50 protein-coding genes (2 of these 50 running past the window's edge) are annotated in these 57671 nt (G+C 60.5%); 25 read left to right on the plus strand and 25 right to left on the minus strand.

Annotated features, from left to right (window positions below; genetic code table 11):
• The 3 genes from HU743_RS08665 to HU743_RS08675 all read right to left on the minus strand — a co-directional run.
• Nucleotides 1–75, minus strand: the 5' portion of a protein-coding gene (locus tag HU743_RS08665) for a sigma-70 family RNA polymerase sigma factor (protein WP_186648129.1). It extends 453 nt beyond the left edge of the window; the window shows 75 of its 528 coding nt (coding positions 1–75); it begins with the start codon at nucleotides 73–75; its stop codon lies beyond the left edge, outside the window.
• Nucleotides 76–205: 130 nt separating this feature from the next.
• Nucleotides 206–997, minus strand: coding sequence for a PhnD/SsuA/transferrin family substrate-binding protein (locus HU743_RS08670; protein ID WP_186648130.1), 792 nt, complete (start codon nucleotides 995–997; stop codon nucleotides 206–208).
• Between the two features lie 139 nt (nucleotides 998–1136).
• Nucleotides 1137–2078, minus strand: a complete 942-nt coding sequence (locus HU743_RS08675) for a fatty acid desaturase (RefSeq protein ID WP_186648131.1) — start codon at nucleotides 2076–2078, stop codon at nucleotides 1137–1139.
• A 324-nt stretch (nucleotides 2079–2402) separates the two neighbouring features.
• Between HU743_RS08675 and HU743_RS08680 the strand changes: the two genes are divergently transcribed.
• Nucleotides 2403–2819 (plus strand): GNAT family N-acetyltransferase, encoded by a 417-nt coding sequence (locus HU743_RS08680; RefSeq protein WP_186648132.1) that lies wholly within the window; start codon nucleotides 2403–2405, stop codon nucleotides 2817–2819.
• A gap of 123 nt (nucleotides 2820–2942) precedes the next feature.
• On the opposite strand, the gene def is transcribed toward HU743_RS08680, so the two are convergent.
• From def to HU743_RS08695, 3 genes are all read right to left on the minus strand, one after another.
• Nucleotides 2943–3482, minus strand: a complete 540-nt coding sequence (gene def, locus HU743_RS08685) for a peptide deformylase (RefSeq protein ID WP_186550638.1) — start codon at nucleotides 3480–3482, stop codon at nucleotides 2943–2945.
• Nucleotides 3479–4426 (minus strand): YihY/virulence factor BrkB family protein, encoded by a 948-nt coding sequence (locus HU743_RS08690; protein WP_186550636.1) that lies wholly within the window; start codon nucleotides 4424–4426, stop codon nucleotides 3479–3481. Before HU743_RS08690 ends, def begins: the two co-directional genes overlap by 4 nt.
• Nucleotides 4427–4589: 163 nt before the next feature.
• Entirely contained in the window at nucleotides 4590–4781 is a 192-nt protein-coding gene (locus HU743_RS08695) for a CsbD family protein (RefSeq protein ID WP_186550634.1), read from the minus strand.
• A 194-nt stretch (nucleotides 4782–4975) separates the two neighbouring features.
• Between HU743_RS08695 and HU743_RS08700 the strand changes: the two genes are divergently transcribed.
• Nucleotides 4976–5353 (plus strand): hypothetical protein, encoded by a 378-nt coding sequence (locus HU743_RS08700; RefSeq protein ID WP_119427887.1) that lies wholly within the window; start codon nucleotides 4976–4978, stop codon nucleotides 5351–5353.
• Between the two features lie 159 nt (nucleotides 5354–5512).
• Here HU743_RS08700 and fadD1 read toward each other — a convergent pair whose 3' ends face one another.
• Complete coding sequence (gene fadD1, locus HU743_RS08705; RefSeq protein ID WP_186550632.1) at nucleotides 5513–7210, minus strand: long-chain-fatty-acid--CoA ligase FadD1; 1698 nt, start codon at nucleotides 7208–7210, stop codon at nucleotides 5513–5515.
• Between the two features lie 347 nt (nucleotides 7211–7557).
• A complete protein-coding gene (fadD2, locus tag HU743_RS08710; RefSeq protein ID WP_186648133.1) occupies nucleotides 7558–9246 on the minus strand; it encodes a long-chain-fatty-acid--CoA ligase FadD2 in 1689 nt (562 codons plus the stop codon).
• Between the two features lie 222 nt (nucleotides 9247–9468).
• Between fadD2 and HU743_RS08715 the strand changes: the two genes are divergently transcribed.
• Both HU743_RS08715 and HU743_RS08720 read left to right on the plus strand, forming a co-directional pair.
• Nucleotides 9469–10413 carry an alpha/beta hydrolase gene (locus tag HU743_RS08715; RefSeq protein WP_186648134.1) on the plus strand — a complete coding sequence of 315 codons (945 nt, stop codon included), beginning with the start codon at nucleotides 9469–9471 and terminating at the stop codon, nucleotides 10411–10413.
• 42 nt (nucleotides 10414–10455) lie between these two features.
• Complete coding sequence (locus HU743_RS08720; protein ID WP_003227420.1) at nucleotides 10456–10926, plus strand: MaoC family dehydratase; 471 nt, start codon at nucleotides 10456–10458, stop codon at nucleotides 10924–10926.
• A gap of 141 nt (nucleotides 10927–11067) precedes the next feature.
• Here HU743_RS08720 and HU743_RS08725 read toward each other — a convergent pair whose 3' ends face one another.
• Complete coding sequence (locus tag HU743_RS08725; protein WP_186550626.1) at nucleotides 11068–11535, minus strand: PA2169 family four-helix-bundle protein; 468 nt, start codon at nucleotides 11533–11535, stop codon at nucleotides 11068–11070.
• A 204-nt stretch (nucleotides 11536–11739) separates the two neighbouring features.
• Between HU743_RS08725 and HU743_RS08730 the strand changes: the two genes are divergently transcribed.
• Together HU743_RS08730 and HU743_RS08735 are read left to right on the plus strand one after the other, a co-directional pair.
• The gene (locus tag HU743_RS08730) at nucleotides 11740–11976 is read left to right on the plus strand and encodes a DUF3820 family protein (protein ID WP_003227425.1); all 237 of its coding nucleotides are present in this window, start codon (nucleotides 11740–11742) and stop codon (nucleotides 11974–11976) included.
• A 30-nt stretch (nucleotides 11977–12006) separates the two neighbouring features.
• The gene (locus HU743_RS08735; RefSeq protein WP_186648135.1) at nucleotides 12007–13188 is read left to right on the plus strand and encodes an aminotransferase class V-fold PLP-dependent enzyme; all 1182 of its coding nucleotides are present in this window, start codon (nucleotides 12007–12009) and stop codon (nucleotides 13186–13188) included.
• Here HU743_RS08735 and HU743_RS08740 read toward each other — a convergent pair.
• The 4 genes from HU743_RS08740 to zwf all read right to left on the minus strand — a co-directional run bounded on the left by HU743_RS08740 (nucleotide 13185) and on the right by zwf (nucleotide 16788).
• Nucleotides 13185–13766, minus strand: a complete 582-nt coding sequence (locus HU743_RS08740; protein ID WP_186648136.1) for a hypothetical protein — start codon at nucleotides 13764–13766, stop codon at nucleotides 13185–13187. The two genes, HU743_RS08735 and HU743_RS08740, sit on opposite strands and share 4 nt — an antisense overlap.
• A 172-nt stretch (nucleotides 13767–13938) precedes the next feature.
• The gene (locus tag HU743_RS08745; protein WP_186550621.1) at nucleotides 13939–14604 is read right to left on the minus strand and encodes a bifunctional 4-hydroxy-2-oxoglutarate aldolase/2-dehydro-3-deoxy-phosphogluconate aldolase; all 666 of its coding nucleotides are present in this window, start codon (nucleotides 14602–14604) and stop codon (nucleotides 13939–13941) included.
• Nucleotides 14605–14621: 17 nt separating this feature from the next.
• The gene (gene pgl, locus HU743_RS08750) at nucleotides 14622–15335 is read right to left on the minus strand and encodes a 6-phosphogluconolactonase (protein WP_186648137.1); all 714 of its coding nucleotides are present in this window, start codon (nucleotides 15333–15335) and stop codon (nucleotides 14622–14624) included.
• Entirely contained in the window at nucleotides 15322–16788 is a 1467-nt protein-coding gene (gene zwf, locus HU743_RS08755) for a glucose-6-phosphate dehydrogenase (protein WP_186550618.1), read from the minus strand. The genes pgl and zwf overlap by 14 nt, the downstream gene beginning before the upstream one ends.
• Before the next feature lie 226 nt (nucleotides 16789–17014).
• Here zwf and HU743_RS08760 point away from each other — a divergent pair, with 226 nt between their 5' ends.
• Entirely contained in the window at nucleotides 17015–17875 is an 861-nt protein-coding gene (locus tag HU743_RS08760) for a MurR/RpiR family transcriptional regulator (protein WP_169842436.1), read from the plus strand.
• Nucleotides 17876–17995: 120 nt separating this feature from the next.
• Here the strand turns inward: HU743_RS08760 and HU743_RS08765 are convergent, their stop codons facing one another.
• The 11 genes from HU743_RS08765 to edd form a co-directional block, all read right to left on the minus strand.
• Nucleotides 17996–18850, minus strand: coding sequence for a D-hexose-6-phosphate mutarotase (locus HU743_RS08765; RefSeq protein ID WP_186648139.1), 855 nt, complete (start codon nucleotides 18848–18850; stop codon nucleotides 17996–17998).
• Nucleotides 18851–19137: 287 nt separating this feature from the next.
• Nucleotides 19138–20487, minus strand: a complete 1350-nt coding sequence (locus HU743_RS08770; protein ID WP_186620657.1) for a carbohydrate porin — start codon at nucleotides 20485–20487, stop codon at nucleotides 19138–19140.
• Nucleotides 20488–20706: 219 nt separating this feature from the next.
• A complete protein-coding gene (gene ugpC, locus HU743_RS08775) occupies nucleotides 20707–21867 on the minus strand; it encodes a sn-glycerol-3-phosphate ABC transporter ATP-binding protein UgpC (RefSeq protein WP_186550612.1) in 1161 nt (386 codons plus the stop codon).
• Nucleotides 21868–21869: 2 nt separating this feature from the next.
• On the minus strand, nucleotides 21870–22715 hold the full coding sequence (locus tag HU743_RS08780) for a carbohydrate ABC transporter permease (RefSeq protein ID WP_126365763.1): 846 nt from the start codon (nucleotides 22713–22715) through the stop codon (nucleotides 21870–21872).
• Nucleotides 22708–23616, minus strand: coding sequence for a sugar ABC transporter permease (locus HU743_RS08785; RefSeq protein WP_186550610.1), 909 nt, complete (start codon nucleotides 23614–23616; stop codon nucleotides 22708–22710). The genes HU743_RS08780 and HU743_RS08785 overlap by 8 nt, the downstream gene beginning before the upstream one ends.
• A gap of 119 nt (nucleotides 23617–23735) precedes the next feature.
• On the minus strand, nucleotides 23736–25037 hold the full coding sequence (locus tag HU743_RS08790; protein ID WP_186648142.1) for an ABC transporter substrate-binding protein: 1302 nt from the start codon (nucleotides 25035–25037) through the stop codon (nucleotides 23736–23738).
• Nucleotides 25038–25156: 119 nt separating this feature from the next.
• Nucleotides 25157–26416, minus strand: coding sequence for an AGE family epimerase/isomerase (locus HU743_RS08795; RefSeq protein WP_186648144.1), 1260 nt, complete (start codon nucleotides 26414–26416; stop codon nucleotides 25157–25159).
• A 224-nt stretch (nucleotides 26417–26640) separates the two neighbouring features.
• A complete protein-coding gene (locus tag HU743_RS08800; protein WP_186550604.1) occupies nucleotides 26641–28110 on the minus strand; it encodes an ATP-binding protein in 1470 nt (489 codons plus the stop codon).
• Nucleotides 28100–28831: a response regulator transcription factor gene (locus HU743_RS08805; protein ID WP_186550602.1), complete on the minus strand. Its 732-nt coding sequence runs from the start codon at nucleotides 28829–28831 to the stop codon at nucleotides 28100–28102. The genes HU743_RS08800 and HU743_RS08805 overlap by 11 nt, the downstream gene beginning before the upstream one ends.
• A 203-nt stretch (nucleotides 28832–29034) precedes the next feature.
• On the minus strand, nucleotides 29035–29994 hold the full coding sequence (locus tag HU743_RS08810; RefSeq protein WP_186648146.1) for a glucokinase: 960 nt from the start codon (nucleotides 29992–29994) through the stop codon (nucleotides 29035–29037).
• Entirely contained in the window at nucleotides 29991–31817 is a 1827-nt protein-coding gene (gene edd / locus HU743_RS08815; protein ID WP_186648147.1) for a phosphogluconate dehydratase, read from the minus strand. Before edd ends, HU743_RS08810 begins: the two co-directional genes overlap by 4 nt.
• Before the next feature lie 220 nt (nucleotides 31818–32037).
• Here edd and gap point away from each other — a divergent pair, with 220 nt between their 5' ends.
• From gap to HU743_RS08855, 8 genes are all read left to right on the plus strand, one after another.
• Nucleotides 32038–33039 carry a type I glyceraldehyde-3-phosphate dehydrogenase gene (gap, locus tag HU743_RS08820; protein WP_186620648.1) on the plus strand — a complete coding sequence of 334 codons (1002 nt, stop codon included), beginning with the start codon at nucleotides 32038–32040 and terminating at the stop codon, nucleotides 33037–33039.
• A 196-nt stretch (nucleotides 33040–33235) separates the two neighbouring features.
• Complete coding sequence (locus HU743_RS08825; RefSeq protein WP_186648148.1) at nucleotides 33236–33763, plus strand: sigma-70 family RNA polymerase sigma factor; 528 nt, start codon at nucleotides 33236–33238, stop codon at nucleotides 33761–33763.
• Nucleotides 33764–33961: 198 nt separating this feature from the next.
• Complete coding sequence (locus HU743_RS08830; protein ID WP_186648149.1) at nucleotides 33962–34927, plus strand: FecR domain-containing protein; 966 nt, start codon at nucleotides 33962–33964, stop codon at nucleotides 34925–34927.
• Nucleotides 34928–35046: 119 nt separating this feature from the next.
• The gene (locus HU743_RS08835; protein WP_186648150.1) at nucleotides 35047–37632 is read left to right on the plus strand and encodes a TonB-dependent receptor; all 2586 of its coding nucleotides are present in this window, start codon (nucleotides 35047–35049) and stop codon (nucleotides 37630–37632) included.
• A gap of 110 nt (nucleotides 37633–37742) precedes the next feature.
• Nucleotides 37743–38339, plus strand: coding sequence for a biliverdin-producing heme oxygenase (locus tag HU743_RS08840; protein ID WP_186648151.1), 597 nt, complete (start codon nucleotides 37743–37745; stop codon nucleotides 38337–38339).
• 165 nt (nucleotides 38340–38504) lie between these two features.
• Nucleotides 38505–38894, plus strand: a complete 390-nt coding sequence (locus tag HU743_RS08845) for a YbaN family protein (protein ID WP_186648152.1) — start codon at nucleotides 38505–38507, stop codon at nucleotides 38892–38894.
• Between the two features lie 345 nt (nucleotides 38895–39239).
• Complete coding sequence (locus HU743_RS08850; protein ID WP_186648153.1) at nucleotides 39240–41378, plus strand: methyl-accepting chemotaxis protein; 2139 nt, start codon at nucleotides 39240–39242, stop codon at nucleotides 41376–41378.
• 199 nt (nucleotides 41379–41577) lie between these two features.
• Entirely contained in the window at nucleotides 41578–42924 is a 1347-nt protein-coding gene (locus tag HU743_RS08855) for a CoA transferase (RefSeq protein ID WP_186648154.1), read from the plus strand.
• Between the two features lie 108 nt (nucleotides 42925–43032).
• Here HU743_RS08855 and arcD (HU743_RS08860) read toward each other — a convergent pair whose 3' ends face one another.
• Complete coding sequence (gene arcD / locus HU743_RS08860; protein ID WP_186648155.1) at nucleotides 43033–44460, minus strand: arginine-ornithine antiporter; 1428 nt, start codon at nucleotides 44458–44460, stop codon at nucleotides 43033–43035.
• Nucleotides 44461–44897: 437 nt separating this feature from the next.
• Here arcD (HU743_RS08860) and arcD (HU743_RS08865) point away from each other — a divergent pair, with 437 nt between their 5' ends.
• The 10 genes from arcD (HU743_RS08865) to gcvT form a co-directional block, all read left to right on the plus strand.
• Complete coding sequence (gene arcD / locus HU743_RS08865; protein WP_186547187.1) at nucleotides 44898–46325, plus strand: arginine-ornithine antiporter; 1428 nt, start codon at nucleotides 44898–44900, stop codon at nucleotides 46323–46325.
• A gap of 35 nt (nucleotides 46326–46360) precedes the next feature.
• The gene (arcA, locus tag HU743_RS08870; protein ID WP_186547186.1) at nucleotides 46361–47617 is read left to right on the plus strand and encodes an arginine deiminase; all 1257 of its coding nucleotides are present in this window, start codon (nucleotides 46361–46363) and stop codon (nucleotides 47615–47617) included.
• A gap of 68 nt (nucleotides 47618–47685) precedes the next feature.
• Nucleotides 47686–48696, plus strand: coding sequence for an ornithine carbamoyltransferase (locus HU743_RS08875; protein ID WP_186648156.1), 1011 nt, complete (start codon nucleotides 47686–47688; stop codon nucleotides 48694–48696).
• A gap of 138 nt (nucleotides 48697–48834) precedes the next feature.
• On the plus strand, nucleotides 48835–49764 hold the full coding sequence (gene arcC / locus HU743_RS08880) for a carbamate kinase (protein ID WP_186547184.1): 930 nt from the start codon (nucleotides 48835–48837) through the stop codon (nucleotides 49762–49764).
• A gap of 62 nt (nucleotides 49765–49826) precedes the next feature.
• A complete protein-coding gene (locus HU743_RS08885) occupies nucleotides 49827–50189 on the plus strand; it encodes a DUF5064 family protein (RefSeq protein ID WP_186648157.1) in 363 nt (120 codons plus the stop codon).
• Between the two features lie 129 nt (nucleotides 50190–50318).
• The gene (locus HU743_RS08890; protein ID WP_186648158.1) at nucleotides 50319–51827 is read left to right on the plus strand and encodes a sigma-54-dependent transcriptional regulator; all 1509 of its coding nucleotides are present in this window, start codon (nucleotides 50319–50321) and stop codon (nucleotides 51825–51827) included.
• A 420-nt stretch (nucleotides 51828–52247) separates the two neighbouring features.
• Nucleotides 52248–52631, plus strand: coding sequence for a glycine cleavage system protein GcvH (gcvH, locus tag HU743_RS08895; RefSeq protein WP_186648159.1), 384 nt, complete (start codon nucleotides 52248–52250; stop codon nucleotides 52629–52631).
• A gap of 12 nt (nucleotides 52632–52643) precedes the next feature.
• A complete protein-coding gene (gene gcvP / locus HU743_RS08900; protein ID WP_186648161.1) occupies nucleotides 52644–55496 on the plus strand; it encodes an aminomethyl-transferring glycine dehydrogenase in 2853 nt (950 codons plus the stop codon).
• A gap of 193 nt (nucleotides 55497–55689) precedes the next feature.
• Nucleotides 55690–57066 (plus strand): L-serine ammonia-lyase, encoded by a 1377-nt coding sequence (locus tag HU743_RS08905; protein ID WP_186648163.1) that lies wholly within the window; start codon nucleotides 55690–55692, stop codon nucleotides 57064–57066.
• 41 nt (nucleotides 57067–57107) lie between these two features.
• Nucleotides 57108–57671, plus strand: partial view of a glycine cleavage system aminomethyltransferase GcvT gene (gene gcvT, locus HU743_RS08910; protein WP_186648165.1) — the 5' portion only. It continues 561 nt past the right edge of the window; the window shows 564 of its 1125 coding nt (coding positions 1–564); it begins with the start codon at nucleotides 57108–57110; its stop codon lies off the right edge, out of view.

Below are 57671 nucleotides of genomic sequence, written 5' to 3' on the forward strand. Positions count from 1 at the left end.
TGTGCAGAGCCAGCGATAGTGGGCGCGAAACAGGCCGTCCACAGTATGGCGATGGGAAAGGTCGGCGCCGGACATAGGGGCTCCTGGGTAAGGGGTCGCTGAATGTCCGGTCGTCCGGTGGCGCGATCGTAGCGTGGCGCCTTATTCTTTATAAATATTTATATTTCATTCTTATATTCCACAAAGAAATATAGCCCGCCGTGCTCTAGCGTAATCGCCCATAGCCCAGAACTTCAGCCTCCTGCTGATAGTCGAGCAAAACCTGATAGTCGCCCTCACTGGCCGCCATCACCTCGGCCAGCCCCAAGGTTTGCGCCACCTCAGGCAGTTCGCGCAAGGCCTGATTCATCACCTGCCGTAACACCTCGACTTGAGCGTCCGTCGCGCTGGCAACGGTGATAAACGGCAACGTCGGACTGACAGCGCTGCGCGCGACCACACTCAATCCGGCCACTTCATGCGCGGCGTGCCGGGCCAGAAAGGCGTAGGTGACGCTGTCGATGGCAGCCAGATCTGCGTGATTTTCGCGCAGCCAGCGCAAGCTTTCACGGTGACCGCCGCTGAGGCCGACCGACCCGAAGAACTGCCCGTGCCGATGCAACGGCGCCAGGCGCTGACGAAACAGATTCATCCCGCTGTTGGAGTCCTCGCTGTTGATCACGGCGCGACTGTTGCGAAAGTCCGCGAGCTGTTTTCGCGGATCGTCAGCGCGGCCAAGAATAAGGCTGCAATGGTCGCCGGCGCTGGCGTCGGGCAGTTCATAGCGTGGCCGGCCGATGACTCGGACCGTGCCGCGTAACGCCGTCATCAGCGGATACCCGCAGGTTTGCGTGAGCAGCAGGTGCGGTGATCGCCAGAGCTCGGGCAGCGATAGATGGGTCGCGTCGAGACGGCTGTGGCCCAGGTGTTCAAGGATGCGTTTAAGCCATAGTTCGTTGGCCAGGCGGATGGGCTCGGGGGCTGGGTACATCAGCAGTTCGGCGTGGTGTAGGGCCATCGAAGCGTTTCCATACAATGAAATTCCATGTGGGAGCGAGCCTGCTCGCGAAAGCGGTATATCAGCAAAAAATGTCCTGAATGGGACACAGCCTTCGCGAGCAGGCTCGCTCCCACAGGGTTTTGGGGAGAACTGTAAATCAGTGAAACGGATGCTCCGGGCTATCAATCGGCTTGAAGCCATGTTGACGCCAGAACTCGCCATATCCCCGCACGACAAACCCGCCACTGCGCGCCACCCACTGCTCGCGACGCATCCAGTACACCTTGGGCAAGTCGTACCAGGCCAGCCCCGGCAAATCATGATGGACCAGATGAAAGTTGAGGTTGAGAAACAGCCACCGCCATGGCCACCCGGCTTCGTTGAGCACCGTGCGTTGCTCGACTTGCGCACGTGGCCGATGCTCGTGAAACGAACGAATCATCGCGATCGACAGCGCCGGCACGCTGATCAACATCAGGTAATGCCACACCGGCAGGACGCTGTACCGGGCAATGAACCACAGCATCAGCAGGGTCGCGAAGCCGTGGGTCAGCCACATCAGCCATGCTTGGTGGTCAGCGTTTTTCAAGCGTTTTAGTTCCTCACGCGCCAACGCGGTCAACGCCAGCGGTGCGCCAATCACACACCGGCCGAGTACGGTTTTGTTCAGCCAATGCATACCGCGCTCGAACAAAGAACTGCCCTGCCAGTCGGCGGACTTCAAGTAACGGCTTTCCGGATCGACACCCGGCACGGTCAAATCCTCATCGCGGTGATGCAGCAAGTGGCTGTCGCGATAGAGCGTGTAGGGATACCACACGGCAAACGGTGGGTAGCCGAGGACTTTATTGACGATCGGCCAACGGGTCGGATGGCCGTGGAGCAGCTCATGCTGCAGTGACAACCACAGCACCAGCAACGGGATCAGCAGCAACGTACTCCAACCGCGACCCAGCCAAGCGCTGTTGAGGACAATGGCGAACCAGCCTGCATAAACAGCGATCAGCAACAGCCAGGTCGGCCATTCAGTACGGGCGGTAAAGCGTCGGCGCAGGGATTCGATTTGCTGGCGATGCTCGGCATCGAAATAAAAAGCCATGGCGTTGCTCGGAACGGGAGTAGTCCCCTTCTGTGCAACGACGCGGTTGAATCTTGCAGATTATTTTCCGGACGGTGTGAAAGCCCGTGAACCGGGCTTTCGGTAGCGGTGATCAGTGGCCGAAGATGTCGACTTTCTTGGCTTTCTTTTCCGCGCGTTTTTCAATGGCGGTCTTGGCCGGTTTCTTCTTCGCGGCTTTCTTTGAATCCATACCTTTGGACATGATGCGTGCTCCACTCACAGGGGATGTGAGGTCAGGTATACACCTATCCGCAGGCGCGCGTTCTTTTATAATCGGCACTTTTCGAACCGACAGCCGAACCCATGCCCGACATCCACTACAGCCAGCTCGACGAAACGTTGTGGCCGCTGATGAACAAGTTCTACCGCAGCCACCAGTCCTCGATGAAAGCCGTACGCGAGGCGCAGTTGTGGGTGGCGCGGCACGGGGACATTGTGGCGGCGCTGTGTTTGCGGCCGGTAGCGGGCGGGCATTGGCTGACGGGGTTGTTTGTCGATCCGGAATATCGGAAGCAAGGAATTGCCGCACAGTTGATTGGCGCCGCGATAAAAGACGTGAGCGAGCCGGTGTGGCTGTTTTGCCATCCGGTTCTACGCGGGTTTTATGAGCGGCGCGGGTTCACGTTCGACCCAGCCCTGCCCCAGGCGATGGCGGAGCGGTTGAGCCGGTACGCGCGGAGCAAGCCGATGATTGCGATGGGACTGCACCCTTCGATCTGACCCAATTCCCTCTGTAGGAGTGAGCCTGCTCGCGATAGCGGTGTATCAGTCACCGAATTTGTCACTGACAGACCGCTATCGCGAGCAGGCTCACTCCTACAGGGGAATTATGGTGGATTCGAGCTAGTCGTCAGCCGCAGGATCCAGGTCGGGAAACATCACTTCGGTAAAGCCGAACTTGCTGAAATCGGTAATCCGCGACGGATACAGCCGGCCAATCAGGTGATCGCATTCATGCTGCACCACCCGCGCATGAAAGCCTGCGGCCACGCGCACAATCGGCTCGCCTTTGGGATCGAAGCCTTCGTAGCGAATCTGCTGATAACGATCCACCGCGCCGCGCAGGCCCGGCACCGACAGGCATCCTTCAAAACCCTCTTCGGTGAACGGGCTCAGCGGCGTGATCAGCGGGTTGATCAGGATCGTCTGCGGCACCGCTTCGGCGTCCGGGTAACGTTCGCTGTGCTCGAAGCCGAAGATCACCAGTTGCAGGTCAACGCCGATCTGCGGCGCGGCCAGGCCAACGCCGCCGACGCTTTCCATGGTCTGGAACATGTCATCGATCAGTTGCCACAGCTCTGGGCTGTCAAACATTTCGGCCGGCACGGGTGGGGCGATGCGCAGCAGGCGCTCGTCGCCCATTTTAAGAATTTCACGGATCATGGTCGGGCTTCATCAGTGTCCGGCTTGAGCGAATGATCGCGGCCCAGGCCCGAGACGTGTTGTTTGGGCGTTTCATCGGGGGTTTTGTCGCCCTTGTCCTTGCCTTCGGCGGACATGTGTTCGATGACCGCATTCATTTCCGCGCCCAGCAGCAACACCGCCGCGGAAATGTAGAAATACAGCAAGAGCACGATAATCGCACCGATGCTGCCATACATCGCGTTGTAGTTGGCGAAGGTTTTTACGTAAAAGGCAAAGCCCAGCGAGGCGATGATCCACACCACCACGGCCAGCACCGAACCTGGCGTGATAAAACGGAATTCCTGTCTGACGTCGGGCATCACGTAGTAGATCAGCGCCACGGCCACCATCATCAGAATCACGATCACCGGCCAGCGCGCAATCGTCCAGATGGTAACAATGACTTCTTCCAGCCCGACCTGCGCCGCAATCCAGCCCATCACCTGCGGCCCGAGCACCATCAGCGCGGCGGCGATCAACAGCATGCCGGCAATGCCGACGGTGTAGACGATCGACAATGGGAAACGCTTCCACACCGGACGACCTTCGACCACGTCGTAGGCTGCGTTCATTGCGCTCATCATCAGGCGCACGCCGGCCGATGCGGTGTACAGAGCGATAACGATACCGATTGAAAGCAGGCCGCCCTTGGATTGCTGCAACTGGTCAATCACCGGGTTGACCTGCTCCAGCGCTTGCGGCGGCAGGACCAGCTCCGATTGCAGGCGCAACCAAGAGAAGAAGTCCGGCAGGTGCAGAAAACCGATCAGGGCGATCAGAAACAGAATGAACGGGAACAGCGAGAACAGCATCTGGTAGGCCAGTGCCGAGGCATAGGTCGACATCTCGTCGTCGATAAACTCGGTGACCGTGCGCACCATCACCCGGTGCAGGGGCAGACCTTTCATGTCCGGAAATATCATTCGCGTCTCCTTGCGCCGCAAAAGGTTGAAGTCGTGGCGACTCAGGGGCCGTTTTTTACCTCAAGGTAGCCTACTTGGCGATCCTTTGGCGGATGACCGCAGGGTTCTGATACAAAAACGGCCATCCTTGGATGGCCGCTCGGGTGATTCGTTCAAGGCTCGATTACGCCTTGTCGACGCCTTTCTTGACCGCGTCCTTGGCATTGCCAACGGCTTGCTGGGCTTCGCCTTTTTTCTCTTGGACTTTGCCTTCCGCGTGGAGCCGGTCGTTGTCAGTAGCTTTGCCGACGCCTTGTTTGATGTTGCCGACGGCTTCGTTGGCCATGCCTTTTACTTTATCGCCTGTGCTACTCATGGTGTTTCTCCGTGACGCATAAGGGAAGAAAAGTCAGTACGTAACGGTTGACCGGTACGCTTTGCGCCAAGTTTCAATTATTTTCCCGGGCATTTCGTCGTCGTGTGCAGGTTGCGCTTTATGTTTGCGTGCGTTGCCCCGAGAATGCGCTCCATAGGGGCGTTGCGCCCCAGGAACCGATCCGCAGGAATGTTATGAAACTCGATAAAAAGCAGGCCATCGCCCGTCGCAACCAGGAACTGGGCGGCGCCGTGCTCGGCAGCAACAACTGCCACTTCGCCGAACTGAACCGTAACCGCAATATCTGGTGGTTCGACCTGCCGGTGTCGCGCCTGGCCATCGGGCAGTACGAGTGGATCCACCTGCTGATGCACACGCCAGCCACCGACGAACTGCTGCACCTGAAAGTGCCGACGGTGTTCCTGCGCGAAAAGCTCGAAGGGCTGGTGATTCGCAATGAAGGCAAGCGCAAGGCCGCCTTGAGCCTGGAATTGAGTGCGGACAAGGATTCGTACTTGCAGGACATGCGCCCGGCGGGGACCAACGTGAACTTTGCGCCGTTTCGTCAGTAACAGCTTCGCGAGCAGGCTCGCTCCCACATGGGAATGCATCTCGGGACGCTCTGCGTCCCTGCAGTGCTGGACGCGGAGCGTCCGGGGCGGCATTCCCACGCGGAGCGTGGGAACGATCAACTCACCAACAAAAAGCCCCGCATCTGCGGGGCTTCGTGTTTAAGCGGCGCTCTTGGCCTTGAGTTTCTTCAGCTCTTCATCGCGCAGCTCACGACGCAGGATCTTGCCGACGTTGGTGGTCGGCAGCGCATCGCGAAACTCCACCGAACGCGGCACTTTGTAACCAGTGACGTTGGCGCGCATGTGGTCCATGACCTGCTCTTTGGTCAGGGTCACGCCCGGTTTGGCGACAATGAAAATCTTGATCGCTTCCCCTGATTTCTCGTCCGGCACGCCGATGGCCGCGCACTGCAACACGCCTGGCAGGGTCGCCAGCACGTCCTCCAGTTCATTCGGGTACACGTTGAAGCCGGAGACCAGAATCATGTCTTTCTTGCGATCGACGATGCGCATGTAGCCGTCCGGCTGGATCAGCGCGATGTCGCCGGTCTTCAACCAGCCCTCGCTGTCGAGCATCTCGTCGGTGGCTTCCTGACGCTGCCAGTAACCCTTCATCACTTGCGGGCCCTTGACGCACAGTTCGCCGATTTCGCCCAGTGGTTGCTCGACACCGGCGTCGTCGATGACTTTGCACAGGGTCGACGGCACCGGGATGCCGATGGTGCCGATCTGGATGTGCTGGATCGGGTTGACCGTGGCCACCGGGCTGGTTTCGGTCATGCCGTAGCCTTCACAGATGGCGCAGCCGGTCACGGTTTTCCAGCGCTCGGCTGCCGCCAGTTGCAGGGCCATGCCGCCGGACAGGGTGACTTTCAGCGCCGAGAAGTCCAGCTTGCGGAAGGCTTCGTTGTTGCACAGGGCCACAAACAAGGTGTTGAGGCCGACAAAACCGCTGAACTTCCACTTCGACAGTTCCTTGACCATCGCCGACAGGTCGCGCGGGTTGCTGATCAGGATGTTGTGGTTGCCGATCAGCATCATCGCCATGCAGTGAAAGGTGAACGCATAGATGTGGTACAGCGGCAGCGGCGTGATCAGGATCTCGCAGCCTTCGTTGAGGTTGGAGCCCATCAGCGCCTTGCACTGCAGCATGTTGGCGACGAGGTTGCGATGGGTCAGCATCGCGCCCTTGGCCACGCCTGTGGTGCCGCCGGTGTATTGCAGCACGGCGACATCGCCGCTGTCCGGGTTGGCTTCCGCTACTGGCTGGCCGTGCCCCTTGCTCAGCACATCGTTGAACTTGATGGCGTTGGGCAGGTGATAGGCCGGCACCATCTTCTTCACGTACTTGATGACGCTGTTGATCAGCAGGCGCTTGAGCGGTGGCAGCAGGTCGGCGACTTCAGTGACGATGACGTGCTTGACCCCGGTTTTCGGCACCACGGCTTGCGCCAGGTGCGCCATGTTGGCCAGGCAGACGAGCGCTTTGGCACCGGAATCGTTGAATTGGTGTTCCATCTCCCGCGCGGTGTACAGCGGGTTGGTGTTGACCACGATCAGCCCGGCGCGAATGGCACCGAAAACCGCGACCGGGTACTGCAGGACGTTGGGCAGTTGCACGGCGATTCGATCGCCGGGCTGCAAGTCGGTATGCTGTTGCAGATAGGCGGCAAACGCACCGGACAATTCGTACAGTTCACCGTAGGTGATTGTCTTGCCCAGGTTGCTGAAAGCCGGTTTGTCGGCGAAGCGTTGGCAGGATTGCTTCAACACTGCCTGAATGTTCGGATACTCGTCTGGATTGATGTCGGCAGCAATTCCAGCCGGGTATTTATCCTTCCAAAAGTCTTCGATCATGGAAGCCCACTCCTCAGCAACGCGAATTCTTCACCGCATTTGATGCGATTATTATTGGTGTGTGTTTTGTATTGGTGAATCTGGCTTTACAGAGGCCGAGAAGTCACAAAGCGCGCCGAGAGTAGCAGCTTTGCCAAGGGTCGACTAGAGCCAAACGTGGGCCCTACAGTCATATTGATGACTCAAGACTTGTCAGCAGTCATTTTAGAGCAAAAATCCTATAACAGCCCCAAAGCCCCGGATTTCGTGGGCATGAAAGATTCGCGAGCAGGCTCGCTCCCACAGAAATCACAGATCCCTGTGGGAGCGAGCCTGCTCGCGAATGCCAGAAGCGCTGCGGTTCAGGCCTAGGCGATATCCCGCAACTCACGCCGCAGAATTTTCCCTACAGGCGTCATCGGCAAAGACTCACGCAAGACGATGTGTTTGGGCACCTTGTAGGCGGTGAAATTCTCTTTGCAGTAGGCCTTCAGTTCTTCAAGGCTGACCCCGGACTCCCGCGCCACCACGAACAGCTTCACGGCCTCGCCCGAACGTTCGTCCGGCACGCCGATCACCGCACAGTTGGCGACTTTCGGGTGAGCCATGACCACGTCTTCGATTTCGTTGGGGTACACATTGAAGCCCGAGACAATGATCATGTCTTTCTTGCGGTCGACGATGCGCACGAAACCGTCCGGGTCGATCACGGCAATATCGCCGGACTTGAACCAGCCCTCGGCATCCAGCACTTCGGCAGTGGCTTCGGGTTTATTCCAGTAGCCCTTCATGATCTGCGGGCCTTTGATGCACAACTCGCCGCGCTCGCCCAGGGGCAGCTCGGCACCGTCATCACTGATGACTTTGAGCAAGGTGCCCGGCACCGGCAGGCCCACCGTGCCCAGGCGCGACTGGTCGCCGTACGGGTTGGTGCAGGCCACCGGCGAGGTTTCGGTCAGGCCGTAACCTTCGGTGATGCGACACCCGGTGATTTGCTCCCAACGCTCGGCGGTGGCCTTGACCAGCGCGGTGCCCCCGGAGTTGGTGAGTTTCAGGCTGGAGAAATCCAAAGTCTTGAAATCCGGATGGTCCATCAGCGCCACAAACAAGGTGTTCAAGCCGAGCAACGCCGAGAACCGCCAGTTTTTCAGTTCCTTGATGAAGCCGGCGATATCGCGCGGATTGGTGATCAATACGTTGTGATTGCCCGAGACCATCATGCACATGCAATTCGCGGTGAAGGCATAGATGTGGTACAGCGGCAGCGGCGCGACCATCACTTCCTGCCCTTCGCGCAGCAGCGGCTGACCATCCGGCCCGAGCTGTGCCAGGCAGGCGCGCACCTGCTGCATGTTCGCCACCAGATTGCCATGGGTGAGCATCGCGCCCTTGGCCAGGCCCGTGGTGCCGCCGGTGTATTGCAGCACGGCAATGTCGTCGAGGTCGACGCTCAACGGCTTGATACCCAGGCCCCGGCCCAGACGCAGCGCGCTCTTGAACGAGGTCGCCTGCGGCAGCGAATACGCCGGGACCATTTTTTTCACTTTGCTGACCACGGTGTTGACCAGCCAGCCCTTGGCAGTGGGCATCAGATCGCCCATCTTCGCTTCGATCAGGTACTGGATGTCCGTGTCGGGCAGCACTTCCTGGACTTTCTGCCCGAACACGTTCAGGTACACCAGCGCCCGCGCGCCGGAGTCCTTGAACTGGTGACGCATCTCCCGCGCGGTGTACAGCGGATTGGTATTGACCACGATCAGCCCGGCACGCAACGCGCCGAACACCGCAATCGGATAATGCAGGACGTTGGGCATCTGCACCGCAATGCGATCCCCCGGCACCAGATCGGTATGCGCTTGCAGATAGCCGGCGAACGCGGCGCTCTGACGTTCGAGCTCGGCGTAAGTCAGGGTGATACCCATGTTGCTGAACGCCGGACGATCGGCGAATTTTTTGCAGGAACGCTCGAACACCTCGATCACCGACTTGAACTCACCCATGTCGATGTCCAGCGGTACGCCGGCCGGGCGTTTGTCGTTCCAGAAATCAGGTTGCATTGTTCTTGTCCTCTTTACCTGAGCCGATCCGGGCCGCGTTTCTGTCATTTCTCGCTCATCCATTGAGCGGGAAAGCAAAAAGCGGAGCTTCACGGACACTAGCAGTTATGGCCAATCAGGCAAATATGGGTAAAGCCGTCATTGACCGTGTGAATCTTCCTGCCGTGGCGTGGGCTGATCAGACGCGCTATACATGTGCCGACTCTGAGCAAAGGAATCGCCATGATCCACGACACCCTATGGCTGGACGCGAGTGACCGCAGCCGCCTGTACGTCAATCGCTGGCTGCCGGGCGCGCCGTTGAAAGCGGTGATTCTGGTAGCCCATGGCATGGCCGAACACAGCGCTCGCTACGCCAGACTCGCCGACACGTTTTGCGACAAAGACTACGGTGTGTACGCCCCGGATCTGCGTGGACATGGCCGAACCGCCGACAACGGCACCCTCGGCCACTTCGCCGATGACGACGGCTGGCGCAAAGTGCTCGGCGACCTCGCCAGCCTCAACCAGCACATCGGCCAGCAACACCCCGGCGTGCCGATTATCCTGCTCGGCCACAGCATGGGCAGCTACCTCGCTCAAGGCTATTTGCTGCATCACAGCGCCAGCCTGCAGGGGGCGATACTCAGTGGTTCCAATTTCCAGCCGGTCGCCCTGTATCGCGCCGCCCGCCAGATCGCGCGTCTGGAAAAGCTGCGTCAGGGCGGCAAGGGCCGCAGTGCGCTGATCGAGTGGCTGTCGTTCGGCTCGTTCAACCATAAATTCAAACCGGTGCGTACCCGCTTCGACTGGCTCAGCCGCGATCCGCTGGAAGTCGACCGCTACGCCAGCGATCCTTTATGCGGCTTTCGCTGCACCAATCAGCTGTGGATCGACCTGCTCGGCGGGTTGCAGCAAATCAGCAAAGCGTCCAATCTCGCCCAGATCGATCCGGGCCTGCCGCTGATGGTGATTGGCGGCGAATGTGATCCGGTGAGCGAGGGCAAGCGTCTGACTGATCTGGCCAATGCCCTGCGCGCGGCGGGCAGCCAGCACCTGCACCTGAAGATCTACCCGCAGGCCCGGCACGAATTGTTCAACGAAACCAATCGCGATGAAGTCAGCGCCGATGTGCTGGCCTGGATCGACCAGGCCCTGAGCCATCCGCGCCGCCATCGCAGCGAATAATTTTTTATGGATTGATTCAATCCGTCACAGGAATCGAGACCGATGACCCAGGTTACCAACATCCCTTACGAAGCCCTCGAAGTCGGCCAGACCGCCAGCTACAGCAAGACCGTCGAGGAGCGCGACATTCAGCTGTTCGCGGCCATGTCGGGCGACCACAACCCGGTGCACCTGGACGCCGAGTTCGCCGCCGCCAGCATGTTCAAGGAGCGCATCGCCCACGGCATGTTCAGCGGTGCGCTGATCAGCGCCGCCGTTGCCTGCGAATTGCCTGGGCCGGGGACTATCTATATCGGTCAGCAGATGAGCTTTCAGAAGCCGGTGAAGATCGGCGACACGCTGACGGTGCGCCTGGAAATCCTCGAGAAACTGCCAAAGTTTCGCGTGCGCATTGCCACTCGCGTATTCAACCAGCGTGATGAATTGGTGGTGGATGGCGAAGCGGAGATTCTCGCGCCGCGCAAGCAGCAGACGGTGACGTTGCCTACTTTGCCGGCTATCAGTATCGGTTGATCGAAAAGATCGCAGCCTGCGGCAGCTCCTACTTTGGAATGCATTCCCCTGTAGGAGCTGCCGCAGGCTGCGATCTTTTGCTTTCCAGACGAGCATAAAAAAACGCCAGACAAGCTGGCGTTTTTATCAGCCGACTAACTCTTACGAGTTGGCGCGAGCCTGGTTACGCAGGGCTTTTACCTGATCGTGGTTGCGTTGTACGCCGTGGTACTGACGCTCAACCAGATCCTTGATACCCACCAGGTTGTGCTTGTTGATTTTCTCGATGGCTTCGCGATAAGCCTTCAGCGCATGGTCTTCACCGCGCTCGGCTTCGTTCAGAACGGCCTCTTCGTCCTTGCCGGTGAACATCGCTTTGACGTCGACCCAGCGACGGTGCAGGTCACCGCTGACACTGGTCGAAGTTTCCGGATCGCCACCCAGCGAGCGCACCTGAGCCTGCAGTTCTGCAGCAGCGGTAGCGCAGTCGGCGGAGCGTTGCACAAACAGGGTTTTCAGTTCAGGGTGCTTGATGTCTTCGGCGCAAGTCTTGAACCCTTCCTGGCCGTCCTTGCAGGTTTCGATCAGGTCATTGAGTACCGAGATGGATTCTTTGTTTACGTCAGTCATTTTCCAATTCCTTGCGGTTGGTTGAAGATGCAAGGGATATTGCAGTGTGCGTGCCAGCTTCGCTTATCAAACTAAACCCTTTAACTTCAATAAGTTACATGTAGAGCGAAAATCTGTATTCCTGTTATTTGCATGATCTGTCATTTGGCCTGCATGCAGAATGCCTGTATTTTCCATTTTGTTTTGAAGCCAGACGAAAACCCGATGAATCCCGAAAAACTCGAATTGCTGATCACCCGCGAAATGCCCTTCGGCAAATACAAGGGGCGGATCATTGCCGACCTGCCGGGGCCCTATCTGAACTGGTTCGCCCGCGAAGGCTTTCCCCATGGCGAACTTGGCGGTCTGTTGGCATTGATGCAGGAGATCGACCACAACGGCCTGTCGGACCTGCTTGAACCGCTGCGCGCCAAACACGGCAAACCCGCTCCGCGTCATTGAAGCGCCCTCCTCTTTCAGAGCTGACCGACCATGCCCGATAACACCCGCCGCGCCCGTGACGAAGCGTTCTGGATGACGTTCGCCGACCGTTACGATGTACAACCCGGCCCCGTGAACCTGGAGAACGGCTACTTCGGGCGCATGTCGCGCACGGTGATCGAGGAGTACCACCGCAACATCGAGCTGATCAACACCAGCAACTCGGTGTATGTGCGCCAGCGTTTCGAGCAACAGGACAGCCTCGACATTCGCGCACAACTGGCCGAGCTGCTCGGCGTGCAGGCGCAGTGCGTGGCGTTCACCCGCAACGCCACCGAAGGCCTGCAGTCACTGATCCGCAATTACAACCGCCTGCAACCGGGCGATCAGGTGCTGATCTGCGATCTCGAATACGACACGGTCAAAGGCGCGATGCGCTGGCTGGCCCGGCAGCGCGGCGCCGAGGTCATCGAGATCGACCACACGCATCCGGCCAGTTTCGACAGCCTGCTGGCGACCTACCGCGCGGCGTTTATCGCTCACCCGAAACTCAAGCTGATGGCCCTGACGCACGTCACGCACCGCACAGGCCTGGTGATGCCAGTGGCAGCCATCGCCGCGCTCGCCAAGGAATATGGCGTCGACATCATCCTCGACGGTGCCCACGCGCTCGGCCAGGTCGAGTTCAATCTGGAGGCACTGGGCATCGCGTTCGCCGGATACAACCTGCACAAATGGATCGGCGCACCGCTGACCCTGGGCTTTGTCTACATCGCGCCGCAGCGTCTGGCCGACATCGACCCGGACATGGGCGAAACGCACTTCCCGAGCAACGATATCCGTGCACGAACCTCGTACAGCACGCCGAACATTCCCGCGTTGATGACGTTGCCGCTGGTACTCGAAGAGCATCGTTCCCTCGGCGGCGCCCCGGCCAAAGGTGCGCGGCTCAACTATCTGCGCAATCTATGGGTCAGCGCGGTGCGGCACCTGCCGGGCATCGAGGTGATGACGCCCGACGATCCACGGTTGTGCTGCGGCATCACCTCGCTGCGTTTCACCCGGCACGACGATCAGCAAGCGATGGCCGAGCGCCTGCTCAACGAATACAACCTGTTCAGCGTGGTGCGTCACGGCGCCGCGAGCGGGCCGAGCATTCGTATCACACCGGGGCTGACCACCACGGCAGCCGAGATGGAACTGCTGGTGCGGGCGCTGAACCAGCTGCGCTAAAACGGCACACCGACGTTTTTTTCGTAGCCCTCGAGGCCGAGCTGCGACGACACGGCAAAGGTATCGATGCCGAGCGTCTGCCAAGCGAAGGCGCCGTCCTCGAAGTCCGCGCCGGCAATCGGCTGCAACATCAGTTGCAAAGCGTCATCGGCGCGGGGCTCACAGCCGCAGCGGCCGGGCAGGTGCAAGGTTCCGGCCCACGCCTCATGATCGGCTCGCGCCCCCGCTTCGTCGCCTGGAATGTACACGTTCAGGGTAAGGCAGGAAGTGCCCGCTATCAGACGATCCGGATAGACAGTGGTGAAACGGACGATGCCGTGGCTATTGGTCGATTGACTACCGCGCAGATAGACGTCGGTATCGACTGCCTGCTGAATACGCACCAGCGCGCGGTTAACCGGTTCGCCGGTCATGGCATCGACCAGCGACAGCCGCAGGATCAGTGGCAGGCCTTCGACGCCTCGGCTGATGTTGCGCACCTCGGCTTCGGCTGAGCGCCAATCGGGCCCGCCAGGGGCTGACCGTTGCGGTTGATAAAGGGAGTGTGGCGTAGGGGTCAGAGACTGAAGGTCGTCCATGAGGCGTTCTCTCTTCCATAAGATGAACGCAGGTTAACCTTGGGAAAAAGCCCGTGTGCGTTAACTATGTATCGCAACATGTACCGGCACTTTTCTCAGCACAAAAAAAACGGTGCGCCGACCAAGCGCACCGAAAAGCCGTAGAACACACAACGAAGTGTAGGGGTGACGATCAGTCCAGCAGCGCCAGGGCTTCGGCAGTGCATTCCTGAATACGGGCCCAGTCGCCGTTCTTGATCCACTCCGGATCAAGCATCCAGCTACCGCCCACGCACATGACGTTTTTCAATGCCATGTAGCTCTTGATGTTGGCCGGGCTCACGCCGCCGGTCGGGCAGAATTTCACTTCACCGAACGGGCCGCCCAACGCTTTGATCGCCGCGACGCCGCCACTGACTTCCGCCGGGAACAGCTTGAAGCGGCGATAGCCCAGACCGTAGCCTTCCATGATGCCCGAGGCGTTGCTGATGCCCGGCAACAGCGGAATCGGGCTGTCGACGCTGGCTTCGAGCAGGTCGCGGGTGATGCCTGGGGTGACAATGAACTGCGAACCGGCCGCTTCGGCTGCCGCGAGCATGTTGCGATCGAGCACGGTGCCGGCGCCGGTCATCAGTTCCGGGCGCTGTTCGCGCAGGATCTGGATGGCCTTGAGGCCGAATTGCGAACGCAGGGTCACTTCCAGCGCGGTCAGGCCACCGGCGGCGAGCGCGTCGGCCAGTGGCAACACGTCCTGTTCGCGAGCGATGGTGATCACCGGCAAGATCCGCGCCTTGGCGCAGAGACTGTCGATCAGGGCAACTTTGTCCGCCATGGAAACGGTCGGGGATAGGGTTGTCATAGCGGCTGTTCCTTGGCTCATGGGCACCAGTAGATCTCTAACGTAGGTTGCAGGAACGCGCGCACCGGCATGGCCGCGACGTCATCGGATGCCAGCGCGGCATTCAGGGTGGTCAGTTTCGACTGACCGGAAATCGACAGAATCTTGTGTCGGGCCGACGCCAGCAATGCCCGGCTCATGGTCAGGCGCTGACGCGGCACGCTTGGCGCGAGCATCGGCCAGCAACGACGCGTGCCGTCGGCTTGCAGGGCTTCGGCGAGGTTCGGGCTGTCTGGAAACAACGACGCGGTATGACCGTCATCACCCATGCCCAGCACCAGCACATCAATCGCCGGCAGTTCAGCGAGCAAGCGGTCGGCCTGTTCGGCGGCCTGTTCGACGTTCGCCGCAGCGCTGTAGAGGCTGAGGAACTGCGCCTTGGCCGCCGGGCCTTTGAGCAGGTACTGCTTGAGCAGACCGGCGTTGCTGTCGGCATGTTCAACCGGCACCCAGCGCTCGTCGGCGAGGGTGATCACCACCTTCGACCAGTCCAGTTCCTGCTTGGCCAGGTGCTGGAAAAACGCCACCGGGCTACGCCCCCCAGACACCACCAGCACCGCATTGCCACGTGCCGCAATGGCTTCGCTCAGTTGCTTGGCAACGTTCAGCGCCAGGCCTTCGGCCTGCAACACCGGGCTCTTGAATTCGTGGGCATTCACGCCCGCTGGCAGTTGCACATCAGATATCGCCATACCACGACCTCCCATCCCGCGTGATCAGTGCAATGGAGCTCATCGGCCCCCACGACCCGGCCGCATACGGCTTGGGCGCGTCACCGGATTTTTTCCATCCGGCGATCAACTGGTCACACCACTTCCACGCGGCTTCGATTTCATCTTTACGGACAAACAGGTTCTGATTGCCGTTCATCACTTCCAGCAACAACCGCTCGTAGGCATCGGGGATCCGCGCGCTACGCCAGGTGTCGGAGAAATTCAGTTGCAGCGGCCCGCTGCGCAGTTGCATGCCTTTGTCCAGGCCCTGCTCCTTGGTCATCACGCGCAAGGAAATGCCTTCGTCCGGTTGCAGGCGGATGATCAGCTTGTTACTGATCTGCAAGCGCTGCTCGGGGGCGAAAATGTAGTGCGACGGTTCCTTGAAATGGATGACGATCTGCGACAGCTTCTGCGGCATGCGCTTGCCGGTACGCAGGTAGAACGGCACGCCGGCCCAGCGCCAGTTACGGATGTCGGCACGCAGAGCGACGAAGGTTTCGGTGTCGCTCTGGGTATTGGAATTGGGTTCTTCGAGATAGCCCGGAACGGATTTTCCTTCGCTGTGGCCGGCGATGTACTGGCCGCGCACCACTTGGGTGGTCAGGCCTTCCGGGCTGATCGGCGCCAGCGCCTTGAGCACTTTCACTTTCTCGTCACGGATGCTGTCGGCGGACAGATCGGCCGGCGGGTCCATGGCGATCAGGCACAGCAGCTGCAACAGGTGATTCTGGATCATGTCGCGCAGTTGGCCGGCCTTGTCGAAATAGCCCCAACGGCCTTCGATGCCGACCTTCTCGGCCACGGTGATTTCCACGTGGGAGATGTAATTCTGGTTCCACTGGGTTTCGAACAGGCTGTTGGCGAAACGCAGGGCGATCAGGTTCTGAACGGTCTCTTTGCCCAGGTAGTGGTCGATGCGGTAGGTGCGGTCTTCCGGGAAGAACTGCGCCACGGCATCGTTGACCTTGCGCGAAGATTCGAGGTCCGAACCGATCGGCTTTTCCAGCACTACGCGGGTGTTCGCGGCCAGTCCAACTTTTTCCAGGTTTTCGCAGATCGCGCCGTATACAGCCGCCGGGGTGGCGAAATAGGCAATCATGCGCTGGCTGCTGCCGGCCTGTTCGGCCAGCGCGACGTAGTCGTCAGCCTTGAGGAAGTCGACGTGCAGATAAGTCAGGCGCGCCAGAAAGCGCTCGGCCACGGTTTCGTTCAGTTCTTTGCCGACATAGCGGCGCAGTTCGGCGGCAATAAACGCCAGGTGCTGCTGCTCGGTACCGGCTTCACGGGCCAACGCGATGATGCGCGTGTCCTCATGCAGCAGATCGGCGCCATCGAGGTGATAAAGGGCAGGAAACAGCTTGCGCAGGGCCAGATCGCCCAACGCGCCGAACAAGGCAAAGGTGCACGGTTCAACCGTAATCGAAGGCATGATGTTTGTTCTTTTATCAAGTTAAGCTACAAATACCTTTTTTCAAGGCATCACTCAAGGGAAAATGTAGTAATAACCACAACATTTTCGCAAAATACACATTCCGTGTGGTGGTCGGTCAGAGCCATCAGTAGGATAGGCCACCGTCACGGGCCATATCAAAGGCCCGATTTGCATAACCCCGCGCGTCCTTGCGCAGGTGAATTAGGAATGTCATATGGACCGCGTGCGAAATTTACTGGAACAGATCCAGAGTCGCCTTGAAGAGCTGAACAAGGCCGAACGCAAGGTCGCCGAAGTGATCCTGCTCAACCCGCAGCAGGCCACCCGCTTCAGCATCGCTGCCCTCGCCCAGGCGGCGTCGGTGAGCGAACCGACGGTCAACCGTTTCTGCCGCTCTTTCGGCGTCAGCGGCTACCCCGAGCTCAAGCTGCAACTGGCGCAGAGCCTGGCCAGTGGCGCGGCGTATGTCAGCCGTGCGGTCGAGGCCGACGACAATCCCGAAGCGTACACGCAGAAAATTTTCGGCAGCGCTATTGCATCGTTGGACAGTGCTTGCCAGGCACTTGATCCGAACCTGATCAGCCGCGCCGTCGACCTGTTGATTCAGGCGCGGCAGATTCACTTTTTCGGCCTCGGCGCTTCGGCCCCGGTGGCGCTGGATGCGCAGCACAAATTCTTCCGTTTCAATCTGGCCGTCACCGCCCACGCTGACGTGCTGATGCAACGGATGATCGCTTCGGTGGCGCACACCGGCGAGCTGTTCGTGATCATTTCCTACACCGGGCGTACCCGTGAGCTGGTAGAAGTGGCGCGGATCGCCCGTGAGAACGGTGCTTCGGTGCTGGGCCTGACCGCCGAGAATTCGCCACTGGCCAAGGCCAGTACCCTGAGCCTGAACATTCCGCTGCCGGAAGACACCGACATTTATATGCCGATGACTTCGCGGATCATTCAGTTGACCGTGCTGGATGTGCTGGCAACGGGGATGACGTTGCGCCGTGGTGTGGATTTCCAGCCGCATTTGCGCAAGATCAAAGAGAGTTTGAATGCGAGCCGGTATCCGGTGGGTGACGAGTTCAATTGATCCAAAATCTCGGCTGACTGGATAATCGCCATCGCGAGCAGGCTCACTCCTACATTTGAAACGCATTCCCCCTGTAGGAGTGAGCCTGCTCGCGATGAGGCCAGCGGCAGCAACACAGAATCAGGCCGCCGCCCACGCCTGCAAACTCAAATGCGCCTTCTCCCCCGGCGCCAGATGCAGGCTGTCGGTACCGCCCGCCGCTGCTTCCACGCAGACGAACTCGCAAATCTCATCCCAACTCACCCCCAACAGCGGCCGTGCCCCCGGGTGCCAGACCACCGTGTCGCCACTGTCACCCGTATCAATGCACAACTCACGCTGCCAGGCGTGGTCCTTGAGCTGCAATTCGCCGTCATGCTGAAACACCCGCTGACAGCCACCATCAACCCGCAACTCACCTTCCTGCTGACAAACCTGACGGTTCAACTGGTCATAGCCCTGCGCGCCTTCGAGGCCAGACAGCGCTATCTCACCAACATCGCCAATACGCCAGTACGCGTGCAACGCCTGGCTCAACTGGCACGGCATGTCGTCCTGATGCTCGGTGCTCAGGCGCAATTCCATGCGTTCGCCCAGATGCGCGTGCAGGTCGACTTGCCAGTCGCACAGCTGCAATTGCCAATGCAGGCGCACGCCATCCTCGGCGCTGCTGCTGTCGAGCAGTTTCCAGTCGAGCAATCGTGCCCAACCGTGGGACGGCCACGCGTTTTCGCTCGGGTGGCGGCCATACCACGGCCAGCACACCGGTACGCCACCGCGAATCGCGCCGACATGCGGCCACTTCGCCGCACACCATAACCACGGCTTTTGCCCGCGCGGTTGAAAGTGCAGCAGCTGCGCGCCCTGACGACTGAACACCGCCTGACACAGCGGATGATCGATTACCAACACGTCGCGCAGCTGATAGCGCTCCCAGGCGAACACCGGTCGCTCGCGCAGGGACTTGAAGAAGCGTTGCAGCGGATGCTCATGCATTGGCTACGGTCCTGAAAATCATGGGGGTACTCAACAATCCATATGGCACTTGTGGCGAGGGAGCTTGCTCCCGCTCGGCTGCGTAGCAGTCGTAAACCCGATAAATCAGGTCTGACTGACACACCGCTGTGAATGAGTGTGGGGCCGCTTCGCAGCCCAGCGGGACGGTGCGACGATTCGACAAGCTCCCTCGCCACACAAACCTTTCGGCGGGTCTCGCAAAAAAAAGCGGACAGCCAAGGCTGTCCGCAAAATGCGCACATAGAGAGGAGCTTATCGCAGACGCGTTAGAACGTAGACTGAATTTTCAGGCCAGCGACCAAAGCGTTATCGACTTCATCCACACCGCCCGGATGGGTGATGTATTGCAGGTTGGGACGCACGGTCAGCCAGTTGGTGACGTGGAAGCCGTAGTTGAGCTCGTAGTTGTATTCGGTTTCACGAATCGGCGAGAACGCGGCGTTGTCGTAGTCGGAAACACCGTTGGAAGCGTTCAGCAGTTCGGCGTTGCGCTTGACGTCCTTGTTGACGTGAATGCGCGCCGCGCCAATACCGATGTCATCTTTCGGACGCGCATCAAACGGACCTTTGTAGACAAACATCACCGACTGGTAGTTGTCGATGAAGTTGGTGTCCTTGTCGTGGAAGGTCGCGTTGGCGGCAATGTTCAGACCGCGCGTCGCATCACCGTTGTGGGTAGTGAGTTGCTGTTGCGCGACGAACCAGTAGCCGCTTTTGCTGCTGTGGGTTTTGTATGCATCGCCAGTGGTTGCCGCGTCGAAACCGTTAACGTCTTCGCGGACGTCATCGGCATCGGCCGTGCTCTTGTAGTAACCGATGCGGTACTCGCCCGGAAGGCTGTTGACCTTCGGCGACCAGACCAATTCAACCGGCAAAACGGTACCCTTGGTGCCGCTGCCACTGAGCTTGAAGCCGTTGCCGTGTTCCAGCTGCGACGGGTTCTGGTTGTACGCGCCGATCTGCGCGTAGAGCTCGTCGTTGATGTTGTACTTCACACGGATAGCGGCCTGGCTGACCGGCCAGTTGTACCAGATGTTGGTTGCCCAGTTACCCACCTGAGAACCGCAGAACGCCAGGTTCTGGAACTCGCACGGGAAGGTGTTGAAGTCTTCGCCTTCACCGAAGTAACCGGCCTTGACGTCGAGCTTGTTGTCGAAGAACTGGTGCTGAATCCACAACTGGGTCAGACGCACCATGTGGCCACGGCCGTAGACTTCCTGCGAGGAACTGAGGGTGCCGGCACGCGGATCGCCAACGCGGTCGTTGGAGATGTTGTAACCGTTACGATTGGTCAGCTGGATCTTCGCCTGGGTGTTGTCCCAGCCCCACAGTTTTTGCAGGTCGAGGGCCACGCCCAGACCGAACTGGTCGGCGTAACGCGCGGTCTTGTCGTCGTTGTAGCCGCCGTTCAGGTTGGCGCCCATTTCCCCAACGTAGTCGGCCTTGATGTCGATACCCTGCTCGATCAGCCTGGTCCGCTCCCCACCCCAGTCACCGGTCATCCATTTGGAGTCGGAGCTGAACGCATCCGCCGCCATCGCATTGCCGGCCAGCACCAATGCCGCAGCAGCGGACATTTGGCAGATCAACCGGGCATTGACGTGTTTCTTTTTCATCCCTACATCCTCGTCTTTATTGTTATTAACTGTTTTTATCTAACGCGGTTTACATAAAGTGCGACGAATGACAGGCCATTCACCGCGTGCTCCTTTTGGAATCCGATCCCTGTGGGAGCTGGCTTGCCAGCGATGCGGGCAACTCGGTCCATCGCCGAACCGCGTTGATGCAATCGCTGGCAAGCCAGCTCCCACAGGACAACATTCCAACCTTGTCCTTCAGCGGCCTTTGAATTGCGCCACATTCGCCGACCGGACTTCAGCCTGCGCCTGGCCCGCAACGCCCAGACGCTCGCCGGTATTGGCATCGAACAACAACACTTTCGATGGATCGAACTGCAGCGTCAGGCTTTCGCCCACCTGCGGCGCCACGTCCGGCGCCAGACGGCAGCAGACTTTGGTGTCGTTCAAATTGACGAACACCAGGGTGTCCGGACCAGTCGGTTCGGTGACCTGCACTTCGGCACGGATGCTCGGCAAACCATTGCCCTCGCCGTTCGCCAGACAGATCTGCTCCGGGCGCAGGCCGAGGATTACTTCGCGGTCTTCAAGCCCGGCGTCCTGCATGCTCATCGGCAACTCGCAACGCGCCTGACCGCTGTCCAGCAGCGCCAGCAGACGACCGTCCTTGCGTTGCAAACGCAGGGGGATGAAGTTCATCGGCGGCGAACCGATGAAGCTCGCCACGAACAGGTTGGCCGGGTCGTTGTAGATCTCTTTAGGCGTGCCGAACTGCTGGATGATTCCGTCTTTCATCACCGCAACCTTGTCGCCCAGCGTCATCGCTTCGATCTGGTCGTGGGTCACGTAAACCGTGGTGGTTTTCAGCCGCTGGTGCATCAGTTTCATTTCGGTGCGCATCTCGACGCGCAGCTTGGCGTCGAGGTTGGACAGCGGTTCGTCGAACAGATAAATCTTCGGTCGACGCGCCAGTGCGCGGCCCATCGCCACCCGCTGTTGCTGTCCGCCGGAGAGCTGACCCGGTTTGCGGTTGAGCAAGTGTTCGATCTGCAGCAACTTGGCCACGCGGGCAACTTCTTCATCGATCGAGGCCTGCGGCATCTTGCGGATCTTCAGGCCGAATTCGATGTTCTCGCGCACGCTCATGGTCGGGTACAGCGCGTAGGACTGGAACACCATGGCGATGTCACGATCCTTGGGGCTCATGCCGCTGACGTCCTGATCGCCGATCATGATTGCGCCGCCGGTGATGGTTTCCAGACCGGCGATGCAGTTCATCAAGGTCGATTTGCCGCAGCCCGACGGGCCGACGAGAATCAGGAATTCACCGTCCTTGATCGACAGTTCGATGTTCTTCAGGGTGTCCGGCAAGCCGGCGCCGTAAGTCTTGTTTACATTGCGAAGTTCGAGCGTTGCCATGATTACCCCTTGACTGCGCCGGCCGTCAGCCCGCGCACGAAATACTTGCCTGCGACCACATAGACCAGCAGGGTCGGCAGGCCGGCGATCATCGCCGCTGCCATGTCCACGTTGTATTCCTTGGCGCCGGTGCTGGTGTTGACCAGGTTGTTCAGCGCCACGGTGATCGGTTGCGAATCACCGCTGGAGAACACCACCCCGAACAGGAAGTCGTTCCAGATCTGGGTGAATTGCCAGATCAGGCAGACCATGATGATCGGCGTCGACATCGGCAGGATGATGCGGCGGAAAATCGTGAAGAACCCCGCGCCGTCCAGACGCGCGGCCTTGACCAGCGCATCGGGAATGCTCACGTAGTAGTTACGGAAGAACAGCGTGGTGAACGCCAGACCATAAACCACGTGAACGAACACCAGGCCGGTGGTGGTGCTCGCCAGGCCCATCTTGCCGAGGGTGAACGAGGCTGGCAGCAGCACGGTCTGGAACGGCAGGAAGCAGCCGAACAGCAACAGGCCGAAGAACAACTGCGAACCGCGAAAGCGCCACATCGACAGCACGTAGCCGTTCAACGCACCGATGGCCGTGGAAATGATCACGGCGGGCACGGTGATCTTGATCGAGTTCCAGAAGTAGCCGTCAACCGTGGCCCAGGCCTTGACCCAGCCAATGCCGCTGACCACGGTCGGCCAGCTCAGCAGGTTGCCGGTGCTGATGTCTTCGGGGGTTTTGAAGCTGGTCAGCAACATCACCACCAGCGGCACCAGATACAGAAACACAGCGAAAATCAGCACCGCGTAGATGGCGATGCGACTGAAGCTGATGGCAGGTTTGGCAGCGAGACTAGTCATTGCGCTTGGTCCTCAGCTCGGAATACAGGTAAGGCACGATGATCGCCAGGATCGCACCGAGCATCAGAATCGCACTGGCCGAGCCCATGCCCATCTGGCCGCGACTGAAGGTGAAGGAGTACATGAACATCGCTGGCAGGTCAGAGGAATAACCCGGACCACCGGCAGTCATCGCCGCGACCAGGTCGAAGCTCTTGATCGCGATGTGCGCCAGGATCATCACCGCACTGAAGAACACCGGACGCAGGCTTGGCAGCACGACTTTCCAGTAGATGCGCGGCATGCTCGCGCCATCGATTTGCGCAGCACGAATGATCGATTGATCGACGCCGCGCAGGCCGGCGAGGAACATCGCCATGATGAAGCCCGAGGCTTGCCACACAGCGGCGATCACCAGGCAGTAGACCACGCGATCCGGGTCGATCAGCCAGTCCAGACGGAAGCCTTCCCAGCCCCAGTCACGCAACAATTTGTCCAGGCCCATGCCCGGGTTGAGCAGCCATTTCCACGCGGTACCGGTGACGATCATCGAGAGCGCCATCGGGTACAGGTAAATGGTGCGGATAAAGCCTTCGCGACGGATGCGCTGGTCGAGGAACACCGCCAGCAACACCCCGATCACCAGGGTAATGCCGATGAACATGCCGCCGAACACCGCGAGGTTTTTGCTTGCGACCCACCAGCGGTCGTTGTCGAACAACCGTGCGTATTGCGCCAGGCCCGCCCACTTGTAATTGGGCAGGAACGTCGACGTGGTGAACGACAGAACGAACGTCCACAGGATGTAGCCATAAAAGCCCACCAGCACGATGAACATGCTCGGCGCCAGCACCAGTTTCGGTAGCCAGCGCTGCAATGCATCGAACGGCGAGGCCTTGCTGAACACAGCAACAGAACTCATGAGCAAATCCAGAAAAGAAAGAGAAGAACAGCTGCAAGCTACAAGCTACAAGACCAGCAGCGCGCAAGCCTTTAACTTGCAGCTTGAAGCTTGAAGCTTGCAGCTCGCCGTCAAGGCGCCTATTTGGCCGACTTGATCGCCGCGCCGAGTTTCTTGGCGGTGTCGGCTGGATCGGCTTTCGGGTCGTTGATGTAGTTGGTCACGACATCAAAGAATGCGCCCTGCACGGCCAGCGTGGTCGCCATGTTGTGCGCCATGCTTGGTTGCAGGCCGCCGGACTTGGCGTCCGCCAGGAAATCCTTGGCCGCGGTCTGGGCGCAAGAGTCAAAGCCGAGCTTGTCCATGTTGTTCAACATGTCGTTGCGTACCGGGATCGAGCCTTTGTTGATGCTGAAGACTTTCTGGAAGTTTTCACCCAGCACGACTTTGGCGATGTCCTGCTGACCGGCCGCAGTGCCTGCGTCCTTCTGCTTGAACACGGCCAGCGAGTCGATGTTGTAGGTGAACGCCTTGTCAGTGCCCGGGAACGCCACGCACTCGTAGTCCTTGCCGGCGACTTTCCTGGCGGCAGTCCATTCGGATTTGGCCCAGTCACCCATGATCTGCATGCCGGCCTTGCCGTTGATGACCTTGGCCGCTTCCAGGTTCCAGTCCTGGCCTTTGCCGTCCGCGTCCATGTAGGTCGCGACTTTCTTCAGTTCGGTCAGTGCCTTGACCATCTCAGGGCCGGTCAGCGCGCTGTTGTCCAGGTCGACCAGGGCTTTCTTGTAGCCATCCACACCCATGACCGAGAGCACCACGGCTTCGAACACGGTGCTGTCCTGCCAAGGCTGACCGCCGTGAGCCAGCGGAATGAAGCCTGCCGCTTTCAGCTTGTCGCCGGCGGCGTAGAACTCTTCGAGGGTGGCTGGATTCTTGGTGATGCCGGCTTTCTTGAAGACTTCCGGGTTGATCCACAGCCAGTTCACGCGGTGGATGTTCACCGGCACGGCCACGTAATCACCGTCGTACTTCACGGTATCGGAGACTTTCTTGTCGAGCAGGCTGTCCCACTTTTCCGACTTGGCGACGTCTTCCAGCACGTCGGTGTCGAGCAGACCGGTCGATGCCCATTCCTGAATGTCCGGGCCCTTGATCTGGGCGACGCCCGGTGGATTGCCGGCCACGGCACGGCTTTTCAACACGGTCATGGCAGTCGCACCACCACCGCCGGCGACAGCGCCGTCTTTCCAGGTGAAACCGTCTTTTTCGACTTGAGCCTTGAGCACATCGACGGCGGCTTTTTCGCCACCGGAAGTCCACCAGTGCACAACTTCGACCGAACCTTTGGATTCGGCAGCGGAGACACTGAGCGGCAGGATTGCGAGCGGGAACAGGGAGGCGACAGAAATGACAGTAGCGAGGCGAGAAATCGCATTCATTCGAGATGTACCTTTCTTGTTGTTATGCATTGCAAGTCTGGTGCTTGCGCTGCACAGGAGTTTAAACAGGGCATTTCGCTTCGCAGGTAACGAAGCGATGCGTAAATGTCACCACATGGTTACACAGGAGCAGGCCGAGACCACTGCGCCAAAGCCGTGGCCATGCTCGGCGCCAACGGTAATCGAGGGATCAGTACGGCTTGCCAGGCGTGATACAGATCGGGCTTGCCCGGCCAGATATCGGCGCTGGGCAGGTTCTGTGGACTGAGTTCGTGATGCCAGCTGCCGTCGCAGCGGTCGATGAAATGCGTCTCGCAGAATTCCCAGAACAGTCGATACCAGGTTTCGTATTGCGCCTCGCCCGTGCGTTTGAGCAGGGCACTGGCGGCGCCACTCGCTTCGGCGTGCGTCCAGTGCAGGCGATGGCGGACGACGGCCTGGTTGTCCCAGTCGAGGGTGTAGACGATGCCCGGCGCACCGTCGACATCCCAGCCGTGGCGGCAGTTGTTCTCGAACAGCTTTTGCGCATCGGTTGCCAGCCAGCCCGGTGTGAGCATGCCGGCCTGGACCCGCGCAGCTTCCAGGTGCAACAACAGCCGCGCCCACTCGAACCCGTGGCCCGGCGTGGTGCCGTAAGGACGGAAACCGTCGGCGGGATTGGCGTGGTTGTAGTCGCGCAGCGGTTGCCAGTCTCGATCGAAATGTTCGATAACCCTGTACCCGTTGGCAGCGGCGTGACCGTGGATCACTCGCTCGACGATGCGTTGCGCACGGATCAGCCAGCGCGGGTCTTCAGTGACATCGGCCAGCGCAAGGAACGCTTCGGTCGCGTGCATGTTGCTGTTGGCGCCGCGATAGGCTTCTTCTTCGCTCCAGTCGCGATTGAAGAACTCGCGCATCGCGCCCTCTTCTTCGCTCCAGAAATACGTGTCGATGATATCGATCGCATCATCAAGCAGGGCCTGTGCGCCGGGCCGTTGCGCGACCACCGCAGAGCTGGCGGCCAGCGCGACGAAGGCGTGCAGGTAGGCGTTTTTGCCGGTGTTGTCGTCACGGTGCCCGGCGACCGCAAACCAGCCGCCGTGCAGCGCATCGCGCAACGGCCCGCGCAGGGCGGCGATGCCGTGATCGACCAGCTCGGCAAACCCCGGCAGGCCCTGAATGTGGGCCATGGCGAAACTGTGGGTCATGCGCGCGGTGTTCATGGTTTCAGCTTGGGCGTTCACGGGCAGGTGGCCGCGCTCGTCGAGATTGCCGAAGCCTTCAGGCAGCTTCGAGGCTTTGGCGAAATCCAGCAGGCGCAGGCCTTCGGCGGCGAGCCATTGCTGATGGGCAGGGGCGTTCAGCCAACTGCTGAAGCCTGGATGAAAGGTGTCCATGGAGTGGCCCTTTTTTGTTGTTATGACTGCGGGCAGTCTAAACAACGGGCCGGGCTGGGCTTGTAACGAAGGGGACGGGGTTTGTCACCAAGCAGTGACATTCGAAAATCTTAGGTGAAACCTGTGGCGAGGGAGCTTGCTCCCGCTGTGGCGCGAAGCGGCACCAAAAAGAAGGCCTGCTGCGCAGTCCAGCGGGAGCAAGCTCCCTCGCCACAGGATCAGTATCAATCAACACTGCGCGGCAACTGCAACGTCACCCGCAACCCGCCCTCACGCAGATTCTGCAAGGTCACCTCACCGCCATGGCTATGGGCAATGTTGCGCGCAATCCCCAAACCTAATCCATAGCCCTGCTGCTGCCCCGCGAGTCTGAAATGCGGTTCAAACACCTGCTCCAGCCGCTGCTGCGGCACGCCCGGCCCTTCATCATCGACATGCAAAACAAACGCGCTGTCATCGTCGTCGATGTGCAGGTGCGCGTTCTGCCCGTACTTCAAGGCGTTGTCGATCAGGTTGCCGATGCAGCGCTTGAGCGCCAGCGGTTTGCCCGGATACGCCGACAGCGCCCGCCCGTGCTGGGTGACGCGGCCATTGCCGTTGGGCGCCAGGTACGGCTCGACCAGGCAATCGAGCACATGATTGAGGTCCACCGGTTCGATGTTTTCGTGGATGTCGGTGTCTTTGACGCATTGCAGCGCGCCTTTGACCAACAGCTCCAACTCATCGAGATCGCGGCCGAATTTGGCTTGCAGTTTTTCGTCTTCCAGCAACTCGACGCGCAGGCGCAAACGCGTGATCGGCGTGCGCAGGTCATGGGAAATCGCACTGAATAACTGGCTGCGTTCGGTCAGATAGCGGCTGATGCGCTCGCGCATGGTGTTGAACGCGCGACCCACTTCAACCACTTCGCTGCCGCCACCCTCGGCGACCGGCTCGACGTCGGCGCCCAGCGACAGGTCGCGCGCCGCCCGCGCCAGACGCTTGAGTGGCCGGCTCTGCCAATGCACCAGCAGACCGATGAACAACAAAAGAAACCCACTGGTGAGCACGATGAACCAGACCTGCTGCGCCGGCAGGCCTTGCTCTTCAAGACTGGTGTACGGCTCGGGCAACAGCGAGGCGATGTACAGCCATTCGCCCGGGGCCATTTGAATTTGCGTGACCAGCACTGGCGGATTGACCGGTTCGAGGGTCAGCGCGTAGTGCGCCCAGGAACGCGGCAACTCGTCGAGTTTCAGCCCGGCGTTGAAAATCCGCAGGTCCTCGGGACTGACAAACGTCACCGAAATATCGGTGTCATGCCCCAGGGTCTGCCGCAGCACTTCATCCACCGCTTTCATCACCGCCGCCTTGCGTGGCGTGACCGGCAGCACTTCCATGCCCAGCGGTCGGTCATTGAGCGTCACCACGAATCGCGTGCCGCCCATGCTGCGCAACTGGTCGAGTACCAGCGGTCGATAGGCCACCGGCAGAGAGCGGAAATAGCTGACGCTGGCGGTCATCGAATGAGCGAGGCTACGGGCACTGGTGACCAGCCCCTCAAGCTGAGTGGCGCGCAGTTGCGAGACCCAGATCACGCTGGATAACGTCTGCGCGAACAGCACCGCGAGCAGCGTCAACAGCAGCATGCGACCGAGCAGCGAGCGCGGCACCGGGACCCTGGCAGCGAGTTTGCGCAGCGACTCAGTGACCATTGCCGGCAACCACATTGGCTGCCAGCTGATAACCGCTGCCACGCACGGTGCGGATCAGCCGCGGCGGTTTTTCGGTGTCGCGCAGGCGCTGGCGCAAACGGCTGACGGCCATGTCGACAATGCGGTCGAGCGGCATCAGATCGCGGCCACGGGTGGCGTTGCCGATGGTGTCGCGGTCGAGGATTTGCTGCGGGTGATCAAGGAACAGTTTGAGCAGGGCGAAATCGGCGCCGGAGAGAATCACTTCCTCGCCGTCAGCGTGAAACAGCCGGTGACTGACCATGTCCAGGCGCCAGTCATCGAAGGCCAGCACTTCACTGCCGCTGCGTTCGTGAGCGAATTGCGCGCGGCGCAGCAAGGCCTTGATCCGCGCTTGCAGTTCGCGCGGGCTGAACGGTTTGCCCAGGTAATCGTCAGCGCCGAGTTCCAGACCGATCACCCGGTCGGCTTCGTCGGAACTGGCGGTGAGCATGATGATTGGCACCTGCGCCTGACGCGGATGCTGGCGTACCCAACGGCACAGGCTGAAACCGTCTTCGTCGGGCAACATGACATCGAGGATCACCAGATCGCTCGGCGCTTCGTTGAGTGCCTGGCGAAAACCGGCGCCATCGGCGGTGGCCCGCACCTGAAACCCGGCGCGGGTCAGGTAGGTTTCCAGCAACTCGCGTATTTCCTGGTCGTCATCGACCAACAATATCGACTTGTTGACTGAGCTCACTTCGAAGGCATCCTTGTTGTTGGAGTTGGGGCGGATTATGCCTGAGCAAAAACAGATGGCGTACGAGCTTTTGTGGCGAGGGAGCTTGCTCCCGCTGGGCTGCGAAGCGGCCCCGATGTACTGTCAGTAACATCGGGGCTGCCGGATTTGCGACTGCTGCGCAGCCGAGCGGGAGCAAGCTCCCTCGCCACAGGTCACTTATGTCAGAGCCGGATTGCTTGATCCAGGGCCACGCCCGCGCCGACCAGCCCGGAATACGGTGCCGTGACCAGCCACACCGGGATGCCTTTGAAGTAATCGCTCATGCAGCCCTTGTCGGCGAAGCAGCGAGCGAAACCGCTTTGGAGGAAGAAATCGGCGAACCGTGGAATGACCCCACCGACGATAAACACCCCGCCGCGTGCGCCGGTGGTCAGCACATTGTTGCCGGCCACTCGACCGAGCCAGCAGCAGAACTGCTCGAGCACTTCCAGAGCAATCGGATCACCGGCCAGACCGGCCGCTGTAATCGCTTCTGGCGTATCGAGGGTCGGCTCATGACCATCCACCGCGCAGATTGCCCGGTACAGCCGAGGCAAGCCGCTGCCGCTCAACGCGGTTTCCGCGCTGACATGGCCGATCTCGTTGTAGATGTGCTGCCACAGTTGCGTTTCCCGCGGGCTGCTCAGCGGCAGATCGACGTGACCGCCCTCGCCCGGCAACGCGGCAAAGCGACCTTCGCCCAGATCGAGCAAGGTGCCGACACCCAGGCCAGTGCCCGGGCCGATGACCACGGCCGGGCGCAACGGCTCCGGCGTACCTTCGCAAACGACGCGGAATTCGCCCGGCTGCAAGCGGGTCATGCCCAGCGCCATCGCCGAGAAGTCGTTGGTCAGCAACAACTGCTCGACCTGCAAGGTCTTGCAGAACGCGCTGCGACTGAGCCGCCAGTGATTGTTGGTGAATTTGAATTCATCGCCGCTGACCGGACCGGCCACCGACAGACACACCGAACCGATCGAACCCGGCGCCAGACCGAGCCCGCTCAGGTACAGGCCGATCGCCTCTTCCGGGGTGGCAAAGTCGGCCGTGGCCAGCACCTGGACCGATTGCAATTGCTGGTCTTGCCACAACGCGAACCGCGCGTTGGTGCCTCCGATGTCACCGACCAAAGCCAGTTTCAATTAAGCGTCTCCAGGGCAGAAGTAAAGGCGCTGGCGCCCTGCTCCGCCGAGCTGAAGGCCATGCGCATGAAGCCGAACAGTTCACGCCCGCTGCCGATGTTGTTGCCCAACAGGCCTTTGGCGGGTTCGCGCGCTGCGAATTCGGCGGCGTCGACCCTGAGTTCCAAGGTGCCTTTGACGCCATCGACGCGGATGATATCGCCCTCTTGCACGCGCGCCAAAGCGCCGCCGACATAAGCTTCGGGGCTGACGTGAATTGCCGCCGGGATTTTCCCCGAGGCGCCGGACATGCGCCCGTCCGTCACCAACGCCACTTTGAAGCCGCGATCCTGCAGCACGCCGAGGAACGGCGTCATCTTGTGCAGCTCCGGCATACCGTTGGAGCGCGGGCCCTGGAAGCGCATCACCGCAACGAAATCTTTTTCCAGCAGACCGGCCTTGAACGCATCGGCCAGGTCCTGCTGATCCTGAAACACCATCGCCGGCGCTTCGACAATCTGGTTTTCCAGGGCCACGGCAGACACTTTCATCACACCGCGACCGAGGTTGCCTTCCATCACGCGTAACCCGCCCTCTTGCGAAAACGCACGGGAAACCGGACGCAGGATGTTTTCGTCGAGGCTGTCGGTCGGTCCTTCGCGCCAGACCAACTCGCCGTTATCGAGGAACGGCTCTTTGGTGTACCGGCTCAGGCCATGGCCGAGCACGGTGTTGACGTCTTCATGGAGCAGGCCGGCGCCGAGCAGTTCGCGGATCAGGAACGACATGCCGCCCGCTGCCTGGAAGTGGTTGATGTCGGCTTTGCCGTTCGGGTAGACGTGGCTCAGGGTCGGCACGACTTCGGAAAGGTCGGCCATGTCCTGCCATGTCAGTTGAATGCCAGCGGCCATGGCGATGGCCGGCATGTGCAGGGTGTGGTTGGTCGAGCCGCCGGTGGCGTGCAGGGCAACGATGGAGTTGACCAGTGCTTTCTCGTCGACGATTTCTCCGATCGGCATGAAGTTGCCGTTCTGCTTGGTCAGGCGCGTGACCTGATGCGCGGCTTCGCGAGTCAGGGCATCGCGCAGCGGCGTGTTCGGGTTGACGAAGGACGCGCCCGGCAAGTGCAAGCCCATGACTTCCATCAGCAACTGGTTGGTGTTGGCGGTGCCGTAGAACGTGCAAGTGCCCGGGCTGTGGTAGGACTTCATCTCCGATTCCAGCAGCTCTTCGCGGGTCGCCTTGCCTTCGGCGTACTTCTGACGGACGTCGGCTTTTTCCTTGTTGGAAATCCCCGAGACCATCGGCCCGCCCGGCACAAAAATGGTCGGCAAGTGACCGAAACGCAGCGAGCCCATCATCAGGCCCGGGACGATCTTGTCGCAGATGCCGAGCATCAGCGCGCCGTCGAACATGTTGTGCGACAGCGCCACGGCGGTCGACATGGCGATGACTTCGCGGCTCGGCAGGCTCAGTTCCATGCCCGGTTCGCCCTGGGTTACGCCGTCGCACATCGCAGGCGTGCCGCCGGCAAACTGGCCGACCGAGCCGATTTCGCGCAAGGCGTTCTTGATCTGCTGCGGGAACACTTCGTACGGCTGGTGCGCCGAGAGCATGTCGTTATACGAAGACACAATGGCGATGTTCGCCGAGTTCATCATCCGCAGGCTGTGCTTGTCTTCAGTGCCGCAACCGGCCACGCCGTGGGCGAAGTTGGCGCATTGCAGCTTGCCGCGCATCGGCCCGTCAGTGGCGGCGCCGCGAATCAATGCAAGGTAAGCCTGACGCGTGGCGCGGCTGCGGGCGATAAGCCGTTCGGTGACCTCAAGAACGCGGGGATGCATGTGTAGAACTCCAGGCTAACGGATGTGGCGACCTGATTGTCTATGCTGGTCAAACACCGTTGTCGTTGGAATGACGGACGGTTTTTTTGACCATTCGGACCAGTTGATTCAGGTCACTCGTTGTAGATAAAACAAAATATTGCCACTAAAAAGGCTTGTTTTCTATTTTTATGCGAATAATCTTGTAATTCCAACAACAAAACGACGGCGGCGCTGTTCCATGACTCTACGAATCGCAATCAATGGTTTTGGCCGCATCGGCCGTAATGTCCTGCGGGCACTGTATACCCAAGGCTATCGTCAAGACCTGCAGATCGTCGCCATCAACGATCTGGGTGACAGTTCGATCAATGCCCATCTGCTCAAATACGACACCGTTCATGGCACCTTCGATGCCGAAGTGGCTCATGACAACGAAAGCCTGACGGTCAACGGCGACCGCATTGCAGTCAGCGCCATTCGCAACCCGGCCGAACTGCCCTGGGCGGCGGAAAAGATTGATGTGGTGTTCGAATGCACCGGTCTCTTTACCGACCGCGCCAAAGCCGCCGCACATATTAGCGCCGGCGCCCGCAAGGTGATCATCTCGGCCCCGGCCAAAGGCGCCGACGCCACTGTCGTCTACGGCGTCAACCACGACATTCTGCGCCAGTCGCACCAGATTATTTCCAACGCCTCGTGCACCACCAACTGCCTCGCGCCCGTGGCGCAAGTGCTGCACCGCGAGCTGGGCATCGAAAGCGGTCTGATGACCACCATTCATGCCTACACCAACGACCAGAACCTCACCGACGTTTATCACACCGACCCGTACCGCGCGCGTTCGGCCACCCAGAACATGATCCCGAGCAAGACCGGCGCTGCCGAAGCGGTCGGCCTGGTGCTGCCGGAACTGGCCGGCAAATTGACCGGCATGGCCGTGCGCGTGCCGGTGATCAATGTGTCGCTGGTGGATTTGACGGTACAGCTCAAGCGTGAAGCCTCGGCGGACGAAGTCAACGCACTGCTGAAAGCGGCGAGCCAGCATTCGAAGATTTTGGGGTACAACACGTTGCCGCTGGTTTCCAGCGACTTCAACCACAACCCGCTGTCGTCGATTTTTGACGCCAACCACACCAAGTCCAGCGGCAAATTGCTGAAAGTGCTGGCCTGGTACGACAACGAATGGGGCTTCTCCAACCGCATGCTGGATAACTGCCTGGCGTTGTGTAACGCGGAATAATTGCGGTGACATCACCCTGTGGGAGCGGGCTTGCTCGCGAAGACGTCGTGTCAGACAGCGTTGATGTTGGCTGACCCACCGCTTTCGCGAGCAAGCCCGCTCCCACAGGGGTTCCGATTTCAATTTGAAATCAGCGCTTGACCATCTGGCTGGATGACAATCATTATCATTCGCTCAAAATGGATCAGGTCCTCCCGTGAGTCAATCGCGCTTCAACCACGTCTTCCTCGCCCAGCGCACTTTGCTGCTGCGAACGCTGGAACGGATGGTCAACAATCACAGCACCGCTGAAGACCTGTTGCAGGAGACCTACCTGCGCGTGACGCGGGCGCTGAGCGAGCGGGCCATCGATCACCTTGAACCTTTTGTCTTCCAGACCGCGCGCAATCTGGCGCTGGACCATTTGCGTGCGCGCAAGATTCATTCTCGAACCATGGTCGACGATGTTCCGCAGGACGTCGTGCACAGCATCGCCGCCCCCGCCAGCAGCGCCGAAGACGCTGCCCACGCCGAACAACTGCTGGAGCGTTTGAACGTGAGCCTCAGCCAACTCAGCGCGCGCCAGCAACAAATATTCATCCTCAGCCGCCTGCACGGGCACAGCTATCAGGAGATCGCTGAACAACTGAACGTGTCGCTGAGTACCGTGCAGAAAGAACTGAAACTGATCATGTCGATCTGCATCGGCGTCGCCGAGCGACATAACAGCAGCGGCAAGCTATAAGCTGCAAGCTGCAAGCTGCAAGCTCCAAGCTCCAAGCTCCAAGCTCCAAGCTCCAAGCTGCAAGCTGCAAGCTGCAAGCTGCAAGTCAGAAACGCAAAGCCACAATGCGAACCGCGCTTCGGCTTGCAGCTTGCAGCTTGAAGCTAGAAACTGCTTCGCCAGAAGCCCCGCTTCGCCAGAAGCCCCCGAGGAACCACCGTGACGGACACCCACCGCTCGCCTTCACCGGATTCGGTGCAGGACGCTGCAAACGCAATGGACCAGGCGCTGGACTGGCTCATCGTGCTTGGCAGCCCGGACGAGGAGCAGACCCGGCAATTTCATGCCTGGCTGGCGGCCGATCCGTTGAATGCCGAGGCGTTTGCCAGGGCTCAGGCAATCTGGGACGGTCCGCAGGTCGTATTGTGTGCACAGGCCCTCGCGGCGAAACCTTCCCGGATCACTGCCTTCAAACGCTTGCGCGCGCACTGGAAACCCTTGGCCACCGCGGCGGTGCTGGTGCTCGGTCTGTTCAGTTTCAGCAACTTGCCGCTGCGCCTGCAAGCCGATCACCTGACCGTGGTTGGCGAGCGCCAGCGTCTGCAACTGGAGGATGGCTCGAAGGTCCTGCTCAACACCAACTCGGCGTTCTCCAGCACCATCAACGATCAGCAACGCGTGGCCCGGCTGTTTCAGGGCGAGGCGTTTTTCGAGATCGCCAGCGGGCGCAGTCAGCCGCTGGAAATCGATGCCGGCCCGGTCCAGGCCAGCGTGCATGACACCGCATTTGCCGTTCGTTATCTCGACGGCGTCGCGCAGGTCAATGTGCAGCGTGGCGACGTCGATCTGCGCGCCACGCACAACGACGCCCGCGTGCGCCTGAGCGCAGGGGAAAGTATCCGCATCGGCCCCAACGGTTTCGACCGGCCGGCCAGGCTCGATGCCAACACGGACCTGGCCTGGGTACAAGGCCGACTGGTGTTTGAGAACTGCCCGCTGAATCAGGTGCTGGCCGAACTGCGCCGCTACTATCCGGGCTGGATCATCAACAACAACGAGCAACTGGCCGACGTTGCCGTCACTGGCAATTACCGCCTCGATCAGCCGCTCGACGTGGTCCGCTCCCTTGCTCACATCACCTCGGCGCGCTTACAGGAGTTTCCCGCGTTGGTGATCTTGAACTAAATGAGAATTATTTTTACTCGATAGCCGCCGGTAGTACGTCTCGTTATAGCCAATGCAATTGATTCGCATCACCATGCGATCAGCACCTATAAAGATTCGTGCGACACGGAGCGCTATCGATGTCCTCTCGCCTTACCCGCCAGACTGCTTCCCCTTCCCGCGTACTGTCACTGTTGACCGCGGCCATGCTGATGGCCGGCAGCGCACCGCTGCTGGCTGCCACTGAGCCGGCGTCGCGCAACATGGCGGATTACTCGTTCGCCATCGGCCAGCAACCGCTGGTCTCGGCACTCAATGCCTTCACCGCCGTGACCGGCTGGCAGGTCGGCTTGCCGGCGGAACTGGGCCAGGGTGTGTCGTCGCCGGGCGTGCGCGGTTCGCTGCCGCCGGAAAAAGCCCTGGAGCGGCTGTTGGTGGGGACCAACCTGAGCTTCCGCAAAATCAGCAACAACAACGTCGTGCTGGAAAAGCGCAACGCCAGCGGCACGCTGAATCTGGATCAGGTGACCATCAGCGCCACCCGTCAGCAACAGTCCGTCACCAGCGTGCCGTCCACTGTCAGCGTGCACACTCGCGACGAGCTGGACCGCAACAACGTCAACACCATCAAGGATCTGGTGCGCTACGAGCCAGGTGTCTCCGTCGGCGGTGCCGGGCAGCGTGGCGGCATCAGCGGCTACAACATCCGCGGCATCGACGGCGACCGCATTCTGACGCAGGTCGACGGCGTGGAAATCCCCAATGGTTTCTTCAACGGCCCGTACGCCAAGAGCCAGCGCAACTACGTCGACCCGGAAATCGTCAAGCGCGTAGAGATCCTCCGTGGCCCGGCGTCGGTGCTGTACGGCAGTAACGCCATCGGTGGCGCCGTCAGTTATTACACCCTCGATGCAGACGACATTATCAAGCCCGGCAAAGACGTCGGCGCCCGTTTGAAAAGCGGTTACAGCTCTGCCGACGACAGCTGGTTGAAGTCTGCCACCGTCGCCGGACGTGCCGAACAGTTCGATGCGCTGTTGCACTATAGCCAGCGCGACGGCCATGAAACCGAGTCCTACGGCAACCACAACGGTACAGGGCTTGCGCGCACCGCCGCCAACCCGGAGGACGTGCGCGCGACCAACGTACTGGCCAAGCTCGGCTGGAACTACAACGACGATTCGCGCCTGGGCCTGACCTACGAAAAGTACAAGGATGACCGCGACACTGACCAGAAAAGCGCTTATGGCGGCCCGTACGTCAACGGCGCCCCGACGATCCCGACCAGCCTGCTTCCCGGCGGTATGTACCAGTGGCGCACCGGCAACGACACCATTACCCGCGAGCGTTTCGGTATCGAGCACCGCTTTGCCCTCGACAGCCTGCTGGTCGACAACGTCAAGTGGAGCCTCAATCACCAGATCGCCAAGACCGACCAGAGTACCGAAGAGTATTACTACCCGATGACCCGTAAAGTGCTGCGCACCCGCAATACGCTTTACGAGGAAAAGCAGTGGGTGTTCGACGCGCAACTGGACAAGGCTTTCGCCATCGGTGACACCGATCATGTGCTGACCTATGGCACCACGATCAAGCAACAGAAAGTCACCGGTTCGCGCAGTGGCGATGGCAAGTGCCTGGCCGTCGGCCGTGGCTGCACGGCGATTGGCGCGACCAGCACAGCTGATGTACTGAAGAAAGCCAGCGACTTCCCCGATCCGACCATCAACACCTACAGCCTGTTCGCCCAGGACCAGATCAGTTGGAACGACTGGACCTTCGTGCCGGGCCTGCGCTACGACTACACCCAGCTCAAGCCGCACATCACCGAGGAATTCCTCAACACCGTAAATGCTGACGGCAAAGGTACGGTCAGCGACAAGAACAAGACCTGGCACAAGGTGTCGCCGAAGTTCGGCCTGACCTACGCGCTGACGGAAAACTACACCTGGTACGGCCAGTACGCCGAAGGCTTCCGCACACCGACCGCAAAGGCGTTGTATGGCCGTTTCGAGAACAACACCACCGGCTACACCGTCGCGCCTAATTCCGACCTTGAGCCGGAGAAAAGCAAAGGCTTCGAAACCGGTCTGCGCGGCAACTTCGAACAGGGTTCGTTCGACGTCGCGGTGTTCTATAACAAGTACCGCGACTTCATTAACGAAGATGCGGTCAAGCCCGGCGACGATCAGTTGACCTTCCAGAGCAACAACATCAAACGCGCCACCATCAAGGGTGCGGAAGTCAAAGGCCGCTTGAATCTGGATGCATTCGGCGCCCCGCAGGGCCTCTACACCCAAGGCTCGATCGCCTACGCCTACGGTAGAAACAACGACAACGGCGAGCCGATCAACAGCGTCAATCCACTCACCGGCGTCTTCGGCCTCGGTTACGACCAGGACACCTATGGCGGCCTGCTGAGCTGGACCGTGGTGAAGAAAAAGGACCGCGTCGACGACAGCAATTTCAAGTCGCCGGACGGCGTCAGCAGCCAGTTCAAGACGCCGGGCTTCGGCATTCTTGATCTGGCCGGGTATTACAAAGTCAGCGACGACGTCACCGTCAGCGGCGGCATTTACAACCTGACCGACAAGAAATACTGGCTGTGGGATGACGTGCGCGGCTACGACAGCGTTGGCGAAGCCTCGGTAACGCAACCGGCCAACCTCGATCGCCTGACTCAACCGGGACGCAACTTCGCAATCAACCTGATCTGGGACATCTGATCCGGCCGGCCTCACTGCGTGTTCAGTTATTGCGCAGTGAGGTTTTTTTACGCTCCGGCGTCTGCCCGTACGTCTTGTTATCAAGCGCCTCATCTATCAAGGACACCCCCATGACTGCCTCGGAAAAAGCCCTGCGTTCGCAACGCCTGAACCAGATCACCCATGAGCCGCACAGCAAGCTCGATGCGTTGGTCAAGGCCCACGCGCCATTCGAAACCCGCGCCAGCTTCGCCCGTTTCGTCGTTGCGCAATACCTGTTCCAGTCGGAACTGGTCGAGCTGTACAACGATGCCGAACTGACTGCAATCGTTCCCGACCTGCCGGCCCGCTGCCGCGCCGAAGCGGCCAGGGCCGACCTCGCCGACCTCGACACCGAAGTTCCGGCGCCTGTAGCCGGCGCGGTGAAAAACCCGAGCAAGGCGCGGGCGCTGGGCTGGCTCTTTGTGTCCGAAGGCTCGAAGCTCGGCGCAGCGTTCCTGATCAAACGCGCGGTGGCGCTGGAGCTGAGCGAAACCTTCGGTGCCCGTCATTTGGCTGAACCGCAAGGTGGGCGTGCCGAGGGCTGGAAAAGCTTCGTGCGCACCCTCGACGCCTTGCCATTCACGGCTGAGGAAGAAGCCGAAGTGGAGCAAGGTGCGCTGGAGGCGTTCAACCGCTTTACCGTGCTGCTGGAACAGGCTTATGCAACCGAAGCCGAACTTGCCTGACACACTGCAATTTTCCTCTGTAGGAGTGAGCCTGCTCGCGATAGCGTCTTTTCATTCAACATCGATGTCGACTGATACACCGCTATCGCGAGCAGGCTCACTCCTACAGGGGGATCGCGTAAGTCTGTAAGATCTCCGTTCCGCTTCAGAAGCCACCGCTGAGCCATGCCCGCACCCGCCACCTCAAAACTCGCCCGTCTGCTGTTCGGTCTGCTCGCCTATGTCAGCCTTGGCATCGGCCTGATCGCGATTGTCGTGCCCGGCCTGCCGACCACCGAGTTCATCCTCCTCGCTGCGTGGGCGGCGACCCGCAGTTCGCCGCGCCTGAGTGCCTGGCTGGAAAACCATCGCCTGTTCGGACCGATCCTCGGTAACTGGCGCAACGGCAGAATCATCGCGCGCAAGGCCAAGATCAGCGCCACCGCGAGCATGCTGCTGTGCGCGACGCTGATGTTGGTGATGCTCGATCACGGCTGGCCGATTTACCTGGCAATTGCCGGGATGTGCCTGGGCAACCTGTGGATCTGGTCACGCCCGGAATGCCTCCCTCACTAGTTCAGCCAATTCCCTGTGGCGAGGGAGCTTGCTCCCACTGGAGGGCGGAGCACTCCCCGGCATTTTGCCTGAGAGACTTGGATTGCAGGTTTTGCGACTGCTGCGCACTCGAGCGGGAGCAAGCTCCCTCGCCACAAAAAAGCCGTCAGAGCCCAGCGAAATCTCCCTGAATTTTTAATCGTTTTCAGCACTTTCCCCTGCGCAAACGTTTAGCGGCGACCGTCCGTCGGCAAGCGCCTCATGCCGTCTCGCTCGACGCCGATGAGCATTGAATGGCGCTGAATGGATTTGGCAAACCGGGCTCCTGGCCCAGGCCACCTGTTTATTCCATTCGCGAGATCGCCCATGTTCGACGCCCTTTCCATTCGCCTGAAAATAGTCCTGCTCTCCGGCCTGTGCCTGCTCGGTGTGGTGGCGCTGATTGTCGGCATGAACATTTACCAGACCAACCAGAACGACGCGCTGGTCAGCAGCTCGAGCAGCAAGATGCTCACCGCCAGCGTACAGAACCTGCTGCAAGCCAAGGCCGCCGAGCAAGCGGTGCGGGTGCAGAAGACCTTCGGCGAAAGCCTGCTGGTGGTCACTGCCCTCGCCGACCAGATCAAAGATTTGCGGACGATGGCGGCCAAGCGTTCACTGGATGCTGGCGCCGTGCGTGAAGAGTTGAACCAGAGCCTGAAAACCGCCTTCGAGCGCAACGACAAGGTGCTCGGCATCTGGCTCGCCTTCGAACCCAACGGCCTCGACGGCAAGGACCGCGAGTTCGCCAACGATGCCGCGCGTCAGTCCAACGAAGCCGGGCGTTTCGCCTCGTACTGGAGCCGTGCCGGCGGCGCCGCGCTGAACACGATCATGGTCGAAGATGACCTGACCAAGACCACCCTCAGCGTCAGCGGTACGCCCTACAACAGTTGGTACACCTGCCCTCGCGACAACAAGCGCACCTGCCTGCTCGACCCTTATGCCGACACCGTCGGTGGCAAGGAAATGCTCATGACGACCATTTCCGTACCGCTGCTGGTCGACGGCAAAGCCATCGGCGTGGTCGGTGTCGACATCGCCCTCGACGCCCTGCAAGCCGCCGCTGTCGATTCGCAACGCAGCCTGTTCAACAACGCCGGGCACATGCTGATTGTCTCCGGCAGTGGCGTGCTCGCTGCCGACAGCGCTGACGCCAGCCGGGTCGGCAAAAAAATCAGCGACACCCTTGGTGCCGATGGCCAGGATGTGTTGCAACTGGTCGGCAGCAGCACCGAGAAAATCCTTGAACAGGGTGAGTTGATTCGCGCCGTGTACCCGGTCGACCCGATCGGCAACTCGCGCGCCTGGGGCGTGGTCATCGACCTGCCCAAGCAAGTGTTGCTGGCTGACTCGGTCAAGCTGCAAGCGGTGCTCGACGACGCGCAAGAGACCGGCGTGATCACCGCCCTGCTGGTGGCCGTCGCCGCCGGTGTGGTCGGTTTGTTGCTGATCTGGCTCACCGCTTCCGGCGTCACCCGCCCGATCAACAGCGTTGCCGACATGCTGAAAAACATCGCCAGCGGCGAAGGCGACCTGACCCAGCGCCTGAACTACAGCAAGAAAGACGAACTGGGCGAACTGGTGAACTGGTTCAACCGCTTCCTCGACAAACTGCAACCGACCATCGCCCAGATCAAGCAGAGCATCACCGAAGCGCGCGGCACCGCCGACCAGTCCTCGGAAATCGCCCGGCAGACCAGCGAAGGCATGCAGGTGCAGTTCCGCGAAATCGACCAGGTCGCCACCGCATCCAACGAAATGAGCGCCACTGCTCACGATGTCGCCAACAGCGCCTCGAACGCCGCCAACGCCGCCAAGGGTGCTGACCAGTCGGCCAAGGACGGCATGGCGATCATCGAGCGCAGCACCCGCGACATCAATCAACTGGCCGATGAAGTCAGCAAAGCGGTGAGCGAAGTCGAAGCACTGGCGGTCAACAGCGAGCAGATCGGCTCGGTGCTGGAAGTGATCCGCAGCATCGCCGAACAGACCAACCTGCTCGCCCTCAACGCGGCCATCGAAGCGGCCCGCGCCGGCGAAAGCGGCCGAGGGTTTGCGGTGGTGGCGGACGAAGTGCGCAATCTGGCCAAGCGCACGCAGGATTCGGTAGAGGAGATTCGTCTGGTGATCGAACGCATCCAGACCGGCACCCGTGGCGTGGTCGCGACCATGCATTCGAGCCAGACCCAGGCGCACAACAACGCCGGACAGATCCGCCACGCCGTCGATGCGCTGGGCAAGATCAGCGATGCGGTGACGGTGATCAGCGACATGAACCTGCAAATTGCCAGCGCGGCTGAACAGCAAAGCGCAGTGGCTGAAGAGGTCAATCGCAACGTCTCGGCGATTCGTACTGTGACCGAAACCCTGACCGAGCAGGCCACTGAATCGGCGGCGATCAGCAGCCAGCTCAACAGCCTGGCGAGCCAGCAGATGAAACTGATGGATCAGTTCCGCGTCTGACACCAAAACTGACAACATCACATAACCCTGTGGGAGCTGGCTTGCCAGCGATGGCGGCAGATCAGTTGACCATCCTGTGGCTGACACACCGCTATCGCTGGCAAGCCAGCTCCCACAGGGGTGAGTGTTGATCCTGCGGTTTCATCTAAACCGCGATTCTTTTGCACTATCATCGCCCTCTCGCTCCGGAGGGCCTTCGATGTCTGATCTGCTCACGTCCATTCAAGCCGCACTCGGCTTGTCGCGCACGCCAATTCCTTTCAACGGTCACGGCGCCCTGCCCTCGGCCTTCGCTGTCACCGAACTGGCTTGCGCGAGTATTGCCGCTGCCGGGCAAGCCGTCAGCGAACTGCTTCATCAGCAGGTCGGCCACTTGCCGAGCGTGGAAGTCGACCGGCGGCTGGCCTCGTTCTGGTTCTCCACCTCGCTTCGCCCGATCGGCTGGCAAGTGCCGCCGCTGTGGGACCCGATCGCCGGCGACTACGCCACCCGCGACGGCTGGATTCGCCTGCACACCAACGCACCCCATCATCGCGCCGCCGCTGAACGCGTGCTCGGCGCCTGTGCCGACCGTGCGGCAATGGCGACGAAAGTGGCGCAATGGGCCAGCAAAGATCTGGAGCAAGCGGTGGTCGAGGCCAAGGGCTGCGCCGCCCAAATGCGCAACTGGGCGCAGTGGCAGCAACATCCACAAGGACTGGCGGTGAATGCCGAACCGCTGGTGCACTTCATCGAACAGCCGAACGAGAAGCACGCCGCGTGGCGCGGTTCGATCGAACGACCTCTGGCCGGGATCAAAGTGCTCGACTTGACCCGCGTGCTCGCCGGCCCCACCGCCAGCCGCTTTCTTGCAGGGCTGGGCGCCGACGTGCTGCGCATCGATCCGCCGAGCTGGAACGAGCCCGGCGTCGTCCCGGAAATGACCGTCGGCAAACGCTGTGCCCGGCTGGATCTGCAAGTACCTGCGGATCGAGCCGTGTTCGAAGGTTTATTGAAAGACGCCGATATTTTGCTGCACGGCTACCGCGCCGATGCTCTGGAACATCTCGGTTTTGGTGTTGAGCGCCGTCAGCAACTGGCACCGGGGCTGATCGACGTCTGCCTCAACGCCTACGGCTGGAGCGGCCCGTGGCAGAACCGCCGGGGCTTCGACAGTCTGGTACAGATGAGCAGCGGTATCGCCGAGGCCGGCCAGCATTGGAAGCAAAGCGATAAGCCAACGCCGTTGCCGGTGCAGGCGCTGGATCACGCGACGGGGTATCTGATGGCGGCGAGTGCACTCAAGTTACTGACGGAGCGCTTTGCAAACGGTCGTGGGGGTTCGGCGCGGTTGTCGTTGGCGCGCACGGCGAAGTTGTTGATCGAGCATGGGCCGGGGACGCCTGAACCGTTGCGTGGCGAAGAGGCGCAGGATCAGGATTCGCTGATCGAGCACACCGCGTGGGGCCCGGCGCGGAGGTTGCACATGCCGGTGCAGATCAGCGGGACGGTGTTGCGATGGGATTTGCCGGCCGCTGAACTGGGATCACATCGCCCACAGTGGTGAATTTGAAACCGCTATCGCGAGCAGGCTCACTCCTACAGGGGTACGCGCTCCAAATGTAGGAGTGAGCCTGCTCGCGAAGGGGCCGGACCTGCCAAAGCAACATTCCGATCACAAACTCAACACCCCGCTATACAACCCATAAGCCGCCAGCCCCGCCCCGATCACCACGCAAGCAAAAATCCCCTTCTCCACCGTGGTAAAAACCGGTTGCCCCTGTTCATGCTTGGCCTTGGCAAACAGAATCACCCCCGGCGCGTACAGCAACGCCGACAGCAGCAAGTATTTCACCCCACCGGCGTACAACAGCCACACCGCGTAAACCAGCGCGATGCCGCCAACCAGCAGATCCTTGGTGCGTTCCGCCGAGGCGTGCTCGTAGGTTTCGCCGCGTCCGCTCAACAGCACCGCGTACGCCGCCGACCACAGGTAGGGCACCAGAATCATCGACGAGGCCAGGTAAATCAGGCTGGTGTAGGTGCCCGCCGAGAACAGCGTGATCAACAGGAAAATCTGAATCATCGCGTTGGTCAGCCACAACGCGTTGACCGGCACGTGGTTCTTGTTTTCCTTCTTCAGGAACGCCGGCATGGTCTTGTCCTTGGCCGTGGCGAAGAGAATTTCCGCACACAGCAAGGCCCACGACAACAACGCACCGAGCAGCGAAATCGCCAGCCCCACGCTGATCAGCAACGCGCCCCACGGCCCGACGATGTGCTCAAGCACCGCGGCCAGCGACGGGTTTTGCAAATTGGCCAGTTCCGGCTGACTCATGATGCCCAACGACAGCACGTTGACCAGCACCAGCAGCGCCAGCACCCCGATAAAGCCGATCACGGTGGCGCGGCCGACGTCGCTGCGTTTCTCCGCTCGCGCCGAATACACACTGGCGCCCTCGATGCCGATGAACACGAACACAGTGACCAGCATCATGTTGCGCACCTGGTCCATCACCCCGCCGAACTGCGGGTTGCTGGTGCCCCAGATGTCGCGAGTAAAAATGTCAGCCTTGAACGCCACCGCGGCAATGACAATGAACATGATCAACGGCACAACTTTGGCGACGGTGGTCAGTTGATTGATCAGCGCCGCCTCCTTGATCCCGCGCATCACCAGAAAATGCACCGCCCACAGCAGCACCGAGGCGCAGCCAATGGCAATCGGCGTGTTGCCCTGGCCGAACACTGGAAAAAAATAGCCGAGGGTGCTGAACAGCAAGACGAAATAGCCGACGTTGCCCAGCCAGGCGCTGATCCAGTAACCCCAGGCGGATGAGAAACCCATGTAGTCGCCGAACCCGGCCTTGGCGTAGGCATAGACGCCTGAGTCGAGTTCCGGTTTGCGATTGGCCAGGGTCTGGAAGACGAATGCCAGGGTCAGCATGCCGATCGCGGTGATGCCCCAACCGATCAGGATCGCCCCGGCATCAGCGCGCGCCGCCATGTTCTGCGGCAGCGAGAAAATACCTCCGCCAATCATCGACCCCACCACCAGAGCGATCAACGCGCCAAGGCGCAGCTTCTGCGTCGGTTGCGACATGCAAATCTCCTCGAAAGAACCGCTGATGTTTATTTGTAACAACGACGGACTAAAACCCTGAGCGTAGATGACGTTTATCAGGTAATGCCCTTTTTTGCGCGCTTATATATAGCTGATGACGATAACGCGTAGCACATCCAGTCGGTTTTGCGCGCTGATCCTGATTAATCAATTCTGTACTGAAAACAGATGACGGACATTTGCCAAATGCTGAAAAGCAACTAGCGTCATAGTTCGAAAGCATTAACAGCCATTCGCAATTACGTAAGCGGAATGCCTCTGGCACGGGCCTTTCAGACGACCGTCTTATGCCTGCAACGGGTTCATAAGTCATTCATTAACAATGGAATGTGACCATGCACTGATCCATGTCAGCTATTCGAACAGACAACAGTACTAGGCTGTGAGCTCTCCTTTCCTGCAATGGAGTCATGCAAATGTCTGAAGCGCCCGGAAAACTAAGACTCGGTGCACTAGTCGCACTGGTAGTCGGCTCAATGATCGGCGGCGGGATATTCTCTTTGCCACAAAACATGGCCGCCAGCGCCGACGTCGGTGCCGTGCTGATCGGCTGGGCCATCACCGCTGTCGGCATGCTCACCCTCGCTTTTGTCTTTCAGACCCTCGCCAATCGCAAGCCTGACCTGGACGGCGGCGTCTACGCCTACGCCAAAGCCGGTTTCGGCGATTACATGGGCTTCTCGTCCGCCTGGGGTTACTGGATCAGTGCCTGGCTGGGCAACGTCGGCTACTTCGTTTTGCTGTTCAGCACCCTCGGCTATTTCTTCCCGATATTCGGTGAAGGCAACACGCCGGCGGCGGTGATCGGCGCGTCGGTGCTGCTGTGGGGCGTGCACTTTCTGGTGCTGCGCGGGATCAAGGAAGCGGCGTTCATCAACCTGGTGACCACCGTCGCCAAGGTCGTGCCGCTGCTGCTGTTCGTGTTGATCGCCGTCTTCGCGTTCAAACTGGACATCTTCACCGCCGACATCTGGGGCGTGAAAAATCCCGATCTGGGCAGCGTGATGAACCAGGTGCGCAACATGATGCTGGTCACCGTGTGGGTGTTCATCGGTATCGAGGGCGCGAGCATTTTCTCGGCCCGCGCCGAAAAACGCTCGGACGTCGGCAAGGCCACCGTGATCGGCTTCATCACCGTGCTGCTGTTTCTGGTGCTGGTCAACGTGCTATCGCTGGGCATCATGACCCAACCGGAACTGGCGAAACTGCAGAACCCGTCGATGGCCGCGGTGCTTGAACACGTGGTCGGTCACTGGGGCGCGGTGCTGATCAGCGTCGGTCTGATCATATCCTTGCTGGGGGCGCTGCTGTCGTGGGTGCTGCTGTGTGCGGAGATCATGTTCGCCGCCGCCAAGGACCACACCATGCCGGAGTTTCTGCGCAAGGAAAACGCCAACCACGTGCCGGTCAACGCCCTGTGGCTGACCAACGCGATGGTGCAGATTTTCCTCATCATCACGCTGTTCTCGGCCAGCACTTACCTGTCGCTGATCTACCTCGCCACCTCGATGATCCTGGTGCCTTACCTGTGGTCGGCGGCGTATGCCCTGCTGCTCGCGGTACGGGGCGAGAGCTACGCAGGTTTCGCCGCCGAACGGCGCAAGGATCTGATCATCGGCGGTATCGCCCTGATCTATGCGGTGTGGTTGTTGTACGCCGGCGGGGTCAAGTACCTGCTGCTGTCGGCCCTGCTCTATGCGCCCGGCGCGATCCTGTTCGCCAAGGCCAAGCTGGAACTCAAGCAACCGATATTCACCAACGTCGAGAAGCTGATTTTCGCCGCGGTGGTCATAGGCGCCGTGGTGGCGGCCTACGGTCTCTACGATGGCTTCCTGACGCTGTAACCCCTGATTGATTTGTCATCTGGAGGAACACGGAAATGACCACGGAAAAAGTGAAGTACGGCGTCCACTCCGAAGCCGGGAAACTGCGTAAAGTCATGGTTTGCTCCCCAGGTCTGGCCCATCAGCGGCTGACCCCGAACAACTGCGATGAGCTACTGTTCGACGACGTGCTGTGGGTCGCCCAGGCCAAGCGCGACCACTTCGACTTCGTCACCAAAATGCGCGAGCGCGGCATCGACGTGCTGGAAATGCACAACCTGCTGACCGACATCGTCGCCATCCCCGAAGCACTGGACTGGATTCTCGAACGCAAGGTTACCGCCGACTCGGTGGGCCTGGGCCTGATCAATGAAGTGAAATCCTGGCTGCAAAGCCTGGAGCCACGGCACATCGCCGAATTCCTGATTGGCGGCGTGTCCGCCGACGATCTGCCGGACAGCTTCGGTGGCAAGACCATCCAGATGTTCCGCGACTTCCTCGGCCACTCCAGCTTCATATTGCCGCCGCTGCCCAACACCCAGTTCACCCGCGACACCACCTGCTGGATCTACGGTGGCGTGACGCTGAATCCGATGTACTGGCCGGCGCGTCGCCAGGAAACCCTGCTGACCACCGCGATCTACAAATTCCATCCGCAATTCACCAACGCCGATTTCGAAATCTGGTACGGCGATCCGGACAAGGATCACGGCAGTTCGACCCTCGAAGGCGGCGACGTCATGCCGATCGGCAACGGCGTGGTGTTGATCGGCATGGGCGAACGTTCGTCGCGTCAGGCCATCGGCCAATTGGCGCTGAACCTGTTCAAAAACAAGGCCGTGGAAAAAGTCATCGTCGCCGGCCTGCCGAAATCCCGCGCGGCGATGCACCTGGACACCGTGTTCAGTTTCTGCGACCGCGACCTGGTGACGATCTTCCCCGAAGTGGTCAACCAGATTGTCGCCTTCACCCTGCGCCCTGACGAAAGCAAACAGGGCGGCATCGACATCCGCCGTGAAGAAGGCAGCTTCCTCGACACCGTCGCCGCGGCGCTCAACCTGCCCAAGCTGCGCGTGGTGGAAACCGGCGGCAACAGCTTCGCCGCCGAACGCGAGCAATGGGACGACGGCAACAACGTGGTGGCCGTGGAGCCCGGCGTGGTCATCGGCTACGACCGCAACACCTACACCAACACCCTGTTGCGCAAGGCCGGCGTGGAAGTCATCACCATCAGCGCCGGCGAACTCGGCCGCGGCCGTGGCGGCGGCCACTGCATGACCTGCCCGATCATCCGCGACCCGATTGATTACTAACCTCTGAGCCCTGGCCGGCACTTACCCAGTGCGGCCAGGGGGATAACCGACACCGAAGGAGATCCATCATGGCTTTTAACATTCACAACCGTAACCTGCTCAGCCTGGAACACCACACCCCACGTGAGCTGCGTTACCTGCTTGACCTGTCCCGCGATCTGAAACGCGCGAAATACACCGGCACCGAGCAACAGCATTTGAAGGGCAACAACATCGCCCTGATCTTCGAAAAAACCTCGACCCGCACCCGTTGTGCATTCGAAGTGGCCGCCTACGATCAAGGCGCCAACGTTACCTACATCGACCCGAATTCCTCGCAGATCGGCCACAAGGAAAGCATGAAGGACACCGCTCGCGTGCTCGGTCGCATGTACGACGCCATCGAGTACCGAGGCTTCAAACAGGAAATCGTCGAAGAACTGGCCAAGTTCGCGGGTGTGCCGGTGTTCAACGGCCTGACCGATGAATATCACCCGACCCAGATGATCGCCGACGTACTGACCATGCGTGAACACGCCGACAAGCCGATCCACGAAATCAGCTACGCCTACCTCGGCGATGCGCGCAACAACATGGGCAACTCGCTGCTGCTGATCGGCGCCAAGCTGGGCATGGACGTGCGCATCTGCGCGCCGAAAGCCCTGTGGCCGCTGGACGATCTGGTGGAACGTTGCCACCAGTACGCCGAAGAAAGCGGCGCACGTATCACCTTGACCGAAGACCCGAAAGCGGCGGTCAAGGGCGTCGATTTCATTCACACCGACGTCTGGGTATCGATGGGCGAGCCGGTGGAAGCCTGGGCCGAGCGCATCCAGCAACTGCTGCCGTATCAGGTCAACGCCGAGCTGATGAAAGCCACCGGCAACCCGCGCACCAAGTTCATGCACTGCCTGCCGGCGTTTCACAACAGCGATACCAAGGTCGGCAAACAGATCGCCGAGCAATATCCGCACCTGAAAAACGGCATCGAAGTGACCGACGACGTGTTCGAGTCGCCGGCCTGCATCGCCTTCGAGCAAGCGGAAAACCGCATGCACACGATCAAGGCGATTCTGGTCTCGACCCTGGCTGATCTCTAACTGGTTGAAGATGATCGTTCCCACGCTCCCGCGTGGGAATGCATCCCGTGACGCTCTGCGTTACAGCGGACGCGGAGCGTCCGTGGCGGCATTCCCACGCAGAGCGTGGGAACGATCAATACGAAAAGGACATGCACCATGCGTATCGTCGTAGCCTTGGGCGGCAACGCCCTGCTCCGCCGTGGTGAGCCGATGACCGCTGACAACCAGCGCGCCAACATCCGCATCGCCACCGAGCAAATCGCCAAGATCCACCCCGGCAACCAACTGGTCATCGCCCACGGCAATGGCCCGCAAGTCGGGCTGCTGTCGCTGCAAGCGGCGGCCTACACCTCGGTCAGCCCTTACCCGCTGGACGTGCTCGGCGCCGAAACCGAAGGCATGATCGGCTACATCATCGAACAGGAACTGGGCAACCTGCTCGACTTCGAAGTGCCGTTCGCCACTTTGCTCACCCAGGTCGAAGTCGATGCCAACGACCCGGCCTTCAAGAACCCGACCAAACCGATCGGCCCGGTCTACGACAAGGCCGAAGCGGAAAAACTTGCGGCAGAGAAAGGCTGGGCGATTGCCCCGGACGGCGACAAGTTTCGCCGTGTAGTCGCCAGCCCACGGCCAAAACGCATCTTTGAAATCCGCCCGATCAAGTGGCTGCTGGACAAAGGCAGCATCGTTATCTGCGCCGGTGGCGGCGGTATCCCGACGATGTATGACGAGAACCGCAACCTCAAAGGCATCGAAGCGGTGATCGACAAGGACCTGTGCTCCTCGCTGCTCGCCGAGCAACTGGAAGCCGACTTGCTGGTGATCGCCACCGACGTCAACGCCGCGTTCATCGACTACGGCAAGCCAACCCAAAAAGCCATTGCCGAAGCCCACCCGGACGAACTCGAACGTCTCGGCTTCGCCGCCGGGTCCATGGGACCGAAGGTGCAGGCAGCCTGCGAATTCGCCCGCCATACTGGCAAGGTCGCGGTGATCGGTTCGCTGGCCGATATCGAAGCCATCGTGCAGGGCACCGCCGGTACGCGGGTCAGCACGGCGAAACCGGGCATCAGCTACCGATAACAATAATGACCGGGGCAGGCTGAGGGCCTGCCCTGCTCCCATGCCTTGAAAGGAGTACCTCAATGGCCCAATTCGAACCTGGTCATTTGCACATCGAGCGGCACGCATTGACGGACGATGACGTCAATTACAACGTGCACCTGGACTATGAAGTGTTCACCGATCCGCAGAAGGGCAAAGGGATTCAGTTCACCCTGCACGGCAGCATGCAGGGCAAGGACATGAAGGAGACGTTTTTCCTGCCCAAGGAAGAGGCCTACAACTTCGCCCGCGACGTGACGAGGATTGCCGAGAAATACGGGATTCCCAAGACCCACAGCCAGATCGGCTCGGTGCACAAGCACTACGATCTGATGTTCGAGGATATTCGGCAGAAGTTGAATATGCACTCGGGGGATCCGGTCAATCCCGAGCATTTCGAATAACCACGAATTCACCACAATGATCGTTCCCACGCTCCGCGTGGGAACGATCAGCGGGGACACAGGTTTCACCATTAGCCCGCCCCAAGGCATACTTGCTTCCCTCCGTTCTGCAGAACACTGAACCGCCCCATGCGTATCCACGTCAGCTTCATCGACCGCGTCGGCATCACCCAGGAAGTCCTGGCTATTCTCGGTGGACGCAATCTCAATCTGGATGCGGTGGAGATGATCCCGCCGAACGTCTACATCGACGCGCCGACCCTGAGCCCGCAAGTGCTCGAAGAACTCAAGGATGCGCTGTTTCGGGTACTCGGCGTTGAAGCGGTGACCGTGGTCGATATCCTTCCCGGACAGCGTCGGCACTTGCAGCTCGACGCCTTGCTGGCGGCGATGACCGACCCGGTGCTGGCCCTCGACAGCGCCGGCAAAGTGCTGCTGGCCAACCCGGCGTTGATTGCGTTATACGGCCGCGAACCCGCCGGAGAAAGTGTCTCGGCGCTGTTCAACGATCCCGGCCTGCTCGACACCCTGCTCGAAAACGGCTTCCGCCTGCCGCTGCGCGAGATCACCGTCAACGGCCAGACCCTGTTGCTCGACGCCACGCCGATCACTGACGCCGGCGCCCTGCTGACCCTGTATCAACCAAACCGCATCGGCGAACAACTCTCGGCGCTGCACCACGACCATGCCGAAGGCTTCGACGCGCTGCTTGGCGAATCCCCGGCAATCCGCACCCTCAAGGCCCGCGCCCAACGGGTCGCGGCCCTCGATGCGCCGTTGTTGATTCAGGGCGAAACCGGCACCGGCAAGGAGTTGGTTGCCCGCGCCTGCCACGCGATCAGCGCCCGCCACAGTGCGCCATTTCTCGCCCTCAACTGCGCGGCGCTGCCGGAGAATCTGGCCGAGAGCGAACTGTTCGGCTACGCCCCCGGCGCTTTCACCGGCGCGGCGCGCGGCGGCAAGCCAGGTCTGATGGAACTGGCCAACCAGGGCACGGTGTTTCTCGATGAGATCGGCGAAATGTCGCCGTACTTGCAGGCCAAACTGCTGCGCTTCTTGAACGACGGCAGCTTCCGCCGCGTGGGGGGTGATCGCGAGGTGAAGGTCAATGTGCGCATCCTCAGCGCGACCCACCGCGACCTGGAAAAAATGGTCAGCGAAGGCTTGTTCCGCGAAGACCTGTTCTACCGCCTCAACGTGCTCAATGTCGAAGTCCCGCCGCTGCGCGAACGCGGCCAGGACATTCTGTTGCTGGCGCGCTACTTCATGCAGCAGGCCTGCGCGCAAATTCAGCGCCCGGTCTGTCGTCTGGCCCCGGGCACTTATCCGGCGCTGCTCGGCAATCGCTGGCCGGGTAACGTGCGGCAATTGCAGAACGTGATCTTCCGTGCGGCGGCGATTTGCGAAAGCAGTCTGGTCGATATCGGCGACCTCGACATCGCCGGCACCTCCGTCGCACGCCAGACCGACAGCGATGTCGACAGCCTCGAACAAGCCGTCGAAGCCTTCGAGCGCGAGCTTCTGGAAAAGCTTTACGTCAGCTATCCCTCGACTCGCCAGTTGGCGAGCCGTCTGCAAACCTCGCATACCGCCATCGCCCATCGCCTGCGCAAATACGGCATTCCCAACAAACCCTGACTCACCACCGCCCCACTGTAAGGAGTGAGCCTGCTCGCGATAGCGGTATGTCAGCTAAACGTGCGTTGACTGATACACCGCTATCGCGAGCAGGCTCACTCCTACAGGGGACCGTGGCGATCTTGAAAACGACCTCCATCTGTACTGAAAGCGCTACAGCGGAACGATATCGATACACCCTCCTCTGATCACCGCTGTGCAAGGCGTTGATCCCGTTCAGCTTTTTTCTTCGCACCGAGCTGTAGCGATTTCGCTACACCGCTCAATCTATCGATGTTCAGCAGAATCGTTAACTCGTTGATTAACAAAGAAAAATTAACCTTGGCCGCGTTCTTGCTAATCAATCCTCATAAATAAGGGCCTTCGCGCCCACGCTTTCCACCGCGTCCACCAGACGAGTCTGGCCCCTGAGGAGTTTCCATGAGCGAGTTGCGTTTTACTGAAGATCACGAATGGCTGCGCACCGAAGCCGACGGCAGCGTTACTGTCGGCATTACCGCGTTTGCGCAGAACGCCCTGGGCGACGTGGTATTCGTGCAACTGCCTGAATTGCAGCCCTACGAAAAAGGCGCTGAAGCCGCCACCGTGGAATCGGTCAAAGCCGCCAGCGGCGTATACATGCCCCTCGACGGTGACGTGCTGGAAGTCAATCCGGCGCTGCAAGACGCCCCGGAACTGGTCAACGAAGATCCGCTGGGCGAAGGCTGGTTTTTCCGCTTCCAGCCAAGCGACGCTTCGGCAGTCGCTAAACTGCTCGATCAGGACGCGTATGACCGTCTGATCAAAGCCCAAGCCGAAGCCTGAGGAATAAACGCCATGACCCAAGTCAACCTCGGCACCGCCAACGAATTCATCGCCCGCCACATCGGCCCGCGCGCCGATGACGAGCAAGCCATGCTCAACAGCCTCGGCTTCGACTCGCTCGAAGCACTGAGCGCCAATGTCATCCCGGAAAGCATCAAGGGCACCAGCGTCCTCGGCATGGACGACGGCCTCAGCGAAGCCGACGCCCTGGCGATGATCAAAGCCATCGCTGGCAAAAACCAGCTGTTCAAAACCTACATCGGCCAGGGCTACTACAACTGCCACACGCCATTGCCGATCCTGCGCAACCTGCTGGAAAACCCGGCCTGGTACACCGCTTACACACCGTACCAGCCAGAAATTTCCCAGGGCCGTCTCGAAGCGCTGTTGAATTTCCAGACCCTGATCAGCGACCTCACCGGTCTGCCGATCGCCAACGCTTCTTTGCTCGACGAAGCCACCGCCGCTGCCGAAGCCATGACCTTCTGCAAACGCCTGAGCAAGAACAAGGGCAGCCACCAGTTCTTCGCCTCGATCCACAGCCACCCGCAAACCCTCGACGTGCTGCGCACCCGTGCCGAGCCGCTGGGCATTGACGTGGTCGTGGGCGATGAGCGCGAACTGACTGACGTCACGCCGTTCTTTGGCGCGCTGCTGCAATACCCGGCGAGCAACGGCGACCTGTTTGATTACCGCGAACTGACCGAACGCTTCCACGCCGCCAACGCTCTGGTGGCCGTGGCCGCTGACCTGCTGGCCCTGACCCTGCTCACCGCACCGGGCGAGTTCGGCGCTGACGTGGCCATCGGTTCGGCGCAGCGCTTTGGCGTGCCGCTGGGCTTCGGTGGTCCGCACGCGGCTTACTTTTCGACTAAAGATGCGTTCAAGCGCGACATGCCGGGCCGTCTGGTCGGTGTCTCGGTTGACCGGTTCGGCAAACCGGCGCTGCGTCTGGCGATGCAGACCCGTGAGCAACACATCCGTCGCGAGAAGGCCACGTCGAACATCTGCACAGCGCAGGTGCTGCTGGCCAACATCGCCAGCATGTATGCCGTCTACCACGGCCCGAAAGGCCTGACGCAGATCGCCAGCCGTGTGCATCACCTGACCGCGATCCTGGCCAAGGGCCTGACCGCGCTGGGCGCCAAAGTCGAACAAGCCAACTTCTTCGACACGCTGACCGTGGCCACCGGCGCGCACACTGCTGCACTGCACGACAAGGCCCATGGCGCACAGATCAACCTGCGCGTGATTGACGCTGAACGGCTGGGCCTGTCGGTCGACGAAACCACCACTCAGGCTGACATCGAAGCCCTGTGGAGCCTGTTCGCCGACGGCAAGACCCTGCCGGATTTCGCCGCCCTCGCAGCCATGGTAGAAAGCACCATCCCGGCCTCGCTGGTACGCCAGTCGCCGATTCTCAGTCACCCGGTGTTCAACCGTTATCACTCGGAAACAGAGTTGATGCGCTACCTGCGCAAACTGGCGGACAAGGACCTGGCACTGGATCGCACCATGATCCCGCTGGGTTCGTGCACCATGAAACTCAACGCCGCCAGCGAAATGATCCCGGTGACCTGGGCCGAATTCGGTGCCCTGCACCCGTTCGCTCCGGCCGCGCAAAGCGCCGGCTATCAGCAACTGACCGATGAACTGGAAGCGATGCTCTGCGCCGCCACCGGTTACGACTCCATCTCGCTGCAACCGAACGCCGGTTCGCAAGGTGAATACGCTGGCCTGCTGGCGATCCGTGCTTATCACCAGAGCCGTGGCGACGAGCGCCGTGACATCTGCCTGATTCCGTCGTCGGCCCACGGTACCAACCCGGCCACGGCACAAATGGCCGGCATGCGCGTGGTCGTCACCGCGTGCGATGCGCGCGGCAACGTCGACATCGAAGACCTGCGTGCCAAAGCCATCGAGCACCGCGAACACCTCGCCGCGCTGATGATCACCTACCCGTCGACCCACGGCGTGTTCGAAGAAGGCATCCGCGAAATCTGCGCGATCATTCACGACAACGGCGGCCAGGTGTACATCGACGGAGCCAACATGAACGCGATGGTCGGCCTCTGCGCACCGGGCAAATTCGGCGGCGACGTGTCGCACCTGAACCTGCACAAGACCTTCTGCATTCCGCACGGTGGTGGCGGCCCGGGCGTCGGCCCGATTGGCGTCAAGTCGCACCTGACCCCGTTCCTGCCCGGCCACGGTCAGATGGAGCGCAAGGAAGGTGCAGTCTGCGCAGCACCCTTCGGCAGCGCGAGCATTCTGCCGATCACCTGGATGTACATCCGCATGATGGGCGGCGCCGGTCTCAAGCGCGCTTCGCAACTGGCGATCCTCAACGCCAACTACATCGCCCGTCGCCTCGAAGAGCATTACCCGGTGCTCTACTCGGGCAGCAATGGTCTGGTGGCGCACGAGTGCATTCTCGATCTGCGTCCGTTGAAAGACAGCAGCGGTATCAGCGTCGATGACGTCGCCAAGCGCCTGATCGATTTTGGCTTCCACGCCCCGACCATGTCGTTCCCGGTGGCCGGTACGCTGATGATCGAGCCGACCGAAAGCGAATCCAAAGAAGAACTGGACCGCTTCTGCGACGCCATGATCTGCATCCGCGAAGAAATCCGCGCAGTGGAAAACGGCACGCTGGACAAAAACGACAACCCGCTGAAAAACGCCCCGCACACCGCAGCAGAGCTGGTTGGCGAGTGGACCCACCCGTACAGCCGCGAGCAAGCCGTGTACCCGGTGGCCTCGTTGATCGAAGGCAAATACTGGCCGCCGGTCGGTCGCGTCGACAACGTGTTCGGCGACCGCAACCTGGTGTGCGCCTGCCCATCGATCGAAAGCTACGCTTAAGAGCAGCAGCTGCAAGTTTCTAGCTGCAAGCTGCAAGTCAGGGCAGATCGGGTTCTGACTTGCGGCTGTTGTTTTTCAGCAAGCAATGCAGCGTGAACACGAGCTGCAAGGAAAAGCCAATCCGCCTTTAACTTGCAGCTTGCAGCTTGCAGCTTGCAGCTTGAAGCTACCAACTGCTCCGCAGGAGCCACTCATGTCGTTAAGCGTGTTCGACCTGTTCAAGATTGGCATCGGTCCCTCCAGTTCCCACACCGTCGGTCCGATGCGCGCGGCTGCGCGTTTCGTCGAGGGTTTGCGCCGGGAAACCCTGCTGACCACCACCGCCAGCGTGCGGATCGAGCTGTACGGTTCACTCGGCGCCACCGGCAAGGGGCACGGCAGCGACAAAGCCGTGTTGCTCGGTCTTGAAGGCGAGCACCCGGACACGGTCGACACCGAAACCGTCGCCGCGCGGCTGCAGGAAATACGCGGTAACGGTCGGTTGAATCTGGTCGGCGAACACAGCATTGCGTTCAATGAGAAAGAACATCTGGCGATGATTCGCAAACCACTGGCCTACCACCCCAACGGCATGATCTTTCGCGCCTTCGATGCGGCGGGCATTCAAATCCGCAGCCGCGAGTACTACTCGGTTGGCGGTGGTTTTGTCGTCGATGAAGACGCCGCCGGTGCCGACCGCATCGTCGAAGACGCCACGCCGCTGACCTTCCCGTTCAAAAGCGCCAAGGACCTGCTCGGCCATTGCAGCACTTACGGTCTGTCGATCAGTCAGGTGATGCTGACCAATGAAAGTGCCTGGCGCCCGGAAGCGGAAACCCGCGCCGGCCTGATGAAAATCTGGCAGGTGATGCAGGATTGCGTCGCCGCCGGTTGCCGTAACGAAGGCATTCTGCCCGGCGGCTTGAAGGTCAAACGCCGCGCGGCAGCGTTGCATCGGCAATTGTGCAAGAACCCGGAATCGGCCTTGCGCGATCCGCTGTCGGTGCTCGACTGGGTCAATCTTTACGCACTCGCCGTCAACGAAGAAAACGCCAACGGCGGGCGCGTGGTTACGGCGCCAACCAATGGCGCGGCCGGGATCATTCCAGCGGTGCTGCATTACTACATGCGGTTTATCCCCGGCGCGAGTGACGACGGCGTCGTGCGCTTTTTGCTGACCGCCGCCGCCATCGGCATTCTCTACAAGGAAAACGCCTCGATCTCCGGTGCCGAGGTCGGTTGCCAGGGCGAGGTCGGCGTGGCCTGTTCAATGGCGGCCGGCGCCTTGTGCGAAGTGCTCGGCGGCACTGTGCAGCAGGTCGAGAACGCCGCGGAAATCGGCATGGAACACAACCTCGGCCTGACCTGCGACCCGATTGGCGGCCTGGTGCAGGTGCCGTGCATCGAGCGCAATGCCATGGGCTCGGTGAAAGCCATCAACGCGGTGCGCATGGCCATGCGCGGCGACGGCCAGCATTTCGTCTCCCTCGACAAGGTCATCCGCACCATGCGCCAGACCGGCGCCGACATGAAAAGCAAATACAAGGAAACCGCCCGCGGCGGTCTGGCGGTCAACATTATCGAATGCTGATGCTCGCGCATCGGCGGCTGCACATTTTTCAGGAGTTGAAGATGTCTACCGAATCACTGTCGAAAACCCCGCTCCATGCCCTGCACCTCGAACTGGGCGCGCGCATGGTGCCGTTCGCCGGCTATGACATGCCCGTGCAATACCCGCTCGGGGTGATGAAAGAACACCAGCACACCCGCGAACAGGCCGGGCTGTTTGACGTCTCGCACATGGGGCAGATCCGCCTGACCGGTGCCAACGCCGCCAAAGCCCTGGAAACCCTGGTCCCGGTGGATATCATCGATCTGCCGGTGGGCATGCAGCGTTACGCGATGTTCACCAACGAAACCGGCGGCATCCTCGACGACCTGATGGTCGCCAACCTCGGTAACGACGAGTTGTTTCTGGTAGTCAACGCCGCGTGCAAGGACCAGGACCTGGCGCATCTGCAACAACACATTGGCGCTCAGTGCACCATTAAGGCGCTGTTCGAAGAGCGCGCCTTGCTCGCCCTGCAGGGTCCGGCGGCGGTTACCGTCCTCGCCCGCCTGGCACCCGACGTGGCGAAAATGACGTTCATGCAGTTCAACCGTGTGTCGTTGCTGGGAGTGGATTGCTTTGTCAGC

Origin of the sequence: Pseudomonas sp. SWRI99 (genome assembly GCF_014270125.1) — a bacterium.
In the GTDB taxonomy this organism is placed as follows: domain Bacteria; phylum Pseudomonadota; class Gammaproteobacteria; order Pseudomonadales; family Pseudomonadaceae; genus Aquipseudomonas; species Aquipseudomonas hamedanensis.

What these genes read in the sequence shown, in the direction of transcription:
- HU743_RS08670 (WP_186648130.1), bottom strand. Translation starts at nt 997, where the DNA reads ATGGCCCTACACCACGCCGAACTGCTGATGTACCCAGCCCCCGAGCCC.
- HU743_RS08675 (WP_186648131.1), bottom strand. Translation starts at nt 2,078, where the DNA reads ATGGCTTTTTATTTCGATGCCGAGCATCGCCAGCAAATCGAATCCCTG.
- HU743_RS08680 (WP_186648132.1), top strand. Translation starts at nt 2,403, where the DNA reads ATGCCCGACATCCACTACAGCCAGCTCGACGAAACGTTGTGGCCGCTG.
- def (WP_186550638.1), bottom strand. Translation starts at nt 3,482, where the DNA reads ATGATCCGTGAAATTCTTAAAATGGGCGACGAGCGCCTGCTGCGCATC.
- HU743_RS08690 (WP_186550636.1), bottom strand. Translation starts at nt 4,426, where the DNA reads ATGATATTTCCGGACATGAAAGGTCTGCCCCTGCACCGGGTGATGGTG.
- HU743_RS08695 (WP_186550634.1), bottom strand. Translation starts at nt 4,781, where the DNA reads ATGAGTAGCACAGGCGATAAAGTAAAAGGCATGGCCAACGAAGCCGTC.
- HU743_RS08700 (WP_119427887.1), top strand. Translation starts at nt 4,976, where the DNA reads ATGAAACTCGATAAAAAGCAGGCCATCGCCCGTCGCAACCAGGAACTG.
- fadD1 (WP_186550632.1), bottom strand. Translation starts at nt 7,210, where the DNA reads ATGATCGAAGACTTTTGGAAGGATAAATACCCGGCTGGAATTGCTGCC.
- fadD2 (WP_186648133.1), bottom strand. Translation starts at nt 9,246, where the DNA reads ATGCAACCTGATTTCTGGAACGACAAACGCCCGGCCGGCGTACCGCTG.
- HU743_RS08715 (WP_186648134.1), top strand. Translation starts at nt 9,469, where the DNA reads ATGATCCACGACACCCTATGGCTGGACGCGAGTGACCGCAGCCGCCTG.
- HU743_RS08720 (WP_003227420.1), top strand. Translation starts at nt 10,456, where the DNA reads ATGACCCAGGTTACCAACATCCCTTACGAAGCCCTCGAAGTCGGCCAG.
- HU743_RS08725 (WP_186550626.1), bottom strand. Translation starts at nt 11,535, where the DNA reads ATGACTGACGTAAACAAAGAATCCATCTCGGTACTCAATGACCTGATC.
- HU743_RS08730 (WP_003227425.1), top strand. Translation starts at nt 11,740, where the DNA reads ATGAATCCCGAAAAACTCGAATTGCTGATCACCCGCGAAATGCCCTTC.
- HU743_RS08735 (WP_186648135.1), top strand. Translation starts at nt 12,007, where the DNA reads ATGCCCGATAACACCCGCCGCGCCCGTGACGAAGCGTTCTGGATGACG.
- HU743_RS08740 (WP_186648136.1), bottom strand. Translation starts at nt 13,766, where the DNA reads ATGGACGACCTTCAGTCTCTGACCCCTACGCCACACTCCCTTTATCAA.
- HU743_RS08745 (WP_186550621.1), bottom strand. Translation starts at nt 14,604, where the DNA reads ATGACAACCCTATCCCCGACCGTTTCCATGGCGGACAAAGTTGCCCTG.
- pgl (WP_186648137.1), bottom strand. Translation starts at nt 15,335, where the DNA reads ATGGCGATATCTGATGTGCAACTGCCAGCGGGCGTGAATGCCCACGAA.
- zwf (WP_186550618.1), bottom strand. Translation starts at nt 16,788, where the DNA reads ATGCCTTCGATTACGGTTGAACCGTGCACCTTTGCCTTGTTCGGCGCG.
- HU743_RS08765 (WP_186648139.1), bottom strand. Translation starts at nt 18,850, where the DNA reads ATGCATGAGCATCCGCTGCAACGCTTCTTCAAGTCCCTGCGCGAGCGA.
- HU743_RS08770 (WP_186620657.1), bottom strand. Translation starts at nt 20,487, where the DNA reads ATGAAAAAGAAACACGTCAATGCCCGGTTGATCTGCCAAATGTCCGCT.
- ugpC (WP_186550612.1), bottom strand. Translation starts at nt 21,867, where the DNA reads ATGGCAACGCTCGAACTTCGCAATGTAAACAAGACTTACGGCGCCGGC.
- HU743_RS08780 (WP_126365763.1), bottom strand. Translation starts at nt 22,715, where the DNA reads ATGACTAGTCTCGCTGCCAAACCTGCCATCAGCTTCAGTCGCATCGCC.
- HU743_RS08785 (WP_186550610.1), bottom strand. Translation starts at nt 23,616, where the DNA reads ATGAGTTCTGTTGCTGTGTTCAGCAAGGCCTCGCCGTTCGATGCATTG.
- HU743_RS08790 (WP_186648142.1), bottom strand. Translation starts at nt 25,037, where the DNA reads ATGAATGCGATTTCTCGCCTCGCTACTGTCATTTCTGTCGCCTCCCTG.
- HU743_RS08795 (WP_186648144.1), bottom strand. Translation starts at nt 26,416, where the DNA reads ATGGACACCTTTCATCCAGGCTTCAGCAGTTGGCTGAACGCCCCTGCC.
- HU743_RS08800 (WP_186550604.1), bottom strand. Translation starts at nt 28,110, where the DNA reads ATGGTCACTGAGTCGCTGCGCAAACTCGCTGCCAGGGTCCCGGTGCCG.
- edd (WP_186648147.1), bottom strand. Translation starts at nt 31,817, where the DNA reads ATGCATCCCCGCGTTCTTGAGGTCACCGAACGGCTTATCGCCCGCAGC.
- gap (WP_186620648.1), top strand. Translation starts at nt 32,038, where the DNA reads ATGACTCTACGAATCGCAATCAATGGTTTTGGCCGCATCGGCCGTAAT.
- HU743_RS08835 (WP_186648150.1), top strand. Translation starts at nt 35,047, where the DNA reads ATGTCCTCTCGCCTTACCCGCCAGACTGCTTCCCCTTCCCGCGTACTG.
- HU743_RS08840 (WP_186648151.1), top strand. Translation starts at nt 37,743, where the DNA reads ATGACTGCCTCGGAAAAAGCCCTGCGTTCGCAACGCCTGAACCAGATC.
- HU743_RS08845 (WP_186648152.1), top strand. Translation starts at nt 38,505, where the DNA reads ATGCCCGCACCCGCCACCTCAAAACTCGCCCGTCTGCTGTTCGGTCTG.
- HU743_RS08850 (WP_186648153.1), top strand. Translation starts at nt 39,240, where the DNA reads ATGTTCGACGCCCTTTCCATTCGCCTGAAAATAGTCCTGCTCTCCGGC.
- HU743_RS08855 (WP_186648154.1), top strand. Translation starts at nt 41,578, where the DNA reads ATGTCTGATCTGCTCACGTCCATTCAAGCCGCACTCGGCTTGTCGCGC.
- arcD (WP_186648155.1), bottom strand. Translation starts at nt 44,460, where the DNA reads ATGTCGCAACCGACGCAGAAGCTGCGCCTTGGCGCGTTGATCGCTCTG.
- arcD (WP_186547187.1), top strand. Translation starts at nt 44,898, where the DNA reads ATGTCTGAAGCGCCCGGAAAACTAAGACTCGGTGCACTAGTCGCACTG.
- arcA (WP_186547186.1), top strand. Translation starts at nt 46,361, where the DNA reads ATGACCACGGAAAAAGTGAAGTACGGCGTCCACTCCGAAGCCGGGAAA.
- HU743_RS08875 (WP_186648156.1), top strand. Translation starts at nt 47,686, where the DNA reads ATGGCTTTTAACATTCACAACCGTAACCTGCTCAGCCTGGAACACCAC.
- arcC (WP_186547184.1), top strand. Translation starts at nt 48,835, where the DNA reads ATGCGTATCGTCGTAGCCTTGGGCGGCAACGCCCTGCTCCGCCGTGGT.
- HU743_RS08885 (WP_186648157.1), top strand. Translation starts at nt 49,827, where the DNA reads ATGGCCCAATTCGAACCTGGTCATTTGCACATCGAGCGGCACGCATTG.
- HU743_RS08890 (WP_186648158.1), top strand. Translation starts at nt 50,319, where the DNA reads ATGCGTATCCACGTCAGCTTCATCGACCGCGTCGGCATCACCCAGGAA.
- gcvH (WP_186648159.1), top strand. Translation starts at nt 52,248, where the DNA reads ATGAGCGAGTTGCGTTTTACTGAAGATCACGAATGGCTGCGCACCGAA.
- gcvP (WP_186648161.1), top strand. Translation starts at nt 52,644, where the DNA reads ATGACCCAAGTCAACCTCGGCACCGCCAACGAATTCATCGCCCGCCAC.
- HU743_RS08905 (WP_186648163.1), top strand. Translation starts at nt 55,690, where the DNA reads ATGTCGTTAAGCGTGTTCGACCTGTTCAAGATTGGCATCGGTCCCTCC.